The 41,163-nt window shown below is 39.8% G+C and carries 35 protein-coding genes (1 of these 35 only partly in view); 16 read left to right on the top strand and 19 right to left on the bottom strand.

The window, feature by feature from the left end:
* Positions 1 to 231, bottom strand: partial view of a fused PTS fructose transporter subunit IIA/HPr protein gene (gene fruB, locus PVK70_RS00920; protein ID WP_130043553.1) — the beginning only. 906 nt of this gene lie to the left of the window's left edge; only the first 231 of its 1,137 coding nucleotides appear in the window; it begins with the start codon at positions 229 to 231; the stop codon falls past the left edge of the window.
* A gap of 292 nt (positions 232 to 523) precedes the next feature.
* On the opposite strand from fruB, the gene cra reads away from it, so the two are divergent.
* On the top strand, positions 524 to 1,501 hold the full coding sequence (gene cra, locus PVK70_RS00925; RefSeq protein WP_130043552.1) for a catabolite repressor/activator: 978 nt from the start codon (positions 524 to 526) through the stop codon (positions 1,499 to 1,501).
* Positions 1,502 to 1,562: 61 nt separating this feature from the next.
* Here cra and PVK70_RS00930 read toward each other — a convergent pair whose 3' ends face one another.
* From PVK70_RS00930 to PVK70_RS00955, 6 genes are all read right to left on the bottom strand, one after another.
* Positions 1,563 to 1,955 carry a hypothetical protein gene (locus PVK70_RS00930; RefSeq protein ID WP_207216106.1) on the bottom strand — a complete coding sequence of 131 codons (393 nt, stop codon included), beginning with the start codon at positions 1,953 to 1,955 and terminating at the stop codon, positions 1,563 to 1,565.
* A complete protein-coding gene (locus tag PVK70_RS00935; protein WP_130043551.1) occupies positions 1,956 to 3,113 on the bottom strand; it encodes a hypothetical protein in 1,158 nt (385 codons plus the stop codon). It lies immediately after the preceding gene.
* Positions 3,110 to 3,961, bottom strand: a complete 852-nt coding sequence (locus PVK70_RS00940; RefSeq protein ID WP_130046680.1) for a DUF4123 domain-containing protein — start codon at positions 3,959 to 3,961, stop codon at positions 3,110 to 3,112. Before PVK70_RS00940 ends, PVK70_RS00935 begins: the two co-directional genes overlap by 4 nt.
* A complete protein-coding gene (locus tag PVK70_RS00945) occupies positions 3,940 to 6,042 on the bottom strand; it encodes a type VI secretion system Vgr family protein (protein WP_130046681.1) in 2,103 nt (700 codons plus the stop codon). Before PVK70_RS00945 ends, PVK70_RS00940 begins: the two co-directional genes overlap by 22 nt.
* 145 nt (positions 6,043 to 6,187) lie before the next feature.
* Positions 6,188 to 6,706, bottom strand: coding sequence for an Hcp family type VI secretion system effector (locus PVK70_RS00950; protein ID WP_045104268.1), 519 nt, complete (start codon positions 6,704 to 6,706; stop codon positions 6,188 to 6,190).
* A 309-nt stretch (positions 6,707 to 7,015) separates the two neighbouring features.
* On the bottom strand, positions 7,016 to 8,152 hold the full coding sequence (locus PVK70_RS00955) for a DUF3103 domain-containing protein (RefSeq protein ID WP_130046682.1): 1,137 nt from the start codon (positions 8,150 to 8,152) through the stop codon (positions 7,016 to 7,018).
* A 234-nt stretch (positions 8,153 to 8,386) separates the two neighbouring features.
* Here PVK70_RS00955 and PVK70_RS00960 point away from each other — a divergent pair, with 234 nt between their 5' ends.
* Entirely contained in the window at positions 8,387 to 8,863 is a 477-nt protein-coding gene (locus PVK70_RS00960; protein WP_130046683.1) for a transcriptional regulator, read from the top strand.
* Positions 8,864 to 8,916: 53 nt separating this feature from the next.
* On the opposite strand, the gene PVK70_RS00965 is transcribed toward PVK70_RS00960, so the two are convergent.
* The 7 genes from PVK70_RS00965 to PVK70_RS00995 all read right to left on the bottom strand — a co-directional run bounded on the left by PVK70_RS00965 (position 8,917) and on the right by PVK70_RS00995 (position 15,950).
* A complete protein-coding gene (locus PVK70_RS00965; RefSeq protein ID WP_130046684.1) occupies positions 8,917 to 10,098 on the bottom strand; it encodes a tetratricopeptide repeat protein in 1,182 nt (393 codons plus the stop codon).
* Entirely contained in the window at positions 10,095 to 10,715 is a 621-nt protein-coding gene (locus PVK70_RS00970; RefSeq protein ID WP_130046685.1) for an energy transducer TonB, read from the bottom strand. The genes PVK70_RS00965 and PVK70_RS00970 overlap by 4 nt, the downstream gene beginning before the upstream one ends.
* The gene (locus PVK70_RS00975) at positions 10,715 to 11,119 is read right to left on the bottom strand and encodes an ExbD/TolR family protein (protein ID WP_130046686.1); all 405 of its coding nucleotides are present in this window, start codon (positions 11,117 to 11,119) and stop codon (positions 10,715 to 10,717) included. The genes PVK70_RS00970 and PVK70_RS00975 overlap by 1 nt, the downstream gene beginning before the upstream one ends.
* Entirely contained in the window at positions 11,116 to 11,625 is a 510-nt protein-coding gene (locus PVK70_RS00980) for a MotA/TolQ/ExbB proton channel family protein (RefSeq protein WP_130043539.1), read from the bottom strand. Before PVK70_RS00980 ends, PVK70_RS00975 begins: the two co-directional genes overlap by 4 nt.
* On the bottom strand, positions 11,625 to 12,980 hold the full coding sequence (locus tag PVK70_RS00985; RefSeq protein WP_130046687.1) for a MotA/TolQ/ExbB proton channel family protein: 1,356 nt from the start codon (positions 12,978 to 12,980) through the stop codon (positions 11,625 to 11,627). The genes PVK70_RS00980 and PVK70_RS00985 overlap by 1 nt, the downstream gene beginning before the upstream one ends.
* A 1-nt stretch (position 12,981) precedes the next feature.
* Positions 12,982 to 13,749, bottom strand: a complete 768-nt coding sequence (locus PVK70_RS00990) for a DUF3450 domain-containing protein (RefSeq protein WP_130046688.1) — start codon at positions 13,747 to 13,749, stop codon at positions 12,982 to 12,984.
* Positions 13,750 to 13,850: 101 nt separating this feature from the next.
* A complete protein-coding gene (locus PVK70_RS00995; protein ID WP_130066341.1) occupies positions 13,851 to 15,950 on the bottom strand; it encodes a TonB-dependent siderophore receptor in 2,100 nt (699 codons plus the stop codon).
* Positions 15,951 to 16,308: 358 nt separating this feature from the next.
* Here PVK70_RS00995 and PVK70_RS01000 point away from each other — a divergent pair, with 358 nt between their 5' ends.
* Both PVK70_RS01000 and PVK70_RS01005 read left to right on the top strand, forming a co-directional pair.
* Positions 16,309 to 17,400 (top strand): NapC/NirT family cytochrome c, encoded by a 1,092-nt coding sequence (locus PVK70_RS01000; RefSeq protein ID WP_130046690.1) that lies wholly within the window; start codon positions 16,309 to 16,311, stop codon positions 17,398 to 17,400.
* Positions 17,401 to 17,410: 10 nt separating this feature from the next.
* A complete protein-coding gene (locus PVK70_RS01005) occupies positions 17,411 to 19,864 on the top strand; it encodes a molybdopterin guanine dinucleotide-containing S/N-oxide reductase (RefSeq protein WP_130046691.1) in 2,454 nt (817 codons plus the stop codon).
* A 128-nt stretch (positions 19,865 to 19,992) separates the two neighbouring features.
* Here PVK70_RS01005 and PVK70_RS01010 read toward each other — a convergent pair whose 3' ends face one another.
* From PVK70_RS01010 to PVK70_RS01030, 5 genes are all read right to left on the bottom strand, one after another.
* Positions 19,993 to 21,381, bottom strand: coding sequence for a histidine kinase sensor domain-containing protein (locus tag PVK70_RS01010; protein ID WP_130046692.1), 1,389 nt, complete (start codon positions 21,379 to 21,381; stop codon positions 19,993 to 19,995).
* Between the two features lie 17 nt (positions 21,382 to 21,398).
* Positions 21,399 to 22,064: a response regulator transcription factor gene (locus PVK70_RS01015; protein ID WP_130046693.1), complete on the bottom strand. Its 666-nt coding sequence runs from the start codon at positions 22,062 to 22,064 to the stop codon at positions 21,399 to 21,401.
* A gap of 91 nt (positions 22,065 to 22,155) precedes the next feature.
* A complete protein-coding gene (locus PVK70_RS01020; protein ID WP_130046694.1) occupies positions 22,156 to 23,202 on the bottom strand; it encodes an ion channel in 1,047 nt (348 codons plus the stop codon).
* Positions 23,203 to 23,252: 50 nt separating this feature from the next.
* Positions 23,253 to 23,726 carry a methylated-DNA--[protein]-cysteine S-methyltransferase gene (locus PVK70_RS01025; RefSeq protein WP_130046695.1) on the bottom strand — a complete coding sequence of 158 codons (474 nt, stop codon included), beginning with the start codon at positions 23,724 to 23,726 and terminating at the stop codon, positions 23,253 to 23,255.
* Between the two features lie 12 nt (positions 23,727 to 23,738).
* On the bottom strand, positions 23,739 to 24,032 hold the full coding sequence (locus PVK70_RS01030; RefSeq protein WP_130046696.1) for an ArsR/SmtB family transcription factor: 294 nt from the start codon (positions 24,030 to 24,032) through the stop codon (positions 23,739 to 23,741).
* Between the two features lie 106 nt (positions 24,033 to 24,138).
* Between PVK70_RS01030 and PVK70_RS01035 the strand changes: the two genes are divergently transcribed.
* The 12 genes from PVK70_RS01035 to PVK70_RS01090 all read left to right on the top strand — a co-directional run bounded on the left by PVK70_RS01035 (position 24,139) and on the right by PVK70_RS01090 (position 41,135).
* Positions 24,139 to 25,059 (top strand): permease, encoded by a 921-nt coding sequence (locus tag PVK70_RS01035; protein ID WP_130046697.1) that lies wholly within the window; start codon positions 24,139 to 24,141, stop codon positions 25,057 to 25,059.
* A 196-nt stretch (positions 25,060 to 25,255) separates the two neighbouring features.
* Entirely contained in the window at positions 25,256 to 25,783 is a 528-nt protein-coding gene (locus PVK70_RS01040) for a DUF3087 domain-containing protein (RefSeq protein WP_130046698.1), read from the top strand.
* Between the two features lie 125 nt (positions 25,784 to 25,908).
* The gene (locus tag PVK70_RS01045) at positions 25,909 to 26,787 is read left to right on the top strand and encodes an NAD(P)-dependent oxidoreductase (RefSeq protein ID WP_130046699.1); all 879 of its coding nucleotides are present in this window, start codon (positions 25,909 to 25,911) and stop codon (positions 26,785 to 26,787) included.
* Positions 26,788 to 27,355: 568 nt separating this feature from the next.
* Positions 27,356 to 29,428, top strand: a complete 2,073-nt coding sequence (locus PVK70_RS01050) for a hypothetical protein (RefSeq protein ID WP_130046700.1) — start codon at positions 27,356 to 27,358, stop codon at positions 29,426 to 29,428.
* 122 nt (positions 29,429 to 29,550) lie between these two features.
* The gene (locus PVK70_RS01055) at positions 29,551 to 31,107 is read left to right on the top strand and encodes a hypothetical protein (RefSeq protein WP_130046701.1); all 1,557 of its coding nucleotides are present in this window, start codon (positions 29,551 to 29,553) and stop codon (positions 31,105 to 31,107) included.
* A 734-nt stretch (positions 31,108 to 31,841) separates the two neighbouring features.
* Positions 31,842 to 32,975: a sugar ABC transporter substrate-binding protein gene (locus PVK70_RS01060; RefSeq protein ID WP_130046702.1), complete on the top strand. Its 1,134-nt coding sequence runs from the start codon at positions 31,842 to 31,844 to the stop codon at positions 32,973 to 32,975.
* A 112-nt stretch (positions 32,976 to 33,087) separates the two neighbouring features.
* Positions 33,088 to 34,386, top strand: a complete 1,299-nt coding sequence (locus PVK70_RS01065; RefSeq protein ID WP_130046703.1) for an ABC transporter permease subunit — start codon at positions 33,088 to 33,090, stop codon at positions 34,384 to 34,386.
* Positions 34,386 to 35,300, top strand: a complete 915-nt coding sequence (locus PVK70_RS01070; protein WP_130046704.1) for a sugar ABC transporter permease — start codon at positions 34,386 to 34,388, stop codon at positions 35,298 to 35,300. The genes PVK70_RS01065 and PVK70_RS01070 overlap by 1 nt, the downstream gene beginning before the upstream one ends.
* Positions 35,300 to 36,436 (top strand): ABC transporter ATP-binding protein, encoded by a 1,137-nt coding sequence (locus tag PVK70_RS01075; protein WP_130046705.1) that lies wholly within the window; start codon positions 35,300 to 35,302, stop codon positions 36,434 to 36,436. The genes PVK70_RS01070 and PVK70_RS01075 overlap by 1 nt, the downstream gene beginning before the upstream one ends.
* Positions 36,437 to 36,527: 91 nt before the next feature.
* The gene (locus PVK70_RS01080; protein ID WP_165367107.1) at positions 36,528 to 37,151 is read left to right on the top strand and encodes a hypothetical protein; all 624 of its coding nucleotides are present in this window, start codon (positions 36,528 to 36,530) and stop codon (positions 37,149 to 37,151) included.
* Between the two features lie 85 nt (positions 37,152 to 37,236).
* Positions 37,237 to 39,210 carry an amylo-alpha-1,6-glucosidase gene (locus tag PVK70_RS01085; protein ID WP_130046706.1) on the top strand — a complete coding sequence of 658 codons (1,974 nt, stop codon included), beginning with the start codon at positions 37,237 to 37,239 and terminating at the stop codon, positions 39,208 to 39,210.
* Between the two features lie 86 nt (positions 39,211 to 39,296).
* Positions 39,297 to 41,135 (top strand): glycoside hydrolase family 13 protein, encoded by a 1,839-nt coding sequence (locus PVK70_RS01090; RefSeq protein ID WP_130046707.1) that lies wholly within the window; start codon positions 39,297 to 39,299, stop codon positions 41,133 to 41,135.
* Positions 41,136 to 41,163: the final 28 nt, after the last annotated feature.

The following is a 41,163-nucleotide window of genomic DNA, read 5'->3' on the forward strand; positions in this document are numbered from 1 at the left end:
AGCAACGCCTGTGTTATTCACTAAATCACGGGTGTCTGTTGTACCATGAGGAATCGCAATACCATTGCCTAAGAACGTCGAGTTTTGTTGCTCACGATTTAGCATTCCGTCTACGTACTTCTCTGCAACCAAACCTTTCTCTGTTAGTTGCTTTGCAATCGCTTTAATTGCTGTTGTCTTATCCGTTGCTACTTGTTGCAACGTAATGTCATTCTTTGTCAATGTCAGCATGGGTCTTAGCCTCTCGCTTGTTTATCTGTAATTTGTGTTCTGCTGAATCACCGTTTAAGCGTTGCTCAAGCAAGCTTAATCGATTCAGCAAAACAGTTAAAAAAAGTTCAGCAAATGCTTTCTACTTATGAATACGCTTCATCAAAAGTAAAAACAACGTAAATATCACGTTTTTAAAATTTGCTGAATCCTTTCAGCTTCATACTGAAACGATTCAGCATATAATTCAACTCATAAAATGATTGGATCTAAATTTATATGATCCGACCCACAGAATTTAAGGATCTTACCCATGACATTAGATGAAATTGCCAAACTTGCTGGCGTCTCTAAAACTACTGCAAGCTATGTCATCAATGGTAAAGCTCAGAAGTACCGCATCAGTGAAAAGACTCAATTAAAGGTAATGGCGGTTGTTAATGAGCATAACTATCGTCCTGATCATGCCGCTTCTGCATTGCGTGCAGGCAGTAGCCGTTCGTTTGGTTTAATCATTCCTGATCTTGAAAACACCAGTTACGCAAAGCTTGCTAAACTTTTAGAATACAACTCTCGTCAAGCGGGCTATCAGATCTTAATTGGTTGTTCTGATGATGATCCTGAAACAGAAAAAAATGTGGCTCATGCCCTAATTAGCCGCCGTATTGATGCGCTATTTGTTGCAAGTTGCTTACCTAATGGCAGTGATTACTACTTAAGTATTCAAGAAAAAGGCACACCAATCATTGCCATTGACCGTTCATTAGATGACGAGCATTTTGGTTGTGTGATCAGTGAAGATTTTGATGCAGCTTACGAGTTAACCAAGTCGGTGGTTAATGAAAACGTAAAATCAATAGGCTTAATTGGTGCATTACCAGAGCTGAATATTTCTCGCGAACGTCAGTTAGGGTTTGAAGCAAAAGCCAGAGAGAAAGGCTTAGCAAACATCACAGGCTATGGAGAACACTTTAACAGTGAATCAGGCAAAACAGTTTTTGAGCAATGGATAAAAGATGATGCTATCCCTGATGCGATTATCACGACCTCTTATATTTTGCTTGAAGGGATTTTAGATGTACTCATTGAAAAGCCTGAATTAATGACCAAAATAAAATTAGGCACGTTTGGTGATAACCGTTTGCTTGATTTTTTACCGATTAAGATTAACTCTCTTCCTCAACAATTTGAATTAATTGCAGATAGTGCATTAGCATTAGGGTTGAATGCTTCAGCAAAACGCTACCAAGCAGGGATAGAGTTAATTCCTAGGAAGATTATTATTCGCTAGTAATGAACTGGCTGTTACGGCAGCCAGTGTTAGCTTGTTTAGTATGATATACAATACTTAATTAAATAATATCGAAAGTTTTAGCTATTAATAGACAAAAAATAAAAAGAATATAGCTCCATACCCCTAAAACATTGACCCACATAAAAACCTTAAATTTTATAGAATCAGTTGTTACACGCTTACGAATGAATGGGTACTTAATCCAATAATCAAAGCATCGACTGCCTATTTCCCAAGACATTTGATATTGAGGCCGCATATGCCCATTTTTGTCATAATATTTATCAAGGTCTTTTGCTAATTGCTTATCAATAAAAATAATATGTTTAAAACTTCCCAGTGAAACAGTTGCACTCATAATCATACCAGGAACAGACCAAGCTATAGCATATCCAGCAAAAATAGAGCCAGGAACCATAATCAATAATTCCCACCATACTGCATCCGACATTTATTCCACCATCCATTCATAAAAATCGTACATTCCATCACCAACCGCTTTACCTGTCGTCGAGCCAACAATACCACCAGCACCTCCGCCAACAATCGCACCACCAATAGCAGCAAGAGCAAGTACAGGGGCGGAAGCAGTAACACCAACAACAAACAATACAGTACCTACTGCTAGTCCTACACCGACAGTCCCTCCTTTAATACCACCATACCATCCACCAATAAACCCAGTGACTTCACGAGTCGTTGTCTTACCACAATCACCAGAGCTATCAACCTTACACGCCTGATAAATATTATCCATTGCACTATTCGCACCAATTAATAAACCGACATACCCCAACCCTCTAGAGGCTGAAATGCCTATCGCTATATTTCCGATACGCTTACCTAACTCTTTCACATATCCAGTTTTTAATATTTCATCAGCATTATGAATAACTGACTTAGTCGATAACTTCAAATTACGTTTAATTTGATTATATATTGGCAATTGAACACTACGTTTAGAAAGCACAGCAAAAGAACCATCAAGCTTTTTAAATAGCTCTGCTCGCTCAGCAACAAATGACCCATAATTCACACCACCAATTCTACTTGCCATCGCAACTTGTGAGGCATACAAATCATTTATCTCAAATAAAACGCCATTAATATTTTTAAGGTTTTGTTCAACTAGGGCTGAAGTTGCCCCAATCCCTGTAGCCACTTGAGCATAATAATCCGTTGGTAAACCATCTGATTTAATACGCTCCCATAATTGATGAGAGAATAAGTCAAAGTGACGATGAAGAGTCGCAACCTCTTCATCCAGTAGCTTCCCTAGCTCTAAACTGGCAATTTTTGCTTCCTCTATAAGCTCATTAAACCAACTATTTTCTTCTTCTGTTTTTGGTTCCACTGTCGGGAGTATTACAATTTCTCCCTGACGAACAGGCTCATTTAAGTGAGTATTATACTTTTTAATAAGGGCTTTATGTTTATCCAATGTTTCTTCTGTATATAAGCTAGAAAACAACTCTTCTTGCGTTTGAGTTTTATCTGCCTGCATCCAGCCTAAATCAAAAATCTCTGTCTGACATACAGGTGTACCCTCTCCACTTATCGCACAGTCATTACCGTTTCCATATTTTTCATCAGGTAAAGTAATCTTCATGATATTAGCTCCTGACTTTTCACTTGTTGATGAATTCCTTTTATCCGCTCAGTTAATGAGGTGTCACTTTGCTCTAACTTTATACTCATCCATTGAGGCTCTTTTTCTAAACAACCCGTGTCAATTCTCATGCGTAAATACCCTTCGTATTCTTGTGCCATTGTTGGATTGTATTTATCCGCATCCAAAAGAATATCCATAGCTTGATGTGACGGTGGTAAAATTGGTTGATATTGATGAGCAATATCCTCTAACAACTGATATTTTCGAATCTCATCCATTAAAGCAAGTTGCGTATTATCAATAACAATTGGATCCTCAGTAAAGCTATGTACATCTTCTGACAATTCAGTTGATACAGAGCTTTGATATACGAACCAAGAGTTGTAGTGATGCCACTGAATTGCTAAAACACCGTTAAACATTTGCTCAAGCTGCTCAGGTTTTAATGCCAACAGCACACTTGGTAATACTCTTGGATCAAAAAATCGTAATGTCGCTTTATTTCCCGATTCTTTAATAATGGTATAAGCATATAAAGCCTGCTGCTGAAACGCTTTAAAATCGAGAGAAGATGAGAATACACTCCCTGATGGCAGAGCAATAAACCGGTTCAAAAAATCATCATGACTTTCATTACCCGTTAATTTAATAATAATTGGGCTACGCGCTTGTAACTCATGGCCTAATAGATAATCCCACTCAAGAACTGGATTCTGTTGGTAAACATACACTAACAGATCATCAAATAGACTGGGCTCAATAATGGCGTATCTATTATTATTCATTGGTTGATATTCAAGATGTTTGGTTATTGAATAATCATCTAGTTTGAATGTGCGGAGCATGTTCCTTCTCCATCGCAATTACACTCTTCAACAATTGCACTTCCGGTAGTGACTTGCTGCTGATAATTGGCGACTTCTAACACTTCACCATCATAAGATGTCCCATTCGCAGCATTAGAAACTTCCCCAGCCTGCTCAACTTCTTTCCCCATTGGTAACACCGCAACTTTTCCAGCATAACCGCTGCCACTTCCTGCGCTACCGCCTGAGTTTAGGTTAATTGCAGAACCAATAAGATGAACGCCTGCTGGGTCGATTTTTACTACACTGCCACCGGCTTTAATGGTGATTTCAGTGCCTGCCTCTAACACTATTTTTTGCCCTGATTTTAAGTGCAATTCAGAACCAATCTCTTCTAAGCGTTTTTTACCTACTTTGCTATGAACAGAGCCATTAACTTGATGATGAGAATCTCCTTTAATGGTTTCAAACTGACTACCACCAACGGTCGTATTTCTATTGTTTTTTATCTCATTAAATTGATTGTTATGTACAATCTTATGCTCATCGTTAAAGACTTCTATTGTGTGATCATTTTGGATCTGGCTATCCATGTCTTTTGCTGCATGAATATAAATTTGCTCGGCGTCTTTTTTATCTTCAAAACGCAATTCATTGAAGTTTTCACCACCTAACGAACTTGAGGTTTTAAAGGTGCTGCGTGTTTTATGCTCAGGTAAAGTATATGGAGGCTTATTATCGCCATTATAAAGAGACCCGGTAATGATAGGTTTATCTGGATCACCGTGGATAAAGCTAACAATGACCTCATGCCCTATTCTTGGCAAAATAAACTGTCCATATTGATTGCCAGCCCAGCCTTGAGAAGTTCGTAACCAACAACTGGTCTTTTCATTTCCTTGGCCGTTTCTATCCCAATGAAACTGCACTTTTACACGACCATGCTCATCACAATAGATTTCTTCATTTTCAGGACCCGTGACTATCGCGGTGTCGACATTATGGATCAGTGGTTTTGGCTTTTGTATCGCCTTAAAAGGCATCATCCAAGGCGTACAGCTAAATGAGGCGTGGTATTCTGAGCCGCCATCGGCTAATTCTTCAAGTACCTGGGGCTGCCTTCCTGAATGCGTCACGTGTGTTAATAACCAGATATCGTTCCATTCTGGGTTTGGGTGTTCTTGAATAGGCTGGAAATAGCCAGCGGTTAACTGCGCACAATCACTTTCGCCTAATAACTCAACAGTGCCTGTTCTTTGTTGCTTTAACCTTAATGACGCGTACTTTGTGGCTTTTTCTGATGACAATTGGTTACTAGGGTATTGGTAATGCTCTAACGCTAATTCAGATGCACATTCACCTTGATCATCGTTCTGGCTTTTTCCAATTGGGGAGCGAGTTGGTGTTTCAAAATTATAGTCTTTTACTGAGACCTTACCCGTGCTCACTTTTTGTTTTTTTATTAAGGAAGTAATGGTATTACTGTCTTTGGTCATTCCATTATTAGCCACCACACACAATGGCGCTAATTCTGTATGTATTTCTGGCCCATCAGAAATGATCAATTTTGAACCGGTATCAGTATGCTCAAAATAACTAATAATCCCTTCTTCAGACATCAATCGTTGAACAAAATCTAAATCAGATTCACCATATTGAACACAATACTCTCTCGGCTCATGGGCATTAAATAACTCAATATCAAAATGGTTAGTTAAAATTCCGGCTTGTTGGTAAATCTCGGCAATTATGTCAGGAACCGTTTTGTGTTGAAATACTTGAAAATTGGTTCGATAAGTAAGTAATGAAAAAATAGGCACTAATGACAATCGATAAGTGCTATAGCGAAACGAAGTATTAAGCTGTTCAATTGATTCGATGATCCCATGAACATATCTAGGCGTATATTTTGTATTATTTTGGTTATTGTGATGTAAGGTTAAGCAAACAGGTAATTGCAACCACTCCTCTAATTTTAGCTCTGGGTCTTCACACACAAAAGTGACATCGAATTGATACAATGAACCAAGTTGTTCATGACCAGAGAACTGATAGACCTGTAATGGAATATCAATGGTAGCGACAGCTATCTCAAATTGAGCTTGGTTTGCATCCTGCATAATAATTCATCCTGAAACACACTTATTTGGTAATACCAACAGCTTAACTCATCAATAAATTGGTATCTCTTAAACACAAAAAGGGAGAGTCATCATAAACAGCTAGGGACGTTTATGATATTGACTCTCCCGAAAATGCGAGTGGTTACGCTTTCATTGCTGTACGCCAGTCATCATTACCAGATGTACCTGCGACTTCGTGCGTCCAATCAATAGCACGATAGGTCATAAATACATCTTCTAGATGTGTGAAATGCGCTTGTGCTGGGTCTTGGCAGTTTGGCATTGATGCCGTGATATCAACGATAATCGCATCATGCAGAACCGTCGTAAAATAATGCTCTTGTGTACCTGTTGCTGAAGTACGGTACCATTTGATTTCAACTTTTGGCAGCTTCTCACCTGATGTTAATGCGTTATACATTAATGGTGATGCCTTATCGAATACTTTTGTAATACGTACTGGCTTATGCACACGCTGACCAGTAGGTTGACCAGATTGAGGATCACGAGGTAATAGAACTTGATGCTCAAAACCTTGTACCAATACTTCATCTTCATGGCCTTCTTGGTAAATGTTACCTACTGAATCTTCAGTAAAAGTGCCTGCTGTGATCAATCCTTGTTTCTCGCCTTCGATACGCATATAAGCTGGAGTTGGCATACTATCTTCCTTTTAATAAATATGAATTAATGTTCGCTAATCCTATTGCCAAAGGCATGCCATTTTTATTATTCAACTTAATCAATAAGTTAACATTATTATAAATAAAACCTTCTCATTTAAAGTTTGAAAAACAATCAATGAATCTCATATTTCAATCAAACTAAAAGTTGTGCCAATTTAATTCGACACTCATACCAAATAGAGTCTTTTGGATCTGTCTCGCAAAATCCACCACTCCAACTTAGTCATTAATAAAAAGTGACTTAAAAACATTAGCCTTTAAGTCACTGTTATTATAATAAATAGCTATTCAGTTTTTGGAATAATTAACGGTGCAAAATCCGCGGTTGCGTTGTTTCCTGCACCTGAATGATCAGTATATTCCGTGTCTTTCATTATTGTATAAAACACATCAACAAAATCGTCATCGTTAACGAATAAATCATCAGGAAGTAATGCAATAATTGCACTCGTCATTTGAGGAATTATCAAATACGCTTGTGCTTCTTTATCTGGTATTGTTGCCAAGAAGTCACTGGCTGCTTTTAAGATGGTTTGTGCTAACTGTTTATAATCCGTTTTATCGTCTTGCTCCATTAAAATGATATCTGCAGCCCCCCAACGATAACGATCCCAAAAAACCATGATCTGATTTGCAGGGTATGATTGCTCTGCGTAATCTAAATAAGGCATCTCAATCACATCAATCGTTGGTTCGTCTCTTTCAGGGCTCACACCAGACACAATGGCGTATATCTCAGCCTTACCTGAGATCCAAGGTTCATGGTCATCTTTTAACTGAATTTTCTTTAAGATAGTGGTATTAATTTCAGTTGGTTCCACAGCAGATCTTAACATCGCATAAGGCACTGGCTTCGTTTGTTGACTTGGCCCACTAGATTGCAATGCTTTAAATTCATCACGCATTAATGCTAGACCAGCTTTCAGCTCTTCACGGTTATTAGTATCAACCACTAATACTGGGCGCTCTGGAATATCGTAAACGTCTAAATAGTGAAGATTACCATCAATATCATAAGCTTCGATGTATTGCCATTCGCTCTCTGCTCCTTCAGGTTCAAAAGCAAACAATGGGCTTTGTCCTGCTTGCCAACGAGCCAACATACTTGGATCAGCTAAACGTAACTCAAGCAATTCATCAGTATATTTTTCTAAACCGCGCGCTTGGATCTCGCTTTTATTCGCAGTGGTCATTGCAGCCATAAAAGTTCGAACCTGCGGTTGAGGCTTAGTTTGAGTTGATAAATCAGATAATGAAGCGCTCATTTGATACTGATTAATGGTACTTTTTAAATTGTTTTCTAATTGTGGAAAAGCACGGCTTAACTCCAGTGCTAAAGCACGCTTAGATACATCATCTTGCGCCGTAGCCAAAGCTGGAGTCATCAAGCAAAATACGAGTAGCGCTGTTAATTTGTTCATACAGCATTCCTTATTTATAGTTATTGTATTGATTTTGAATCCATTCGAATTTGTCCTTACCCCAACCATACCAAAAATGAGACAAAATTAAAGTCAATACTCTAATTTATCTTTTTAATGAGTGGTATCAAAAATAAGACACCGTAAAATTACGAATACAGAGTGAACTCAACTTGGCATTTTGTACAAAAATAGACCAAACTATTTTATAAGTGCAGATGAAAAGAGGCAGGAATGACATTAAATACGTGGTTAGCTTCAATCTCAGATTGGTATCAAATGGGAAGAACAGGGTCAATAACCACGCTTGAATCACGACTCTATTCAGCTCCTAATTCTGTGTGGGGGCCACATTTGACAGAAAACCAAAGTAAAGCCATTGCTTGTTGGCTAGATGGTTGTTTAAGAGTGTTTGAATATGAAAAATACCAAGATTCAAACAAGGCATATCAAACACTGCAATATATTGCAGCGAAGTTAGAGATGACCGCCTTTTCTCCAACAACAGATATAGAAATAAAAGATTGGGGCTTGAAGCGATTACAACATATCACCGTATTACGTTTAGAGTTTTGTAATCAACAACAAGACCAATCTATTTGGGATAAAGAAGCACACACCTTAATTGATGTGCATGTGAAGCTAATGGCAAGCATCTCGTGGAATGAAGCTTATAATGAAGTCAGTCAAAACAACTCAATAAGACACTAAAAAATCTAGATATCTTGTATCTTGACTAAAATTCGCCATCACTTTATCTTTTATCAACTTTCCATTTTTCTCAACTGCGACAGATATTGTATCCACCCTTTTGCTTCATTGGATGGTGTAAAGTCATTGGCTCGTTTTGCATTCACAAGGGCCAATTCTAATTGATTCAATTTATAATAAGCACGAGTTTTCGCTAATGCTACGTCATCGGTTTTATTGTAGTCCTTTACTTTATCAAGGCTTTTTAGCCCTTGTTGATAATGACCCTCTTGGATTTGAAGTTGTGCTACCTGCCAATAATATTGATTATCAAACTTTGCTGCTTTTTGCCAAGCAGTAATTGCTTTATCCCACTCTTTTGCTGCCTGCCAATAAGTTGCTTGCGTAACTATGACTTCTTTATCTGTTTCATACTCTGCTAATTGCGCCATCACTTGCGCTGCTTTTTCAGGAATACCACGCTGTGCATACAATTGAGCCAAAATTTTCAACTCTGATTTGCTTAATTCTATTCCCTGTCGCTCTGCAAGAATTAACGTATCTAATGCATGTTTAGGCTGATTTAGTCGTAATTGAATGCTCGATAATTGCTGCCACCAACCCGCTTGATTTGGCTCTAATACGATCAACGCATTTAATGTTGGAATGGCTGATTTCCAATGCTTTAATTGCAGTTGAGCCCCAAGTTTTAAAACCAATAACTGGCGATCATTATTTCGCTCTTTATATTTACCCGTATGTTGATGCTGCTTTAATGCGCTAAGCACCTTTTTCCATTCAGATAATTGATAATGTGTTTGGGCAATTCGAAACCACAAATCCCCTACCTTTTGTTTTTCTGGCACCGTTTTCGTTAATTGATAATAATGCGGTAATGCCTCTGCAAAGCGTTGTTCTGTCAATAATAGATCCGCTAACATACGTTGCGTTATCCACGCTTGTTCATCCACTAATTGCTGGCTGTTTACTGCAATTGATAAAGACTTTACCGCAGCCTTACTGTTACCATTTTGCCAATGAAAAACACCTAACATTCGCTGCACATAGGCTTTATCATAAGGTTGTGATGGTGAGAGATCAGCGAGAACATCAATAGCTTGCACTATTTTATCTTGCTGCTGCAATTGAATGGCACGCTGTACTTTTGCTGCATTATATTGAGTCAGTTGTTGTGCTTGTGCGAGTTCACTAAACATCAAAACAACACTAAAAATAGAGACTATTAATTTCATCATTTTGCTAAGGTAAACTCCAATTTTACGGTTTGTCCAACTTGAGAAATGGCTTTTCCATCCAATACTTTTGGTTGATATTTCCACTTTTTCAGAGCCTTAACTGCTTCTCTTTCAAACATTCTTCTCGGTTTTGCGTCTGTGACTTTTACATCGGTAGGGCGACCTTGCTCATCAATGGTAAATGACATCACAACAAAACCCTCTGCGCCTCTTTTCATCGCTTTTGAAGGATAACGAGGTTCCACACGGTACAAAGGCATAGCCTGTTGATTACCCGTAAAGTCCGCGAAATTTGGCGCGCTGATGGCTAAGCCAGAAACACTTGAATCCAAACCAATCAATGGCATCGAACTTTGTGGTGTTGCCATTGCCGTTTGTGTTTGAGCTGCCATTGGCGTTGCTTGTGGCGGAGGCTCTGGCGCATCAGGCTTTTCAGGCACACGGCGTTGACGGCGCTGCACATCTTGCTCTTGCTCAGCCATTACCATATCAAAGCGGATCGTTTCACTGCTCTCTGGCTTACCCTGAGCTCCGTTATCCACCATCCACGCCATGAAGGTGAATAAACCAACCGTCATAGATATCGCAATTGGCATGGCTAAAAATAAACGCCACATTAGTGTTTCTCCGCAGCCAACGCGATGCCTTTAACACCAGCGCCTTTCGCAGCATCCATCACTTTCACGACCGTACCGTTATATGCATGTTCATCGGCTTGAATCACTAATGATGCTTCTGGTTGTTCAAGCAATAAATGCTCTAACGTTGCTTGCACACGCTCCGCATCAACCATACGTTTATCAATAAAGATGTCGTTGGAAGCTGTGATTGCGACAAATATCCCTGCGTCTTTTTGGCTTGATACGTTACTGGCTTGAGGACGATTTACTTCTACGCCAGATTCGCGCACAAATGAGCTAGTAACAATAAAAAAGATCAGCATGATAAATACAATATCTAACATGGATGTTAAATCAATTTGTGCTTCTTCTTGATGTGAAGATCGACGGCCAAGTCTCATGACTGACTCCTTAATGCTTTTTCTAATTGATGTTCTTTACGACGACATACCTTTGCTAAACGGGCATGAACAAACATACCCGCTAACGCCGCAACCATTCCGGCCATCGTCGGTAATGTAGCGAGTGAAATTCCCGATGCCATCAGCTTAGGTTGACTACTGCCTTGGTTTGCCATTACATCAAATACGGAAATCATCCCAGTAACCGTGCCTAACAAACCGAGCATTGGGCATATTGCCACTAGCACCTTAATGAAATTTAAATATTGGTTTAATTGAAGGTGCGCTTCGCTTATCCATCCATCTCTAATGGTTTTTGCATACCAAGATTCATGATCATTACGTTGCTGCCATTTCTCTACCCATACTTTTTTCTGTGCAGGAAAAGTAAAGGCCAAGAAAAACACACGTTCAACCACCAACAACCAACACATGGCCACAATGGCAGCCAACCACCATAAAATGGGGCCGCCTTGTGTCATAAAATGTGAAAGAAAAGCCGTCATTACGCTGCCATATCCATAGCGTTAGGTTGCGCTACTTTTTCAGCCTGTTCAGCCACTAGCCCTAGCCCTTGTTTTTCAAGAATAGTGCGAATGCTTTCAGCTTGTGAGCTTAAGATATTGTGCGTCAATAACAGAGGCATTGCTGCAACCAGACCTAGTACCGTGGTTACTAGAGCCATTGATATACCGCCCGCCATCACTTTTGGATCTCCATTACCAAACTGAGTAATCACTTGGAATGTTTCGATCATGCCAGTAACCGTACCTAAAAGCCCCAACATTGGTGCTAAAGCTGCTAATAGTTTAAGCATCGACAGGCCTTTTTCTAATCCTTGTTGTTCATCAACAATGGTTTCGAGTAAACGCAATTCCATAGCTTCTACTGAACGTTGTTTTTCTGCATCATAAACAGCAAGTACACGGCCTAATGGGTTTTTACCCAGTTCTTGTGGCTGTTTTAATTGCTTTCTAATTTGTTGGCGAATAACAAACAATCTCACCCCATTAAAGAGTGAAATAATTAATCCAATCAGTAATAAACCAATAATGATTTTACCAACCACACCACCCGCTTGAAGGCGCTCTTTCATTGTTGGTGTATTAGCTAATTGCTCTAACATAATGCCACGAGACGGATCGCTTGCCATCATGATGGTTTGTTGCCCTTGCATTTCAGACAAAATAGCGAATGTTGGCATAAGTTCTGGCTGTTGAGCGTAGTAAGTAGCAACTTGCTTTTTATTGTCCCACTGCAAGAAACCATCGTCACCAACCAATGCCATATTACCTAAGCGATAAGCATTTATTGATTGACGATGACCAGAACCATTAATCATTGTTACCGTCGTTGATTCTAACTCTGAGCTCGCATTAACTTGTTGAGCCATGGTCTGCCATAAACCTGTTAATTGAGCCATTGAAGGCAAAGACTTAGCCGCAACAATGTCCGAAATTAACTGACGATGTTCTACATTCACTGCTCCTGAAACCGAGCTTTTTAGCTCCGAATCCACATCCTTTGCGGTTTGTCTTACCACACCAAACAACTCGCCTAAACTGCCCGTTTCTAAATGCAGCTGCTGCTCTAACGTCGCTAGTGTTTTTTCATTTTTACTAAAGATAGCGCTTAATTCATCACTTTCTTTTTGCAGTTTTTTTCGCTCTGCAATCAATGCATTTCGTTGTGCTTTTAAGCTTTGTTCTGTTTGTTTAAAGCCAGACTCTCTTTGTGCGTCATGCTGCTTTTGTGCATGACTTGCTTGTTGTGTCTCTTTCAACAATTCAGAGTTTGCTGTAGCGGCGTTAATAGAAAGACCAAACAGTGAAATCGCTACAATCAATGGCTTAATAGTCATGTTATTTCACCTCTTTTAGTGATAAAGACACAGGAAGAACCAATAAACTTGGGGCAACTTGCTTATAAGCGACAGAGTAAGCTTTGGCTAACTCATCATTAAATTTAGAATCCAATGATTGCCATTGATTGGTATACGTATTCCAACTCCAATATTGAGAAGCATCAAGGCGACGAGCGACTAACGAAACACGTCCTAAATGCAGCATATCCGCATCAATTTTCTCATTACTTTCAACCGTAATTTGTGTTTGGTATGTTCCTAACTTTGTGCCGTAATCCATTTCTATCTGGTAAGCTTCAAGAAGTCGACGGTACTTTTCGGCATCGCTTACATCTGCTCTTGCCATCATATGTTCAAGCTTTGCAATACGCTGTAAACGCTCTTCTGTTTTAATTGGCTTATCTTGCTCAACTGCCGTGTTCAGACCAGATAACATCTTATACATTAAAGGAACAACGCCTTGTCTTGTCTCTTTAATGGTATCAATTTGGTCATCTAAACTCGTCATTTCTTGTTGCTGACTATTCACTAAACCAGTTAAGTGATCACGGTATACTGCGAGGTTTTTCACTTCTTCTTGAAGCTGCTCAATCTCTGCTTTATAAGCTAAAGTTGCTTCTGAGCTTTTATCAATTTTTGCTTGGCTCACAGCAGAGGCTGTATTCGATTTATTTTCGATAGATCGTGCTTGATCAAGCGTGGTTGCCTGAGCGGTTGTGATCACGGTTGCTAATGCAATACCGATACTGGTTTTTAGAATATTCATATTTATCAATTTCTTAGTTCTTTATTTCTTAAAAGAAAGTTTGTATTTGAATAAACGCACTAAAGGGAGACCGAAGCCTCCCTTATTTTTAATGCGCTAAATTAGTATTTAACTTGTAGTGTCGCCATGTAGTTTCGGCCCTCACCAATAACAACATTTTGTGCACCATTTTTTGCATAATCATCACCTGTTGATCCACCACCTGCTAGGTAATCGGTATCAAACAAGTTTTCAACATTAAAACGTGCTACAAAGGTTAAATCTTGATCGTATTTAACTGTATGTGAAATACCTAAATCAAAGCGTGTGTAACCGTCCTTCTTAAAGGTATTTGCTGCATCTCCGTAACGTTCACCAACATAAATAGCACCTAAATTTGCATCCGTATTATTTGTGAAGGCATAACGAGACCAAACACTTGCTGAATATTCAGGCACATCAGCAGGACGATTTCCTTGGTAATCTTCATGCACAGTGTATTCTGCATCTAGATAAGTCGCTGAACCGCTCATAGAGAAACGCTCTGTGATAAAGCCTTGAACCGAAAGCTCTGCACCACGGTGAACTTGTTCACCTGCTTGAGTTTTCTCATCCATACCATTACTCAATTTCTTATCTACCGTTGAGTTTTCTTGCGTAATGTCAAACACTGCACCAGAGACAAATAATTGATTATCCATCAACTCCCATTTGGTGCCCAATTCATACAATCTTCCACGTAGCGGATCTAATTGTTGTCCATCATTTACATAATTATTACCTGACACTTCACCTTGCATTTCAAAGCTTTCAGAGTACGTTGCGTAGATAGAACCTGTATCTGCAGGGTGGAAAATTACCGCAAACTTAGGAGATACAGCATCTTCAGCTAAACCTTCTTTAAGCTGACGGTCATAACGAACACCGGCTAACACCTGCCAATAATCATTAAACGTGATCATATCCTGAGCGTAAAATCCCCATGCATCGTATTCTGAATGTGTATCCTTCACTTTCTTTGCAGGGTCTATTTCAGGAACAGGTGTAGAGCCACCCACGTTTACAGTTGATCCTTTCAATGAATACTCTAGACGATCATAGCTATAGCCTAACCAGTTGCTACCAAACAACATTTGGTGACTTACGCCTAGTGCATCAAATTCACCAATTAAATCAACACTTGCGGTTTTAAATACCCAGTTATCTTTACGATCACTTCCGCCTTGTTTATACGAGCCATTTGAAGGATCATACGTCTCTTCTTTAGGGAAGCTTTCTACATCATGACGATTAAAGTCTTGATGATTAAAACTTGCGTTAACACGCCATACATCAGTCAAGTTCGCTGCAATATCAACACCGACATTTTCGACATCATTTTCGATACTTGACCACTGAGCATCCCAAATGAATTGATCACCACCAATGGTTTTTCCATCTTTAATGTAGGCACCAGAATCAACACTGCCGTCGTCAATCGTACGGTCATAATGGAAAGAGATTGTCACATCTTCATTAATGTCATAATCAAGGAATAGGCCACCAACAAAACGCTCTGTAGACGGTACTGTACCATCACCATATTGACGCCATGAGTTGTATGTTTGTTTAGATACGACAGCACGACCACGCAATGTTTGCTCATCATTTAATGAACCGCTTACATCCGCTGTTGTACGAGAATTATTATTTGAACCAATATCCTGGCTAACACTGACTTGGGTTTCATAGGTTGGCTTCTTAGCAACCATATTCACTAAACCACCAGGTGCAGATTGACCATATAATAGACCTGATGGACCTTTTAAGATCTCGACACGCTCTAATAATTCAATTGGTTGACGGTAATGAGACCAATGCTGTTTTCCATCACGCAAAAAACCAGAGCTGCTGCTTAGCTCGAAGCCTCGTAACGTAAATTGTTCACGGTTACGTGTTGTTGCACCAGCGCCAATACTCGCATCATTCTTCAATACTTCACCAAGCGTACTTGCGCGTTGCTCATCAATAAGCTGCTCGTCAATCACGCTCACTTGCCCTGGAGTTTCTAATTGCGTCGCTTCCATACGCATGGATGTTGAGTTTGTATCTGCTTTATAACCATAGTCACGACCAGTAACGACCATGTGCTCATCAGTAGTTGATGTCTCTGTTTCAGCGTAAGCAAGAGGGGTAGACAAAACTGCGCCAATAACAAGAGCCAACTGACTTTTAGAAAACATATTCCATTATCTCCAAGTATTTTTAAAAAGGGTGATAAAAATCTGAGATGGAATATAAATGATAATTGTTACCATTTGCATGGTATTTACATTCTTTGCATTTGTATAGAAACGTCACTCAATTTAAACCAATAACGATAATGTGTAACAAAATCAAAGCAAGATGATTACACATCTCCCTCTCCTTTTTATGTAAAACAATATTGAGATTTGAATAGTAATTAATAAAACTCTCAATTTTGAGTAAGCGGTTACATTTTTTTGAAATATCTACTCTTTTCTTGCACACAATTAACACCAAAGTGGTAATATTATTCATTGACCACACAAAGAATGTGGCTAAATTAAGGATCATATTATGAACAAACGCTATATCGCTTTAATCGCTGCCGTTGGTATTGCCATTGGTTGGATAACCTTGGGCGGTACACAAGCCGTACTCCACGCAACATCAACCACTGAATTTTGTGTTTCATGCCACACAATGGAAAAACCATTACATGAATATCAAGGTTCTGTTCATTTCAGTAACCAAAAAGGTATCCGTGCCGAATGTGCTGATTGTCATATTCCAGAAGAACCAATTGATTACCTAATTACGAAAATTCGTGCGTCTAAAGACATCTATCACGAATTTGTTACTGGCAAAATTGACACAGATGAGAAATACGAAGAACACCGTTTAGCGATGGCTGAAACCGTATGGGAACAAATGCGTGCAAACGATTCTGCTACTTGTCGTTCTTGTCACAGCTTTGATGCAATGGAAACTTACGACCAATCAGCAAGTGCACAAAAAATGCATGTTTACGGAAGAGAAAACAACCAAACCTGTATTGATTGTCACAAAGGCGTTGCTCACTTTGCACCACAAGCCACATTAGATACGTCTGCATTTGACCATCTTTTCGATATGGCGAAAAACACTAAAGCTGATGCTGAAAAAGTTTACCCAATTGAAAGCATCAAAATGGCTGACCTTGCGACAATTAACCCTACCGTTGAACTAACGACTGTTAGTAACGATGAAGGCAAACGCACTGTTACCGTTTCTGGTTACCAAATGAAAGGCGCAGAATCGGTTATCTACATGGGTGAAGGCCAACGTTCAATCATTGCGACTCTTACTGATACTGGCATAAAAGCGCTGATACTAGGTGAAGCAAACACAGATGCTTATGGCAACGAATGGCGCACCGCAGAGCTAACGGGCACAATCGAATCTCCTGTTCTTGCTTCTAATCAACCACTATGGGATTACGCAGAAGAGCTAGACAACGTCTACTGTGCAACGTGTCACGCGAAAATTCCGGCAAATCACTTCACTGTTAACTCTTGGGGTCCTGTTGCAAAAAGCATGGGCGCACGTACTGATATCTCTGAGCTAAACCTTGAGATCTTAACTAAATTCTTCCAAAACCACGCGAAAGACGTGGCAAACCATAAATAAGGGAGTGACTATGACTACTATTACTCGTCGCGGCTTTTTAAAAGGCGCAGGTGCATCTGCTGGTGCATTAGCGATCACGTCTATCGCTCCGTTATCTGTAAACGCCTCTACACTTGGTCGTACAGATTCATTAATTCTAACCGCTGGTCGTATGGGTCCATTACTTTGTGAAGTCAAAGATGGTCAACTTATTTCAACCAAAAGTGGCCTAGCGCAAACCGTACCAAACAGCTTGCAACAAACGGGTCCATCACAGGTTTACACCAAAGCTCGTGTTAAATACCCAATGGTTCGTAAAGGCTATTTAGAAAACCCAAGCAACCCTCAAGGGGTTCGTGGTAGCGATGAATTTGTGCAAGTATCATGGGATGACGCTTATAAGCTAATTCACGAACAGCATATGCGCATTCGTGAAACTTACGGTCCTGAATCTATCTTTGCTGGCTCTTACGGTTGGCGCTCAAGTGGCGTATTACATAAAGCTCAAACATTACTGCAACGTTACATGAGTATGTCTGGTGGTTATGCTGGTCACCTAGGTGATTACTCAACGGGTGCTGCTCAAGTTATCATGCCTCACGTGGTTGGCTCTATCGAAGTGTATGAACAACAAACGACTTACCCGGTAATCTTAGAGAACAGTGAAGTGGTTGTGTTGTGGGGCTTGAACCCAATTAACACCTTAAAAATTGCTTGGTCTTCAACCGATGGTCAAGGTCTTGAATTCTTCCATCAACTGAAGAAATCAGGTAAAACAGTTATCATTATTGACCCAATGCGTTCAGAAACCGCTGAATTCTTTGGTGATAAAGCAGAATGGATCGCTCCTAACCCACAATCCGATGTAGCGATGATGATGGGTATTGCTCATCAATTGGTTAAAACACAACAACACGATACTGAATTCCTTGCTAAATACACTGTAGGCTTCGAGCAATTTGAAGCGTACTTGATGGGTAAAGAAGACGGCATTGAGAAAACCCCACAATGGGCTGAAGCTATCTGTGGCGTTCCTGCAAAACAGATGGAACTACTGGCTAAGATCTTCAAAGAAAACCGCACCATGCTAATGGCTGGTTGGGGTATGCAGCGTCAGCAACACGGTGAACAACGTCACTGGATGCTGACAGTTTTAGCTTCAATGCTTGGCCAAGTTGGCTTACCTGGCGGTGGTTTTGGTTATTCATACCACTACTCAAATGGCGGTAACCCAACACGTGATGCTGGTGTACTACCAGCAATGTCTCCGTCGCTAGGTGGAAGCTCTGCAGGTGGTAATGATTGGGCTATTCAAGGCTCAGTTACCGCTTTCCCTGTTGCTCGCATTGTTGAATGTTTAGAAAAACCGGGAACAGAATACCAACACAATGGCCATACGCTAACTTTCCCAGAGCTGAAAATGATCTGGTGGGCGGGCGGTGCTAACTTTACCCATCACCAAGATACCAACCGTTTGATCAAAGCATGGCAAAAACCTGAGATGATCGTTATTTCAGAACCGTACTGGACTGCAGCAGCTAAACACGCGGATATCGTTCTACCAATTACGACGTCATTTGAGCGTAATGATATGACGATGACAGGTGATTACTCTAACCAGCATCTTGTTCCTATGAAGCAAGTCGTTGAGCCACAAAACGAAGCACGTAGTGATCTTGATGTATTCGCTGATATGGCAGAGTACCTAAAGCCTGGCGGTAAAAATGTGTATATGGAAAATAAAACGGAGATGGAATGGCTTCGTGATTTCTATAAAACAGCACAACAAGGCGGTCGTAACGCACGCGTACCTATGATGAATTTCTCTAAGTTCTGGGAAGCGAACAAGCTTATCGAAATGAAGTGGAATGCAAAGAATGCTGAGTTTGTGCGCTTTGGTGACTTCCGTAAAGATCCAATCATGAATCCACTAGGCACGCCAAGTGGTAAGATTGAGATTTTCTCTAAAACTATCGAAAGTTACAAACTGGATGATTGTCCTCCACACCCAGTATGGATGGAGCCAACCGAGTGGATGTTTAACTACACGGATGGCGAACTACAGTTAATGACATCGCACTCAGCACACCGTTTGCACAGCCAATTTAACTATGCGGATCTTCGTAAAGAATACGCGGTACAAAACCGTGAGCCGATTACGATTCACCCAGAAGATGCAAAAGCACGTGGTATTAAAGATGGCGATTTAGTTCGCGCTTATAACCAACGTGGCCAAGTTCTGGTTGGTGCTTTTGTTTCTGATGGCATCAAAAAAGGCAGCGTATGTATCCACGAAGGCGCATGGCCTGATTTAGATCCTAAAACAGGCATGTGTAAAAACGGCGGACCAAACGTATTAACGATGGATATTCCAACCTCTCGTTTAGGTAATGGTAACTGCGGTAACTCAGGTGTAGTAAAGATTGAAAAATACACGGGTGTTGCACCAACATTAACGGCGTTTACGCCACCAATGAATGGGTAATATGATTTAGTTCAGACCCATAAATAACAAACCCGAGCATGTAATGTGCTCGGGTTTATTTTTATCTTCACTTCGATGTTTCTTATAACCATCGCAGTAATTATAAATAATACTAATCTAGGTAAGAGCTAAACAGGAAACAGCAGTGAGATCCTCAAACCGCCCTCTTTTCTATTCTCAGCCTTCACTTTTCCTTTCATTACTGACATGGCTTCTTTAACAATTGCGAGCCCTAAACCATAACCGCCCGATTGCTTATCTCGAGCTGACTCTAAGCGAGTAAAAGGTGAGAAAATCTCTGATAACTGATGTTCAGGAATACCCAATCCATCATCTTCTACGATAACAGCAACATACTTTTTATCTTGCTCTATATATGGCATCACTAGTACCTGAATCGTCGCTGCTTCGCCAGCATACTTAATTGCATTGCCAATCAAATTACTGATAACGCGAGTCACCAAACGAGGATCTGCTATCACCGTAGGAATAGGTTGTACTGCTGCCATTTCTAAGCGTTGATTTGGCTTTAAATCGATGCGACGTTGAGCCACTTGAGCACTGCAGTGACTCTCTAACATTACCGCTTGTAGTTTTGTAGAGTAACGTGCGTTTTCTAACCGGCTAAACTCTAAGATCTCACCCACTAATTCATTCATCTCATTGGATTCGTTCTCTAACCTATCCAATAAATGTTGATGCTCGCTGTCTACTTTCTTTCTTAGTAAATGCAACGCCAAATTATGTCGTGCTAATGGCGTTCGTAATTCATGAGAAACATCACGGATCAGTCTCTGCTGCTTTTCAGCTAAAGAGTGGATCTCATGGGTCATATTATCAAAGTCATGAGCTAGCTCGCTAAACTCTCGAACCGAATGTCCAATCTCTTCTCCCACTTTAACGTCAAAATCACCTTGCGCTAATTTATGACTGACTTCGCGTAATTTAGCTAATGGTTGTTGTAAATAGTGAGCAATAACCCAAGAGAACAATCCTAGGATCAATCCTGAAATAACGAACTTTATAATCCCAAAATAAAGAGGGAAATCTTTTGCGGGATGGTACTGATATGGCATTTGAATCACTATCGTCAAACCATCTTTTAATGGAATACCAATAATCGGGCGATTCACTTCATTATCTAATTGGGTATCTAATGGACGCAAATATTTCAGTTTAAATTCAAAATGAGGATGCATATCACGATGAGTAATGGGGCGTTTATTTTCATCAAGAACAAAAAGATAATACTCTTGTGCTCTTGCCCAATCGGCTAACTCATCCATGTCCCCATCTTCAATCATCACATTTGCTTGGTCAGCCAAATCTAACATCTTGGTTTGGATAGATGCAGGAATACGCAACATTGATTTCATTAAGGCAATTTCAGCCAAGCTTTGTAGCGATATGATCAAAAACAAGCTGACTGCAAATGCACTAAATAAACGAAACGCTAATCCATTTTTATGCTTACCTACAAAAGAGGGACAAGCACCAAACCAACGAAACATTTTCATTCAACCTTACCCATCTATCAGCTATTAACCGTTTTGATAAAGCTATAGCCACGCCCACGAACGGTTTTAATGTGTTGTTTAGATAAACCAGATTGAAGTAATTTACGGCGAATATTACTGATGTGCATATCTAGGTTACGATCAAACGGGCACAGCTCTTTTTTAAGGATATTAATTTGAAGATCAGATTTAGACACTACTACATCAGCATTCTTAATCAGATATTGTAGTAGTTCTGACTCTGTTTCAGTCAATGGTAAGCGTAAGAATTGCTCTGCGAGATCTTCCGTTGCTCCCACGTAATTTTGGCGCTGACGCTCTAAGCCGACACGACGTAAAATCGCCGTAATACGCACCAATAATTCAGGGACGTTGAAAGGTTTTGCGATAAAATGATCGGCACCAGCCTGCAAGCCATCAAGCATAGAGGCTTCATCACCTAAAGCAGTAAGCATTAGAATAGGGGTAGCAAAGCGCTGACAAATACGTCTCGCCACTTGATAGCCATCTAATTTTGGTAACATGACATCAAGCAACACAAGATCAACTGAATGTGTCTGAATAAACTCTAGCGCACTTTCGCCACAATGCACGCAATCGACATCGTAGCCTTCATCTTGTAATACTTCTTGTAATAAATTGCATAACGCAATGTCGTCATCAACCACTAAAATACGGGACACGTTTACTCACCAATTAAATGAAAATCGTTCGCATTCTAATCTTGAGAAAAGCCTTGCGCAATAGAACTTTTTACAAAACCCTCAATAACCTTTAATTAAGTATGGTTTTCTGCCAATTTAAATCCACAATACGTTCATCTGCAATGTAATAAATCACATCACCAGAAGTCAGTTGTGTTTCCAAGCTTGGGTTAACTTTGCAGCCCTGTTCTTTCTGTTGAATCGCAATAATGGTCGCTTCATACTGCTTTTTAAACGGCGAATAAACAGATTCAAGCGTAAAATCATTAAGACCATTGGGTACTTTAATCGAATACTGCGTTTGCCCTTCATGTGCACTGACTAACTCAGAGTGAATAAAGCTTGAGCCCTTATCCATCACTGATTTTGCGACTAATTCTGTTGATAATGATGAAATACACTCAGAGTTTGGGCAGTACTTATGCAATAAATCACGCTTAATTGGGTCTTCAAAGTGAGCAACTAAATGCGCATCGCTGTTTTGCTCGGCGACAAACAAACTAATGGTTAACGTTGCATCATCCAAATCGGTATCAACAATCACTGCGCTGGCTTTTGATAAGTTTGAGCGTTCCATCTCTGTTGCATCGGTAAACGAATTCACTCGTACAAAATGCACGTCAGCACCAAATGGCGATTCTTCATATTCACAAGACACCACGACAACTTCACGACGGCCTTGCTCTTCACGCTTTAGCATTTCAATCAAATGAGGGGTTCTGGCACTATTAATACCAATAACAATAATGTGATTCTCTAAGTTCAAATTTTGTTTCCCTCTTCGGTTTGTACGCCAAAAATCAGTAAAGAAGACCGCAATTCGACCTACAGACAGTGCAAATAGTCCCACACCACATGGAATAATAAACAAGGCAGAAAAGAGTCGACCATGATCGGTAGTTGGGCTTAAATCACCATACCCTACGGTACTACTGGTGGTAACGATATAGTAAAAAAAACTGGATAGGTTATCGGTTAAATGAGGTTCATTAGCCAAAGTTAACCCTAGCCAACTTAACGCGACGTAACTGATAAGAAGGAACATTAGCGTATACATATTAATCGCCATAAAATGCTTATTAATTACGTTAGCAATGACTCTTAATAGTGCGTGCATGCTTATTCCTTCCCTATCCATAAGTCTGAGCAGTGTAACGTACTACAAAATTAACGTATACCTTCTAACTCTAATAATGCTTGTTTGATATCAACCCCACCAGCGTATCCCGTTAAGCTACCATTTTTACCAATCACACGATGGCAAGGAACGATAATAGAGATAGGATTTTTACCATTAGCCCCACCAACGGCTTGAGACGCCTTTGGGTTACCTACCGCAATAGCAAGATCTTTATAGCACCAGGTTTCACCGTAAGGGATCGTAATTAAAGCGTGCCACACTTGCTGCTGAAATGCAGTCCCTTTTGCGGCCAATGGAACAGTGAAATCACGACGTTGACCAGCGAAATACTCTGTAAGCTCGACTACTGCTTGATTTAGAATAGGATGACAATCACTCAACTCGCCCAAGTTATCTGGTCGTGTTGTTTGCGTTTCAAACCAGGCTCCAAGTAAGCCCGAATCACTGGCATGCAGTGTCATGATTCCTAATGGGGTTTGAAACCTTGTATATGCCATCATATTACTCTCCTATTAACAGGTTTCATCAAAACAACATTCGTCTTGTAAAAAACCAATCACTGAGGTCAACTTCTCATATTCAGCCACACAAAATAAGGTGCGACCCTCACGACGCTGCGAAATTAGCCCTGCAGAGGCCAAACCTGATACATGATGAGACAGCGTAGAACCCGGAATATCCAATTTTTCTTGAAGTCCGCCAACGGCTATTCCTTGGTATCCCGCTCTCACTACGCTTTTATAAATGGCTAAACGGGTGGGATGCCCTAATTCTTTCAATGCTTTAGCAACAATCTCGATATCCATGATGCGTCCTCTTTAAATTTATATTTCGATAATACTAGAAATAACTTGATCACGCTAATCCTTAATAGTATATTTCGACTATTCCAGAAATATAGAGAATTAGATTATGTTTACAATTACACAAGATATGGTGATGGACACCTTAAACATGTTCGCTTTTTTAGCGGCAGAATTAACCGTACTATTCCTATTAATTAGCTACCTTGTTGGTGTCTTACAGGAATACATTCCACCAGCAAAGATCCAAAGTATTCTGAGTGGAAAAAATGGCAGAGGCTATATTGTTGCCGGTTTGCTTGGTGCAATTACGCCGTTTTGCTCATGCTCAACCATTCCTTTTTTGAAAGGTCTGCTACGAGCTAAAGCCGGTTTCGGTACCATGATGGTGTTCTTATTTGCAAGTCCACTATTAAACCCAATCATTATTGGTCTGTTTGCGGTAACGTTTGGTCTTAAAGTGACGGTGTTCTACTTTGCGATTGCAATGGGTGTATCAATTATTGCAGGCTACACGTTAGAAAAACTGGGCTTTGAAAAATACGTAAAAGAAAGCGCGTATATCGCACCTGAACCAAAATGTTGTGGTTCAACCTGTGGCGCTGCGAAAAAAGCACCTCAAAGTAAATGGATGAAAATTTGGAACAGTACTTGGACTGATTTTAAGAAAGTATTGCCTTATTTAATTGGTGGTATTGCTCTTGGCTCAATGATTTATGGCTTTATGCCAACAGAATTCGTTGCTAGCGTGGCAAGTGAAAATAACCCATTTGCGATCCCTGTTGCTGCAGTTATTGGTATTCCACTGTACATTCGAGCGGAAGCAGTTATCCCACTAAGTGCAGCACTAGCAGCAAAAGGCATGAGTCTTGGCGCGGTGATGGCATTAATTATTGGCAGTGCAGGGGCAAGTTTAACCGAAGTGATTTTGCTTAAATCTATCTTCAAGAATCAAATGATTGCAGCGTTCTTAATAGTAATTCTAGGTATGGCAATTGGTGCGGGCTTCTTGTATCAATTTATCTTCTAAAGATTAAGTACCTTAAAAATAATACGCAATACTAACAAAGCCATATCACTCAATTTGATATGGCTTTTTGTCTTTAACATCATCTATTTCTTGATAAAACTTTGATGACACTAACGGTTACTCTTTCTTAATTCCAATTTCATTTCGTTTTGCACTACACTTCGTCTTCTACTTACTTTAATCGAGAAGATATACCATGAAGATCTTAACTATAGACAAAGACACGTATCGTAAAAAAACTAACTTGGTCATGGTAGGTTTTGTTGGCTGCCTTGCCGTATTAGCCATTTTATTTGGTTCGATTCTTATTGCGTTATTTGGCTCAGAAGGCATTACTGAATCAGGTTCTACTGGCAATTTTCATCTAAATGTTCTTGGTGTTATCTTAGCGGTCATAGCAAGCTCTTTTATCATGAATAAAGTCAAAAGCCATCCCTATTTTGATGAGATAATGTACGTATGGAAATTAAAACAAGTCCATAATCGTATCTATCGTAAGCTAGCAAAGATTAAAGAAAAAGCGACAAGAAATGATCACGATTCACTGTTGATCCTCGCTTTCTACTACACGACTCAACAACAAGTCTTCACCTTGGATAACAACACCCTTACCATTACAGCAGTTCAAAAAAGCTTAAATGAAGTATATGAACAAGCAACAGAAATGAACTTTACGCTTGATCTTGATGATTTTACTGTCGACTTGCTAAATAAATATCAGTAACAAACACAACGCATCATTAATTAATTTCATAACAAGATTACAAATAATCTCAATATTGACCTATGTCAAATTGTTACGAGCTGTGTTTTAATCGGTAATAACAACAGCACATAATAAGGAATGACATGGAAATCACTAACGTTAGCTTCATTGGTTTGGGCGTAATGGGCTACCCAATGGCCCGCCATTTAAAAAATGCAGGCTTTTCAACCACGGTATATAACCGCACTGAAGAAAAAGCAAAGCAATGGGCTGCGGAATACCAAGGTCAGTCCGCCGCTACTCCTCGTGAAGCATCAGAAGGCTCAGACATCGTTTTTGTTTGTGTGGGTAATGATGACGATGTTCGCAGTGTAATTTATGGTGATGATGGCGTACTTGCAGGCCTAAAACCAGGCGCTATTTTAGTTGATAACACCACCACATCAGCCACTCTAGCGGTTGAACTGGCGAAAGCGTGTGAAGCACAAGGTAACCAATTTATTGATGCGCCTGTCTCTGGTGGTCAAGCCGGTGCAGAAAACGGTGTATTAACCGTGATGTGTGGCGGTAACGAAGACGCGTTCAATACAGCAAAGCCTGTGATTCAAAGCTTTGCTAAAGCCATTACTCTTCTTGGTGAAAATGGCCAAGGCCAACGCTGTAAAATGGCAAACCAGATCTGTATCGCTGGTGTATTAAAAGGCCTAAGTGAAGCGCTTATTCTTGCTGAAAAAGCCAATCTAGATATCGATCTGGTGGTTGATACGCTAAAGCATGGCGCGGCGGGTTCATGGCAAATGGAAAATCGTGCAAGTACCATGGCACAAGATAAATTCGATTTCGGTTTTGCCATTGATTGGATGAGAAAAGATTTAGGTATTTGCTTAGATGAAGCAAAAGCTCATGGTATTAAACTGCCATTAACTGAAGAAGTCGATCAAGAATACAAAAACCTGCAAGAACAAGGGTTAGGTCGAATGGATACGTCTGTACTAATCAAAGCGGTTAAAGCAAAAGTATAACCTCATAGAAAACCATAATAACGTAAAGGGTGAAGATAATTATCACCCTTTTTTATTGTAAGTCCGCCACTTAATCTCCCCTTATTTTTATCTTTTTGTCATGAGCTAACCTGATCTTGTGATCCTTTAAGCATTGATTTGCTACAAGTAAGCTCCAATAAAGTTTTATTTCCATCACCAACTCCCCCTCCCCGTAAAAAATCAGTTAACCACTATAGAGGTTAATGCCAATTACCATTATCTCTATTGCGTTCAAAGACACTTACATTTGGAACGATATGCAGCGCCACAAAAGACGAAAAATGCAGGGTAGATCTTAGTCGTACAAATTCATCGCTTTTCGTTCATATTGACACGTATAAACATTTAATTTGCATAAACACCATGTAGTAATCAAGTTAATTAACGTGTAGCTCAGTTGGTTGCTATATAATTGACTCCCTCAAGAGAGTTAAGTCTAAATTGTCATGTAACAAACTTCTCAGGATAGGTGCAATACCCTATAAATACCTAAAGAGAATACGGTTTCTGATTCCTTATCAGATATAACAGTAAAGGAAATGTTAATTTGAATACGATTGAAAAGCATAACCTGTGGGAATTAGATGTTGCGGACTTTGAAATGCCCGTGTTGGCCAGTTTCTTGATTGAATACATGAGTTCAGAAACTCATGATGAAGAAATTGCTCAGTCAATATTAAAGAGTCATATCGCCACTCAATCAGTCGAAGGTATGGTTTATGCCAAATGTGGTACTTGTCACTGCCCTGTGAACTTTATTGCTCGTAATGCCACCACTGAGGCTCATTTTCGACATATATCAAGTAAAGCTCCTGATATAGATCGTATGAAAATGTGTTCTTTCTATACAGGAACAGAATCATTCTTTGGCCCTGGGGATATCCATAAAGCGGAGGGGCAATGGCACTTTAAAACCAAGCATTTTCTTGCTGAACATATTAGAAATATTGGTGACTTTAAAAACGTAAACGTCGAAAAGTTTATTTTCTCTAAAGATCCTGCGGTTGATTCTCGAAGAAGGCCCGATATTGCTTTTGAAGACCTTAACGGGAATGTATTTGTTATTGAACTGATAAGGTGGTGGATGAACCCTGAAGTTGTTTATCAACGTGAAAGGTTCTTTAGAGAGGAGGGAATTAATCTGATTTGGTTGTTTGCTCCCAATTGCGAGGAGCTTAATGCAACGACAATGAATATGATCCTTTATGGTTCAGCTTCTTCAAGGGAAGGTATTTGCCCTGATATTCTTTCTCGTGTTGAGTGTAATGTATTCATATTGTCTGATGAGGCATTAGACGATATGAACAATCACAAACGAATTACATTTGATGTTCTTTATCCGTTTGCATATTTTGATGAGATAACATCAGATATTGTGGTGGAAAAGCGACAAGCGTTGGTGGACATCAATTCATTAAATCTTGAGCCTAAAAACCGACTTCCATTTTCAATTCAAACCTCAACGTCATTCAAGGGGGCAATAAAAGCAAAAACACTTAGTGAGCGTAAGAATCTAAGTGATCTGTATCGAACTCTGCGTCACCTTGTGTATAAGGACCTTACATTTAAATTTGAAAGTGATGAAACTGACTGTTTATCCATTGTTGATATAGCGATCTCCACATGTAAGACCAAAAAGTATCAACACCAACTCTATAAATATGCGGATATAGTTAAATCTAAGGTAGCAAAAGCTAAAACTGAGCGCGTAACTCGGTTAAGACGAAAAGAAGTGGCTACGGACATTAGAGGGTACCGCAAAACCATTCGCAACTTACTTAGCGCCATTCAAACCTCTGAACGTGAAAAGGATGTACTTATTCTTCAAGATCGCATCCAAAATATTTATACCCGTTCTGTTGATTATCATTCTGACCCGTTTCTAGCCTTCTTTGTAAGAGTGGAATCGAAAGTTAAGAATAAACTTTCATTGCTTCAAGCTGAAAGAGATAACATTAATTCGACTAATCAGCGATCAATGCAAAACCACATCAATGAAATGAACCTCTTTGTAAAGGAATTGGAAGAGGGGTTTAATGATGTGGTGGCAGATACCGGTATGTTAGATATGAAAGAAAAACGCATTGTTCGTGATGCTAGAAAGTATGGGTTTATTGAAAGTGCAGAGCATTTAGAATCGCTTTATCGTCGAGTCATGAATAATACTCAAAAAGCATACTGGGATCGTGAGTACCCGAGCTTATCTAAGGGGTGGCATTCTGAATTTAGATATAAACCAGATCTTGATAAAGCATTCAATTTAAAATCAATGCAAACACATCGTAGGGATCCAAAGAGAAAGCAAATTGAAGCATATCAAAAGAATACTCATGCGCTACTGATTAACTTTTCAAAGAAAGCGCAAGAGTACGTTCAATGGGTTTATTCAGAAATGATTAAAGCAGATCAACCCGCACTGTCATCTCTTGTCTCTCACGAGCAAGGGAGTGTAAATCGCGTGAAAGGTTGCTTGGAATACATGAAAGAAAATGGGATAGAGGCGCATTATTCGATTTGGGAGCAGTTAGGGTTAATAAAAAAGGGTATCAATGGCGTAAATAGCGGTACTCCCCTCTATTTAGTTATAACTGAACTGAATGAATTACATCAATCATTATAAACTTACCTTCCTTTATATTGACTATTAAATCAATAACCTAAAATCAAGAGCGAGGATGTAATTAATCTTTTGCTCTTATGAACTAGTTGCTATAGTGCCATTTTCAAATGGTGTGATTGAAAATGGAAGACATCCAAGACGAAAGTCTTTTTGCTGCGCTAAAACGAGATTTGGTTTTATCTACATCAAATTTTGTAATGTATGTCCTGCTAGGACTCTCGTTTTATTTGCTATCAACAAAAATTGGCGAATACGCAACATATGGGCCAACGGTTAAGCTAGCAGAGTTTCAAACAGCATATAATTACCATAGTTTTAGCTCTTTTCTTAACGTGAATTGGCTGTATTTTGTACTCTCCATTCTATTATTGATTGCTTCTCTAATAGGTTTTTACTTCTTAAGTAAAAGAGCAGTAAGTGTTTTTGATAGCCGGATCATCGGTAATTCGGTATTAATTCAAATTCTGACAATAAGCTCGTTGCTAATTGGTATTTATACATCTGTTACATCATCATCTATCTTGGGGTGGCTTGCACCAATTAAAGATGAAATAGGGGTAGCAAAGTTTGGCATAGAGTATTGTCTATTCTTTTTCTTATGCCTACTATTTCTTTTTGTAAAACATGGCCTTGTTAGTACTAAGCTTAAACAGAAAGAGCTTAATGATGATATTGCTAGATCGGATAAATTAGAGAAAGCTCAGTCTGAAAGGGTTGATAAGCTTCAAGAGTTTATGAGACTGATGCCCCCAGGTGATTTTGCCTCTAAGCTTTCAACTTATGCGGATATTCTTGAGGATTTTTCTTCTGAATTAGTTTTAGAGTTAACTAGTAATTATGTAGACAATGAGAATAGGACATTGGAAGATTGGGAACAATTAATCTCATTACAAAAGCAATATATTAGAGCTAGTGTAATTGCTTTTGCACGATTAGCCGCAAACTATGATTGCGCCGTTGTCGGCCCATCGTCCAGTGTGACTTATAGAGCTAATCTGATGATAAAAGCCGACGATAAAGAACAAAAAGTACTTTTTGGTGGTGAAGAATATGAGAAACGTTTCTTTCTAAATATCGACGCAAAACCATCATATCAATTATCATTACATAAGAACTACAGCGTCAAAGTTAATAATCAAGATGACAGCCTTTTGAAGGCAATGCCGGAAGAGGGTAGTAATATTAGAAAGGTTAAAGACTTTAAGCATGATGAGGAGGTCAATAACCTAGTTCTGCCTGTTTATGTAGATGATACTGAAAAGTCAACTGTTTATAATATGCTCGGTGCGCCATTAGCTGTTGCAACTTGTCAGCCTCAATTTATACCTGACACTGAAAAGTCGACAAAGCATTTAAACGATGCCCAATTACCAAAACCGCTTATTGAAGAAGCAATTAAATACTTTAAACAAGATTACAAAGGAAAATCCATTGTTGCGCTTCCTCTATCCACAAAGAGATATACTGCAGAACATCTAAAACCTGCGAATATTAATGGAGTGCTTAATATTTATAGAGACAAAGCGGATTTGTTCTCAGGAGATGATGATAAATTCAATAATTTCTTTCATCTTACCTCTCCTTTGCTTGTTTCTTTGAGTAGAATCGTAGAGTACCATTTGATTGCATTGGCTTTAAAAGATGAGTGTGGTAATATTGATACACAAGTTGATAGCTAGGAGCTAGATTATGTCAGAAGAACAAAGAGTTTTCTTAGAGAAAATGAAAAAAATGAAAAAAATGAAAAATTTACGTTCTAAGGCTACTACAAAAAATTAATTTCGAATAAAAGGATCTGAATTTCAGGTCCTTTTACTTTTCTAGCCAAACATCCTATTACCTCCCTTCTCATTCATATAGCATTAGCCGACTGCATTTTAATTTCATCATCATCTTTAACGAACTTTACTGTTTTTAATCCTAGTGTGCCTACCTTTAAGCAATTTAAGCTCCTTTCTCAAAAAGAATAGGTCATCTTCATAGTCTACTTTCTTCTTATCAGTAAATTTTAGTTACCTTGTCTGAGCTAACCTGATCTTGTGATCCAAGATTACTTTTGTTTACCCTACCCATTTTTCTCTTTTTTTCATCTCGTCCTACAGACTGTTATTGCCTTCACGTTTTTCACTTATCAAAGACCATGAATACCTTAGATATCGTTGCGGTAGATAACATTTATCTATGTGATATGCATTTTATCTATGGCTACCTAAGATAAATAGCATTTCACCGTATACCACCAAAGACCTATGATTATTTCAATGACGTTAGCCTTATAAACAGGCAAACATGTATCGCAGGAAGCACTCTAGAGAGACCGCTTAATACTAAATATAAGCTGTTGATACCATTAAATTATATACCAACGTGATTTTATCGGTTTAAACCTCTACCCCTATTCAGGAGCAATAAAATGATTAAGAAATTATCGCTTGCCGTTTCAGCTGCCCTATTACTAAGTAACACTGCAATGGCTGCAGAAAACATCGTTATTGGCGTTGAAAAAAGCTATGTCCCTTACTTCACAGAACTGGCAGAGCAGTTCAATAAAGGTAAAGACTTTAAGGTTGAAGTAGCAGCAACAAGCATGTTTGATTTACTGGCAGCGCTACCCACTCAAAAAGGCAACATTGCTGATATTTTCATGATCCCAAATGACCGAATCGGTGAGTTAGCGGATCAACATTTAATTGCTCCAACCAACTTTACCGTTAATGGTTATACCGATGCCGCTACCAATGCATCAATCTACAATGGTCAAACCTACATGCTACCAATGTCTACAGATACAACGTTATTTCTGTATAACAAAGACATGATAAAAGAAGCACCAAAAACACTGAAAGAAATCCCGCCATCAGAGTGGGCTGCTAAATTTACCGATTTTTACTTCACTGGCGGGCTATTTATGTCTAACGGTGGTTATATCTTCAAAGACAATAACCCTCAAGACATCGGCTTAAATACACCTGATGCAATCAAAGCGGGTTTAGCTGCTCAAGGGTTATATAAAAGTGGCGAGAGTCACTGGACCCTAATGCAAGATGACACCGTTGCTTATGACATCATGATGAAATACTTCATGGAAGGAAAAGTAAAAGCCATTATCAACGGTCCATGGGCAATTGCTGATATCGAAAAAGCGGGCGTTAATGTTGGTGCAGCACCTATCCCAAGTTGGGATGGCAGCCACCCATATAAAGCCCTAACAGGTACAAAAGGGATGACCGTTAACGGCTACAGTGACAACAAAGAAGGTGCTCGTGCCTTTATTGAATTCCTAGCAACGCCTGAGAATGCAAACAAATGGTATTCAGACACACGTGAAGTCTCACCTAGCCTATCGGTTAATTACAAAGAAGGCTCTCTACATAAAGCCATCTTTGATGCGACAAACATCGGCCAACCTATGCCAAGCATCCCAGAGTTCATGAAAGTGTGGGGACCAATGAAAACGGGTCTTGCTCAAATCGCACAAGGTCAAGATGTAAAAGCGGTACTAGATGCAGCCGTTGATACTATCGAAATTGATATCGAAGACATGTAATCCCCTTTCCTTCGATTTCAATCTATCTGCACGATGTCGAGAATATTCGGCATCGTGTAATACAAAGACATGACATATCTACACAACACGAATAAATAAGTAGGTTATTTACATGAGTCAACAGTTTGTATTCTGGCTCTCTATGCTGATTCCTGGTAGTGGACATCTTGCACTACGTCGAATGCGAGAGGCTTTATTTGGGTTCTCTATATTGGCTTTAGAGATATTGGTTTTTATTCAATTCACCCTTCCTAATTTCCGTCTATTAGCCGTCGAACAACCGAATGGAAAAATCACTATTGGTGCAGAGCGCTTTGTGGATGATTCTTTTCTTATCATGGTGGGTTCAACCGTTGGCGCAATGATGATCTTAGTTTTTTTCGCATTGCACTACGCCTTTGCTCGCGATGCAAAAGACGTAAAACGACAAATAGATGAATCTGGTTTTACGATTACCTTTACAGAAAAAGTACGCGGATTATCACACGAAATCGTACCGAATCTAATTACTGCACCTAAATTCATATTGCTGTTTGTTTTTGCTTTATTACCAGCGATTGTTTCTATCGTTGTTGCTTTTACTAACTTCAAACGCCCTGTTTTACCACCTGCATTTCTTATTGAATGGAAAGGCTTTACCAACTTTGAACGTTTGTTTACTAATGAGCGTACTGCTGCTGCATTCCAAGAAACGTTGTCATGGACACTAACTTGGACCTTCTGTGCTTCCGCCCTGACTATTGTTCTAGGTACCGTTCTTGCGGTTGTAGCAAACAATAAACACATCAGAGGGAAGAAGTTCTTCCGAACTGTGTACATCTTACCTTGGGCTGTTCCTGCTTTCTTAACCATTCTTGTTTTCCAACTGTTCTTCTCAAAAGTTGGCGGCATGAACACCATGGTTATCCCATTCTTCACTGGTAACGAATACGACGTAAGCACAGCAATTGGCTTCTTCCTAAATGCAGATTACGCCAAAATCACCATCATCTTAATTCAAGCGTGGTTAGGCTTCCCTTACGTATTTATCTTGGTAACGGGTGTATTACAAACCATTCCTGATGACTTATATGAAGCCAGTGCAATTGATGGTGGCAACGCATGGACCAACTTCTTCGACATCACTCTACCCCTGATATTGATAAGTGTTGCTCCGGTATTTATTACCCAATTTACCTTCAACTTTAACAACGTCACCATCGTATACATGTTGGGTGAAGCAACGGTTCAAACCGTAGGGTCTATCTACAAACCGCTCGATACGATTTCATCTCTAGGCTTCCGATTAATGATGGATGCGAAATACAACGAAGCGGCAGTATACACCTTAATCACCAGTACTGTTGTTGGTGCCGTGGTCTTGTATTCATGGCTAAAAGCGGGTGCCTTTAAAAATGAGGAAGTTATGTAATGGACAGAGCAATTCCTTTAGAACGCCAAATTAAAAAGAAACGTTTAAACCGTCACGTTATCACTAAAAACATGGGCGTTATCTTTAGTTACGCGTTTCTAATTTCAATGTCAGTGATCATTCTATACCCGATATTAGTGACATTAATGAGTGCGTTTAACGTAAGTAACTCACTGTACTCTACGTCGTTCTTCCCTGAAAATTTCAGTTTAACGGAGAACTTTGTTCAACTTTTTAATGATACGCCTTATTTAAGCTGGTACCGAAATACCTTCTTAGTGTCGATAATCACTATGATCCTTTCTACGTTTATCGTAACAATTTCGGGGTTTGTTTACTCTCGTTATCGTTACCAATCTCGTAAGAGTGCATTAATGTCATTATTGATCATTCAAATCATCCCATCAGGCAGTGGCTTAATTGCTCTGTATGCGATTGCGAACTCTATCGGTATTTACAGCTCAGCCAACGCCACACTTTATACGTATATCTTTATGATCCTTATCTACACCACAGGTGGCATCACAATGAATACGATTTTAATGAAAGGCTATTACGATTCGATTCCTCGTGCATTAGATGAATCAGCAAAAATTGATGGTGCAACTCAAATGCAGATCTTCAAAGAAATACTGCTGCCATTAGTTAAGCCGATGATCATGGTTATCGCTATCTTCTGTTTCTTAGGTCCAATTGGCGACATCATCATGCCTAAGTTCCTGATTGCAAGTATGGATTCAGAAGCGAAAACGCTGGCAGTTGGCCTTATGGGTCTTATCAATAATATCAAAGAATCAAGCTACAACGTATTCGCAGCAGGCGCGGTCTTAGCAGCAATTCCGCCTGTTATCGTTTTCTATAAATTTCAAGATTATATCGTGGGCGGCTTAACGTCTGGTGGAGTAAAAGGCTAATGAGCAAAATTTCATTAAGAAACATCAATAAAAAATACCCTAATTCTGATACCTGTTCGGTACGTGATTTCAATCTCGATATTGAAGACGGGGAATTCATTGTTCTTGTCGGCCCATCGGGCTGTGGTAAATCCACGACGCTACGCATGATTGCTGGCTTAGAAGACATTACTGATGGCGAATTCATCATCGATGGTGAAGTGGTAAACGATGTTAGTTCAAAAGATCGTGATATCGCGATGGTATTCCAAAGCTATGCGCTGTACCCACACATGTCGGTACGTGACAACATTGGTTACGGCCTAAAATTACGTAATTACCCAAGTGATGACATCAAAAACTCGGTTGATAATATTTCTGACGATTTATTTTTAAAAGAGTACCTAGAGCGTAAGCCAAAAGAGCTGTCAGGTGGACAGCGTCAACGTGTGGCTTTAGGCCGTGCCATGGTTCGTACACCTAAATTGTATCTAATGGATGAGCCGTTAAGTAACTTGGATGCGAAATTACGTACTACAACACGTACTGAGATTTCTCGCATGCACAGAGCTAAGGGCGCAATCACCATTTACGTAACCCATGACCAAGTTGAAGCGATGACCATGGCTGATCGCATCGTACTAATGTCGATGGGTGAAGTTCAACAAATTGGTTCACCAAAAGAGCTATTTACTAACCCTAAAAACTGTTTTGTAGCAACTTTCATGGGCATGCCATCAATGAACCTTATTGAAGGAACCTACGAAGGTGGCCAATTCATGTGTCACTCTTTCACGATTACCTTGAATGAAAGTGACCAACAGATCCTAAACGATGCAGGCTACAACGGAAAATCAGTGACGTTAGGCGCGCGCTCTAGTGCCATTCGTTCTGGAAAAAAATACCGCGATGCATTCCCTGATTGTTGCTTTGAAGTCACCGCACTTAACAGCGAATACTTAGGCGATGCAATTAACGTGTTCTTTAATGCCGCACCAATGAACATGTTTGTAGGTACATTGGGCACCGGCGAACCAGACGTTGATATCGACGAGAAAATCACTTTAGTTATCGACAATACTAAGCTGCATTTCTTTGATACTGAGACGGAAGAGTCCATCAAGTACTCAATCAAATCGGCTGAGTTTAAGAAATAGAACACAGCCACCTTTATTGCCCTCACTTCATTGAGGGCAATAAACCATGCCTTATAGAGCCTATTTACACCGTAAAGAAAGGAGTCACATTTTGAATTTTCGCGGCCAACTTCAACGCATTCACGACTATATGCTTCATATTGCTGTCGCTGTCGTTATTTTCATTACCGGCTTTATCATTGCTTACAGCAGCCTGCCTAAGCCATCGTTTGACTACTCAACCTTTACTGAGCAGCAGCAAAATTTTAAACAATGTGTGAATAATGATGAGCTATTTGCTTCTGCACAACAGTTTGAAAATAACTATTTAAGCCTGCCGTTAGAAACCATTAATACCCAATACAAAGCACTGCGTGATCAGATCCCAAATGATTGTGGCTCGTTTCATGTAGAAAGCAGTTACGAACAACTGCAAGAAATGGCATTACCTGTATTAGCTGAAGCCCAGCGCTTTTATGGCACAAAAAATGTCAAAGCCGTGAATGCCGTGTATACCACTCCTTCTCAATACAACGCGCTGCTTACACAGCCTCAGCCTTATCTGTTTTTCATTTCTGATAATGAGCAAGAACGCATTGCGGCATTCAAAGTAACACCGACGAAAGATGACGTCCAAATTACGTCGCTGTGGGGATACGAAAAGAGCCAAGATCTCGCTTATACCCAAGGCGAAGTGCAAAAACTGTTACTCGTTTATAACGAAATTAAAAGCTAACTATAAACTCCCTCGTTAATTTAACACCTATAGTGTGAATAAAATAAACACGGGATAACATTTGATATTTAATTGTAAGGTTCACATGAAAATCTCTCTTTCTAAAGCAAATTTTCGCGATATGGATCGCCTTGAAGAATCGAACTACCTGCTAACGAATGGATTAGGTGGTTATTCTTCTCTTACCCTTGCAGGCTCTTGCAGTCGAAGTGATCATGCGTTGTTTATGGCAAGCCTTGTTGCACCAAACAATCGCTTTAATTTTGTTCGTCATTTGGATGACCGTATTACGTTAGCGAGTGGCGAACCTTACCCACTTTCTTCACAAGCCAATGTCAATCCCTATGACACAGTAGATTCAACCCTACTGTTTGATAATTTTACCCAAACTCATCTTCCAGAGTTTACGTATCGTATCCGCGGTATTGAAATCACCAAAACCATTGTGATGGCTCAAGGGGTAAACCGTCTTGCGGTTAACTATCAAATATTTAACCCATTGAAGCAAGCATTTACCTTGAATGTAACACCAAAATATCACTTCTGTGCAAAAGGGCAGAACCTATCAAGACAACAAGAATTTACGCATCAAGAAGGCAAAATCACCAGTAACGGTCAAACACTTACTTATCGTCACAATGGGGCTGATTCAGCATTGGATACCCCTCGTTATGAGTCAGGTCTGTACTTTTCTTATGATGCTCGCGATGGCCGTCCTGCAACAGATGCTCAAATAGCGCTTCATACCATTGCTTTTGTTGGGACTGAAACGCACGAGCAGTTCTCGATAGTGTTTGAAGCACAAGAAGATCGCGCCATTTCTCTAGAAGCACAGACTGCCGATGAAATGATTAATGCAGAAATTAAGCGCCAACAAGAGTACATCCAGCACGCTAATCTAAAGAGCTTATTTGGAAAACAACTGGTCCGTGCCAGTGAGCAGTTTGTGGTAGATCGCGACTCAACAGAATCCAAATCCATCATTGCGGGCTACCCATTCTTTGCCGATTGGGGCCGTGACACCATGATTGCCTTATGGGGTTGTAATTTATCAACCAATCAATTTGAAGACGCAAGACAGATCTTCCGTACCTTTATCCGTTACGAACGTCGCGGTGTACTGCCGAATCTTTTCCCTGAAGCTGGGGTTGAGCCAATGTATAACACCATTGATGCATCGCTACTCTTCATTGTTAGCTTATATGAATATTACCAAGCGAGTGGCGATCTAGAGTTTATCCGTGATGAAGCATACGAGTGCATGAGCAACATTTATCAGCATTACCGTAACGGTACTGACTTTGAGATTAAGATGCTTGATAACGGTTTGATCAGCGGCGGCAGCGGTTTTGATCAACTTACTTGGATGGACATTCGTTACGGCGATATCGTACCAACCCCACGACACGGTTGTGCAGTAGAAATTAATGCCCTTTGGTTTAATGCGCTCTCTATTCTTGATTTCTTTAATCAAAAACTGAATAAGCCGATGCCGGAATTACCAGCCCTTGTAGAGCAAGTAAAAACCACCTTTAACGATGAGTTTTACAATGATGCTGGGTACTTAAATGATTGGATTAAAGAAGGGGAAGTAAACCAACAAATCCGCCCAAATCAAGCTTATGCCGTTGGCCTTCCTTTCCCAATATTAAGTCAAGAAAGAGCACGTTCGGTCATTCTTACTATTTATAAAGAGTTGTACTCACCCTTGGGTTTACGCTCGCTAGCAATGAGTGATCCTGAATTTAAAGCAGTATGTACAGGCTCGCATTTTGATCGAGACATGGCCTACCACCAGGGCACAGTTTGGGGCTTTATGATTGGTCAATTCTTAATGGGGATCTTACGTCAGTTCTCACAGGATAAAGACTTACTTCGTATTGTTGAACAGTTTATTGAGCATAACCAAGATGGCCTATATGAAGGTTGTATTGGTCAATTGGCTGAAATCTATGATGGTTACGCACCAAGTCAATCTCGTGGTTGTTTTGCTCAAGCGTGGAGCGTCAGTGAAGTATTACGCGTCGTGAAATATTACGAACAAACGCACCAAAAATAGAATTTCATATTTAAATTATACCAATCTGGATGACTATTACGTCAGATAGTTATTCGGGTTGGTACTTTCATTAAATGGTATTAATCATGATTACAAAAGCAGCGATCTATCATAGATCTCACTCAAGTTATTCTTATACTTATGATAAAGAAACGCTTCATTTACGCATTCGCACAGCAAAGGGCGAAGTCGATAACGCCATATTACGAATTGGTGACCCATACGATTGGACATCGGGTGGTGGCGGCGGCAACCTAAATGCAGAAGATGCCATCGGTTGGAGTGGCGGCGAAAACTTTGTGATGGAAAAAGAGTGTGAAACAGAATTGTTTGATTACTGGTTCTGCGAAGCACAGCCACGATTTTTCCGTGCTCGTTATGCTTTTATTCTTGAAGGCAAAGAAGACGAAACATTGCTCGTGACTGAAAAACAAATTTTCACCATCACCGATAATGCAGACCCAGTATTAAGCCAATTACTCAATTTTTATTGCTTCCCATACATGAACCCTATTGATGTATTTAGCCCGCCACAGTGGGTAAAAGAGACGGTTTGGTATCAAATATTTCCTGAACGCTTTGCCAATGGTGATCCCTCAATCTCACCAAGTAATGCACTTCCTTGGGGCTCTGAAGATCCAAAAACCAACAGCTTCTTTGGTGGTGATTTACAAGGCGTCATTGACCATCTGGATTACTTGCAAGATCTTGGTATTACTGGTTTATATTTCACCCCAATTACTGAAGGCAAAACGAATCATAAATACGACACCATTGATTATCTAAACGTTGACCCTGCTTTTGGTGACGAGGACACGGTAAGAACGCTAATTACAGAAGCTCATAAACGTGGCATGAAAGTCATGTTAGATGCCGTATTCAATCATATTGGAGCCGATTCTCTTCAATGGCAAGATGTCATCAAACACGGCAAATACTCAAAATACATTGATTGGTTCTATGTTGAGCAATTCCCACTGATAGACGAGTCCAAAAAAGATCAGCACAGCAAAGAGTATCTCAACTATCGCGCCTTTGCCTTTGCGCAAAACATGCCAAAGTTAAATACCGAAAACCCAGAAGTGATGGAATACTTACTTGAAGTTGGTCGCTACTGGGTGCGTAATTTCAATATCGATGCGTGGCGTTTAGATGTCGCCAACGAAGTTGATCAACGCTTCTGGCGACGCTTCCGTGATGAGTTAAAAGCAATCAAGCCTGAGATCTATATTTTGGGTGAAGCGTGGCATGACTCGATGAACTGGCTTGCTGGAGATCAATTTGATGCCGTAATGAATTACCCATTATCCGATGCAATGATAGGATTTTTTGCTCACGGCAACCTCAATGCAAATCAGTTCAAATATGCGGTAAATGATGTCAACACAAGCTACCCGATTGCGGTTAATGAAGTGGCGTTCTCCTTGTTAGATAGCCATGATACGGCTCGTATTCTTCACCGTTGTAATGGCAATAAAGAAAAGGTGAAACTGGCCTATTTATTCCAATTTACCCACAGTGGTACACCGTGTATTTATTATGGCAGTGAAATAGGCTTAGATGGCGGCGCCGATCCATTAAATCGTAAATGCATGATTTGGGATGAGAGCAAACATGATATGGACATGAAACACCATATTATGCAGATCATCAAATTACGTAAGCAGCACCCGGCACTGCGTGCTCATCGCATTAATTGGTTAATGAGTGATGATGAAAAACAATGTCTTATCTACCAAAAAGTCTTAAAAGATGAGTGCATTACCGTGGTTATGAATAACAGCGCCAACACGGTTGATATCACTCTACCTGATGTATTATCGAATCATAATGTCACTGATATTTATAACGATACTGCTTGCAAATTAGAAGAAACGTTAACATTGACACCCTTTAGCTTCGCCATGTATCAAAACGAGAAGTAATCGCTAGATATCAAATAGTAAGCCACAT

Source organism: Aliivibrio sp. A6, assembly GCF_028765505.1.
Taxonomy (GTDB): domain Bacteria; phylum Pseudomonadota; class Gammaproteobacteria; order Enterobacterales; family Vibrionaceae; genus Aliivibrio; species Aliivibrio finisterrensis_A.

Bases quoted from the DNA above. Each gene is read 5' to 3' on its own strand.
- cra (WP_130043552.1), top strand. From the start codon at position 524: ATGACATTAGATGAAATTGCCAAACTTGCTGGCGTCTCTAAAACTACT.
- PVK70_RS00930 (WP_207216106.1), bottom strand. From the start codon at position 1,955: ATGTCGGATGCAGTATGGTGGGAATTATTGATTATGGTTCCTGGCTCT.
- PVK70_RS00935 (WP_130043551.1), bottom strand. From the start codon at position 3,113: ATGAAGATTACTTTACCTGATGAAAAATATGGAAACGGTAATGACTGT.
- PVK70_RS00940 (WP_130046680.1), bottom strand. From the start codon at position 3,961: ATGCTCCGCACATTCAAACTAGATGATTATTCAATAACCAAACATCTT.
- PVK70_RS00945 (WP_130046681.1), bottom strand. From the start codon at position 6,042: ATGCAGGATGCAAACCAAGCTCAATTTGAGATAGCTGTCGCTACCATT.
- PVK70_RS00950 (WP_045104268.1), bottom strand. From the start codon at position 6,706: ATGCCAACTCCAGCTTATATGCGTATCGAAGGCGAGAAACAAGGATTG.
- PVK70_RS00955 (WP_130046682.1), bottom strand. From the start codon at position 8,152: ATGAACAAATTAACAGCGCTACTCGTATTTTGCTTGATGACTCCAGCT.
- PVK70_RS00960 (WP_130046683.1), top strand. From the start codon at position 8,387: ATGACATTAAATACGTGGTTAGCTTCAATCTCAGATTGGTATCAAATG.
- PVK70_RS00965 (WP_130046684.1), bottom strand. From the start codon at position 10,098: ATGATGAAATTAATAGTCTCTATTTTTAGTGTTGTTTTGATGTTTAGT.
- PVK70_RS00970 (WP_130046685.1), bottom strand. From the start codon at position 10,715: ATGTGGCGTTTATTTTTAGCCATGCCAATTGCGATATCTATGACGGTT.
- PVK70_RS00975 (WP_130046686.1), bottom strand. From the start codon at position 11,119: ATGAGACTTGGCCGTCGATCTTCACATCAAGAAGAAGCACAAATTGAT.
- PVK70_RS00980 (WP_130043539.1), bottom strand. From the start codon at position 11,625: ATGACGGCTTTTCTTTCACATTTTATGACACAAGGCGGCCCCATTTTA.
- PVK70_RS00985 (WP_130046687.1), bottom strand. From the start codon at position 12,980: ATGACTATTAAGCCATTGATTGTAGCGATTTCACTGTTTGGTCTTTCT.
- PVK70_RS00990 (WP_130046688.1), bottom strand. From the start codon at position 13,749: ATGAATATTCTAAAAACCAGTATCGGTATTGCATTAGCAACCGTGATC.
- PVK70_RS00995 (WP_130066341.1), bottom strand. From the start codon at position 15,950: ATGTTTTCTAAAAGTCAGTTGGCTCTTGTTATTGGCGCAGTTTTGTCT.
- PVK70_RS01000 (WP_130046690.1), top strand. From the start codon at position 16,309: ATGAACAAACGCTATATCGCTTTAATCGCTGCCGTTGGTATTGCCATT.
- PVK70_RS01005 (WP_130046691.1), top strand. From the start codon at position 17,411: ATGACTACTATTACTCGTCGCGGCTTTTTAAAAGGCGCAGGTGCATCT.
- PVK70_RS01010 (WP_130046692.1), bottom strand. From the start codon at position 21,381: ATGAAAATGTTTCGTTGGTTTGGTGCTTGTCCCTCTTTTGTAGGTAAG.
- PVK70_RS01020 (WP_130046694.1), bottom strand. From the start codon at position 23,202: ATGCACGCACTATTAAGAGTCATTGCTAACGTAATTAATAAGCATTTT.
- PVK70_RS01025 (WP_130046695.1), bottom strand. From the start codon at position 23,726: ATGATGGCATATACAAGGTTTCAAACCCCATTAGGAATCATGACACTG.
- PVK70_RS01030 (WP_130046696.1), bottom strand. From the start codon at position 24,032: ATGGATATCGAGATTGTTGCTAAAGCATTGAAAGAATTAGGGCATCCC.
- PVK70_RS01035 (WP_130046697.1), top strand. From the start codon at position 24,139: ATGTTTACAATTACACAAGATATGGTGATGGACACCTTAAACATGTTC.
- PVK70_RS01040 (WP_130046698.1), top strand. From the start codon at position 25,256: ATGAAGATCTTAACTATAGACAAAGACACGTATCGTAAAAAAACTAAC.
- PVK70_RS01045 (WP_130046699.1), top strand. From the start codon at position 25,909: ATGGAAATCACTAACGTTAGCTTCATTGGTTTGGGCGTAATGGGCTAC.
- PVK70_RS01055 (WP_130046701.1), top strand. From the start codon at position 29,551: ATGGAAGACATCCAAGACGAAAGTCTTTTTGCTGCGCTAAAACGAGAT.
- PVK70_RS01060 (WP_130046702.1), top strand. From the start codon at position 31,842: ATGATTAAGAAATTATCGCTTGCCGTTTCAGCTGCCCTATTACTAAGT.
- PVK70_RS01065 (WP_130046703.1), top strand. From the start codon at position 33,088: ATGAGTCAACAGTTTGTATTCTGGCTCTCTATGCTGATTCCTGGTAGT.
- PVK70_RS01070 (WP_130046704.1), top strand. From the start codon at position 34,386: ATGGACAGAGCAATTCCTTTAGAACGCCAAATTAAAAAGAAACGTTTA.
- PVK70_RS01075 (WP_130046705.1), top strand. From the start codon at position 35,300: ATGAGCAAAATTTCATTAAGAAACATCAATAAAAAATACCCTAATTCT.
- PVK70_RS01085 (WP_130046706.1), top strand. From the start codon at position 37,237: ATGAAAATCTCTCTTTCTAAAGCAAATTTTCGCGATATGGATCGCCTT.
- PVK70_RS01090 (WP_130046707.1), top strand. From the start codon at position 39,297: ATGATTACAAAAGCAGCGATCTATCATAGATCTCACTCAAGTTATTCT.